Here is a 56215-nt window from a genome sequence, read left to right on the forward strand (position 1 = left end):
CTATCGCACCCTGCTCGATCGCTTCATCGACGCGCTGAAACAGGTCGAGGGCGCCTATTCGCTGATCTGCCTGACCGCGGAAGGCATGATCGGCTGCCGCGATCCGCTCGGCATTCGTCCGCTGGTCATCGGCAAGCTGGGCGATGCGTACATCCTCGCGTCCGAAACCGTGGCGCTCGACGTCGTCGGCGCCGAATTCGTCCGCTCGGTCGATCCCGGCGAACTTGTGATCATCCGCGACGGCCAGCTTTCGTCGCACCGCCCCTTCGCCGATCGCGCGGCACGGCCGTGCATCTTCGAATATGTCTATTTCTCGCGCCCCGATTCGATCGTCGACGGCACCAGCGTCTATTCGGTGCGCAAGGCGATCGGCGCCGAACTGGCGCGCGAAAATCCGGTCGATGCCGATCTCGTCATCCCGGTCCCCGACTCGGGAACCCCGGCGGCGATCGGCTATGCGCAGGAATCGGGCATTCCCTTCGAGCTCGGTATCATCCGTTCGCACTATGTCGGCCGCACTTTCATCCAGCCGGGCGACAAGGTTCGCCACCTCGGCGTCAAGCTGAAGCACAATGCCAATCGCGCCCTGATCGCCGGCAAGCGGATCGTGCTGATCGACGATTCGATCGTGCGCGGCACAACCAGCCTCAAGATCGTGCAGATGATGCGCGACGCGGGCGCCGCCGAAGTGCATATGCGCATCGCCAGCCCGCCGACTTCGCATAGCTGCTTCTACGGCGTCGACACGCCCGAACGCGCCAAGCTGCTCGCGGCGCAGATGACGGTCGGCCAGATGGCCAATTTCATCAATGCCGACAGCCTGTCCTTCCTGACCATCGACGGCCTGTACCGCGCGCTGGGTGAGGCGCGACGCAACGACGATTGTCCGCAATATTGCGATGCCTGCTTCACCGGCGACTATCCGACCACGCTGACCGATTTCGACGAGAACAGCCTGGAAGATCAGTTTTCGCTGCTTGCCGAACGGGTTGTCTGACGAAATGACGATGAATTCTGAAGAACTGGCGGGACAGACGGCGCTCGTCACCGGCGCGAGCCGCGGCATCGGCGCTGCGATCGCCGAATCGCTCGCACGACGCGGCGCGCATGTCGTGATCACCGCCCGCACCGCGGGCGGGCTCGAGGAACTGGAAGACCGCATCCACGATGCTGGGGGCAGCGCGACCATTGCACCGCTCGACCTGACCGACGGCGACAGCATCGCCCGGCTGGCGAGCGCGATCGCCGAACGGTGGCAGCAACTCGACATGCTCGTGCTCAATGCCGCGATGCTCGGCACGCTGACCCCGGTTGGCGCGATCGACGGTAAGGAATTCAACAAGCTGCTGACGCTCAACCTCGTCGCGCAGCAGGCGCTGATCGCCAATTTCGATCCCTTACTGCGCCGCGCGCCTGCGGGTCGCCTCGTCGCATTGTCGACCGGCGTTGCGCGGACCCCGCGCGCCTATTGGGGCGCCTTTGCCGCGTCGAAGGCGGCGTTCGAGGTGCTGGTGTCGAGCTATGGCGCCGAAATGCGCAATATCTCGAACGTCCGCACCGCAATTCTGGACCCCGGCGGCACGCGCACCCAAATGCGCGCACGCGCCTATCCCGGCGAAGATCCGCAAAGCATCAAGGATCCGGCGGTCGTCGGCGAATTCGTCGCTCGAATGATGGTCGACGGTTTCGACAGCACCGCCTATCACGCGCTGCCGAAGGTGATGGCAGAGGCTTAACGCGATATTTGCTTTCCCGGGCTATCACGCGCTCTCAAGCGTTTCGAGAAGCAAGGGCATGGAAATGGGCGGCAATATTCTGCGTTCCGCGGTCGCGGCGGTTATCGGCATTGCGGTCGCCTTCGGCCTGTTGTGGATCGCCCAATATGCGGGCGGCGAATTCGCTCCCGAAGTCTATGACCTCGACACCGGCGAAATCCTGATCCCGCTCGGCGCGACAATTGCGTTGCTCGTCGGCTGGTTCGTCGGCACCTTCGCCGGAAGCTGGCTCGCGATGCGCATTTCGGACGGCACCGGCGCCGGCTGGGTTGTTGCCGGAGCGATTCTGGGCGCAGCCATCTATCGTTCGATCACCTTGGCTGATGCCTGGTGGGTGATGGCGCTGGGCGTCCTGATCCCGGTTGTAGCCGCCTGGCTCGCTCAGCGCGCTACCGCTACGCCGGTCGTCTGAACGGCACTGTGGCGCTAGACGCATCAACAAATCAGCGGCTGCTTTCCCGGTCGACCGCAGCCTGCACCGCCTTGTAAAAGGCCTCGCGCGCCGCGCCCACGCCTTCGGGGTCGGTTGCGGTCGGCCAGTTGCCGTTCGATGCGATGACGAGCCGTCGTTTGGGGTCGATGAAGATGCCCTGCCCGAAGATGCCCTGCGCGGCGAAGCTGCCGTCGTCGTTGGTCCACCATTGATACCCGTAGCCGCGCCCCGGCTGATCGATCGCGGCCTGCTTGGTCGTCGCGGCGGCGAGCCAGTCATCGGGCAGAACTTTCTCCCCGCCAGCCACGCCGCCGCCGAGAATGAACAGACCGAAACGGGCATAATCGCGCAGGCTGGCCGATACGCAGCAACCGCTGATCTCGTGCCCCGTCGGGCCGAGCATCCAGACGGCGTCCTGATCCATGCCGAACGGCTTCCATATCTTTTCGGACAGATAGGATGAGAGTGTCTTGCCCGTCGCACTCGACACGAGGACGCCGATCAAATTGGTCTCGCCGGTCTTGTAGACCCATTTCGACCCCGCGGGCGCCTCGCGCGGCAAGGTCTTCATATAGCTGACGGTAATATCCTCGCCCGCGATGGGCTTTTGCAGATTGAACTGCGCCACGTCCGATTTGGGATCGGTATAATCCTCATTCCAGCGCACGCCCGAGGTCATCGTGAGAAGCTGGCGCACGCTGACGTCGTCATAGGCCGAACCGCGCAGTCCGGGGATATACTGCGTCACCTTGTCGTCGAGGCTCTTGATATAGCCATCCTTGACCGCCGCACCGACAAGCGTCGAGGTAAAGCTCTTCGCGACCGAAAAGCTCGTCCAGCGTCCCGCAGGACCATAGCCGAGCGCATATTTTTCGAGCCGGATCTTGCCGTCCTGAACGATGATCAGCCCCGCATTGCGCTGGCGCGCCATATGCGCGTCGATGTCGACCCCGACATCGAGCGGCTGTCCTTCGGGCAGCGGATAGACCGGGCCGCCCGCCGCAATGGTGTGCACGACGACCTTGGGCACCGATTCCATCGTACGGAAAGCGGCGTCGCGTTGATCCTGGCTCCAAAACAGCACATTCTGATCCTTTGGCATGGCGTCGGTGGTCTGTGTCGCGGCAGGCCCGGCATGGCCGGCCAGCGCCACGGGCAATAGCAAGGCGGCCAATCGTCGTCGCATTCCCCTCTCCCTCTTCTCGATTACAGTCGACTATGCGTCGATCTTTTCCAGCGTGACCTGCGCGACGTCGATCCCGCCGCCGCGAAAACCGCCTTCGCAATATTGCAGATAATAGCGCCACAGACGGATGAAGCGTTCGTCAAAGCCCGACGGGAGTTGCCCCGCCGACACCGCCTCGTCAAAACGTTCGCGCCACTGGCGCAGCGTTTCGGCATAGTCGCCGCCGAAATGACGCACATTGCCCCATGCCAGCCCGCGCGCTTCGGCCAAGGCCCGGAAGCGACTTTCGGAAATCAGGCAACCGCCGGGGAAAATATAGGCCTGAATGAAGTCGCTGCTCGCCGCATAGCGTTCGAACAGCGCGTCGTTGATCGCGATATACTGGATCGCCGCCTTGCCGCCGGGGCGGAGCAGCCGCGCGATCGCGTCGAGATAGGCGGGCCAATAGGCCTGCCCCACCGCCTCGACCATTTCGACGCTCGCAATCGCGTCATAGGGGCCCTTGGCGTCCCGATAATCGCAGATTTCGACACGCGAACGCCCCGAAAGATCGACCGCCTGCAATCGCGCCTCGGCCACCTCCGCCTGCGACGGCGACAGGGTGATACCGGTATAGAGAACATCGTGGCGCTCGACCGCGCGTTCGGCGAGTGCGCCCCAGCCGCAGCCGATTTCGAGCAGCCGCGTCCCCGACCGCAGGTCGAGCCGGTCGAGGATCGCATCGACCTTGACCTCCTGCGCCTCTTCCAATGTCATACTAAGGTCGGTGAACAAGGCACTCGAATAATTGAGTCCGCTGTCGAGCCAAAGCCGGTAGAAATCATTGCCCAGATCGTAATGCGCCAGAATATTGCGCTTCGAACCGCTGCGGCTGTTGCGGTTGACGATATGGGCGGCGCGATTGATCCAGTGCAGCGGCCCGCGCGAGCGCGCGACATTGCCCAGCGTTTCGCCGTTGCGCATGAACAGATCGAACAGCGGGACCGGATCGGGCGAACTCCATTCGCCCAGGTCCCAGGCCCGGTACCAACCGACCGATCCCGACATCGCGAGGCGCACCAGCGCCGACCAGCTTTTCAGATGAACGATCGCGGTCGGGCCCTTGCCACGTCCGCCCAGGATGCGCACGCTGCCATCGGGCAGATGTCCCTCCAGCGTCCCCTTGCCCAGCCCGGCATCGATGCGGTCGAGCAGGCGATGGAACAGCGCCGACGGGGCGCGACCGACGAGGCGCGCGATAAAACCACCCGACCGAAAAACCCTGTCGGCGCGAAGAAGCGCTTTGCCGCGACGGGGGCTGACATGGGTGTTCATTAGCATTCCCTGCCGCAAAACCTGCGCCATGACAATCAGTTGTCGTCGGCCTTCATGACGTCATAAGCCGCCAGCGCCCGCGCGCGCGCTTCGCGATGCCCAATGATTTTCGGGGGATAGCTTCGCGGACGGCGACCGAATTCATCGGGATCGTGGATTGCGGCATCGCCGATATCGGCCAGTTCGGGCACCCATTGGCGGATATAGGCGGCGGCATCGAATTTCTCCGACTGGGTAAGCGGTGCCATGATGCGCGGAAACATGTTCGAGTCGACACCCGACCCCGCGACCCACTGCCAATTCACCGCATTGGACGCGTAATCGGCATCGACCAGCGTATCCCAAAACCATTGTTCGCCGCGCCGCCAGTCGATGAGCAGATGCTTGATGAGGAAACTCGCGGCGATCATCCGGACGCGATTGTGCATCCAGCCGGTTGCCCAGAGCTGCCGCATGCCGGCATCGACGATCGGATAGCCCGTACGTCCCTGTTGCCAGGCGGCGAAATCGGCGTCGGCCTCCTTGCCACTCCGCCAGGGCAGCGCGGTATCGAAGGCTTCGCGGGCACTGCGGCCGCCGTAATCGGGATATTGCAAGATCACCGTCTGCGCATAGTCGCGCCACCCGATCTCGGCGAGGAACACATCGACCGATCCCCCCGCGTCCGCGACGGCATGCCAGATCGCGGCGGGCGAAACCTCGCCGAAGTGAAGATGTGGCGACAGGCGCGAACTGCCTTCGATCGCGGGCAGGTTCCGTTGCTCGTCATAACGCGCTGCGATCTCGGCAAAAGCGCCGAGTCGCACCTGCGCGCCCGTTTCGCCCGGCGTCCATTCGCCTTCGAACCCCGTCGCCCAATTGGGGCGGGACGGCAGCAGTTTCCAATCGTCGAGTCGGTCCGACGCCGGCCAGCGGTCGGGCGCATCGAGGCCTTCGGGCGCATCCACGGGCACAGGCGGCGGCATATGATCGCGCAGCGCGCGCCAGAAGGGGGTGTAGATTTTATAGAGACCGCCGCTGCCGGTCTTCACCGATCCCGGCGGCGCGAGGTAATTGCCGTCGTGACATACGAGATCGAGCCGCTTCGCGACCGCGCGCTCGGCATTGCGCCACCATGGCTCGTAATGGTGGAGGCAATGGACGGCGCCGACCCCGCTCTCCTCCGCAATCTTCGCCAGTTCGTCCTCGCACTTGCCGCGCCGCAGGATCAGCCGCGAGCCGCGCGCGCGCAGGCTTTCATCGAGCCGCGCGAGGCTGTGATGCAGCCACCAGCGCGACGCGCCGCCCATCGCCCGATGCCGGGGCGTTTCGTCGTCAAGAATATAGACGGGAATGACCGGCCCCGATGCCGCCGCAGCGACAAGCGCCGCCTGATCGGCGAGCCGCAGATCGCGGCGAAACCACAGGATCGTCGGCGGCGCCATCAGGGATAGCTGGCGGTATCGGGTGCGGTCACGCGCACCTTAAAGTTGTCGCGCGCCAGCGGCTGCATGTAGCGCTGATCGTGCAGGACGATCGCATCGCCGTCGCGCGTCGCGACCGGCATCCGTGCCCAGAAAAGGAAGGCGCGCGCGGGCGGATCGGACTTCAGCCACGCGCGGAGGCGCATGTCGTCCATGCCCGTCGGAACCCCCGGCTCCACCGTGCTCCCCTGCCCCAGCGCATAGGCGCCGCTGCCATAGCGCCCGCCCCCGCGCCAAAAGATATCGCGCCGCCAGAAGGCGATCGGCGGCGGGCTCGCGACGACCAGCGCGCCGCCTTGTCCGCTCCGGCGCAGCAGGTCGGCCGCCTGCGCCTCGGCCTGCCCCGTCATGACACCGTTGGCTAAGATATAGGCGCAAACGGCGGTGAAACCGATCCAAGCCGGACGTCGCCAGTCAGGCGCCCCGCGCCGTTCGCGTCGCATCGACAGCCAGACCGACAGGCCGAGCGCCAGCCATATCCACAGGTCGATGATGAACAGCGTATCGCCATAGAACCAGCGGTGGCTGAACGGTTCGAGCAGCCGCACGCCATAGTTGTTGAGCCAGTCGAGCGCCGGGTGGCTGAGGCACCCGATATAGGCGAGCGCGAGCAACCAGCCGCGATGCAAGGGCGGCCTTGTAGCGGGCCGCGTTCCCCGCCGCGTCTGCCAGCGGTCGAAGGCGATCATCGCCGCCCAGAGCAGGACCGGCAGCAAAAGCAGCGCGATCGGCCCATGGGTGATCCCGCGGCGCATCGCGAGCGATTCGACGCCATAAAAGGCGCAGCTTGCATCGATGTCGGGCAGGTTCGCGGCGAGGATCAGCGTCGGCATCGCCAGCGCGGTCTTTTTCTTGAGCCCCATTTGCCCAAGAACCGCGCCGACGAGGCTGTGGGTCAGATTGTCCATGCGCCCCTATAAAGCCGACGCGCGCATCGACCGCAAGCGATCAGAGATCGGGCCCGCCTTCGCTGACCGTCCAGGTCTGCCCTTTCTTGAGCAGGCTCTGCAGATCGGCCTTCTTGCCCTCGGCCGCCGCCTTGTTCTGGCGCCATACGTCGGCTTCGAAAGTCGGACGCGGATCGTCGTAGAGGACACCGAGCGCCATCGGGAATTCGCCGAAGCGCATTTCCACGAGCATGTGCGCGACGCTGCGGTTGGTGACGTCGTGGACGATCACGCCCGCTGCCTGCCAGTCGCCATCGACGACATCGACGACCTTGAGCGTCAGCGCCTCCTGATCGAGCGCGATGCCCTTCGCGCCCTTGGCAAACAGCATCGGTTCCCCGTTCTGGAGCCAGAGCTGGCGGTCTTCAGCGCCCTTCGGCGCGGCGAAATCCTGGAACACGTCCTTGTTATAGACGATGCAGTTCTGGAAGATTTCGATAAAGGCCGCGCCCTTGTGCGCATGGGCCGCTTTCAGAACATTGGGCAGTTCCTTCGACACGTCGAAGCCGCGCGCGACGAAGCGGGCGCCGGCGCCGAGCGCGAAGGCGCAAGGCTGCGCCGGGCGGTCGACCGAGCCGAACGGGGTCGACGGGCTGTTCGTGCCGACGCGGCTGGTGGGCGAATATTGGCCCTTGGTCAGCCCGTAAATCTCGTTGTTGAACAGCATGATCTGGCAATCGAGGTTGCGCCGGATGAGGTGCATCGTGTGATTGCCGCCGATCGACAGACCATCGCCGTCGCCGGTGACGATCCACACGTCGAGTTCGGGATTGGCAAGCTTCAGCCCCGTCGCGAACGCCGGCGCACGGCCGTGGATCGTATGGAAGCCATAGCTTTCGACATAATAGGGAAAGCGCGACGAGCAGCCGATCCCGCTGATGAACACGGTGCTTTCGGGCACCGCGCCGATTTCGGGCAGGGTGCGCTGCACCGCCTTCAGGATCGCATAGTCGCCGCAGCCGGGGCACCAACGCACTTCCTGATCGGTTTCCCAATCCTTGAGCGTCGTCGTGCGGGCGATGGTCGTCATCTCGTTCACTGGAGCGCCTCCTCGATGGCAGCTTCGATTTCGGTAATCCGGAAGGGCTGGCCCGACACCTTGTTGAGCGGCTTGGCATCGACCAGATACTGGTCGCGCAGCACCGTCTTGAGCTGGCCCGTGTTCATTTCGGGCACGATCACCTTGTCATAGCTTTTGAGCAATTCGCCCAGATTGGCGGGGAGCGGCCAGATATGGCGCAGGTGAATCTGGCTGACGTCCTTCCCTTCGGCGCGCTTGCGGCGCACCGCCTGATGGATCGGGCCATAGGTCGATCCCCAGCCGACGATCGCAAGCTTGCCGCCCTCGGCGCCGAGTTCGACGATCTGGTCGGGAACCTTGACCCCGTCGATCTTCGCCTTGCGAATGTCGGTCATCGCCTGGTGATTTTCGGGCGCATAATTGATGTGACCGGTGTCGATCTCTTTCTCGATCCCGCCGATCCGGTGCAACAGGTCGGGCGTACCCGGCTTCACCCAGGGGCGCGCGAGCTTTTCGTCGCGGCCATAGGGTTTGAAGCCGCCTTCGGGTACCTGGGTCAGAAATTCGACCGGGAAGGCTTCATAGGCGGTCAGGTCGGGGACTTTCCACGGCTCGGCCGCGTTGGCGATATAGCCGTCGGTCAGCAACATCACCGGCGTCATATATTGGACCGCGATCCGGCACGCCTCGATCGCGCATTCGAACGCGTCACCAGGCGAGCGCGCGGCGATCACCGGCATCGGCGCATCGCCGTTGCGGCCATAGACAGCCTGATAGAGATCCGACTGTTCGGTCTTGGTCGGCAGGCCCGTCGACGGGCCGCCACGCTGCGAATTGACGATGACGAGCGGCAGTTCGGTCATGATCGCGAGGCCCATTGCCTCGCCCTTCAGCGCGATACCCGGTCCCGACGAGCTGGTGACGCCCAGCGACCCTGCGTAGCTCGCACCGATTGCCGAACAGATGGCGGCGATTTCATCCTCGGCCTGGAAGGTTGTGACGTCATATTCCTTGAGCCGCGACAGATGATGGAGAATCGCCGATGCGGGCGTGATCGGATAGCCGCCGAAGAACATCGGCAGATGCGCAAGCTGCGCCCCGGCGACAAGGCCGAGCGCGATACCCTCGGCGCCGGTCAGCGTGCGATAGAGGCCGGGTTCGGCGGGCGCCGGCGCGACATGATGCTGCTTGAGCGGTCCCGCGAGTTCGGCGGTTTCGCCATAGGCATGGCCCGCATTGAGCGCCGCGATATTCGCTTCGGCAAGATTGGGATCCTTGGCGAATTTCGCCTTCAGCCACTCGGTCAGCGGCTGGCGGTCGCGGTCGAACATCCACAGCGCAAGGCCGAGCGTCCACATATTCTTGCAGCGCAGCGCTTCCTTGTTGCCGAGCCCGAACGGCTTGACCGCATCCATCGTCGCCTGACTGATGTTGAGCTTCAGCAGCTGCCATTTCGCAAGGCTGCCATCCTCGAGCGGGTTGGCGTCATATTTCGCCTTGGCGAGATTGCGGTCGTTGAATTCGCCTTCGTCGGCGATGATCAGGCCGCCCAGCTTGAGTACGCCGACATTGGTCTTGAGCGCCGCGGGGTTCATCGCGACGAGCACGTCGGGGGCGTCGCCCGCGGTCGTGATCTCGCTCGACCCGAAATTGATCTGGAACGCCGAAACACCGAACAGCGTGCCCTGGGGCGCGCGGATTTCGGCCGGAAAATCAGGGAAAGTCGCCAGGTCATTGCCCGCGAGCGCCGTCGAAAGCGTGAACTGACCACCGGTAAGCTGCATCCCGTCGCCGCTGTCGCCTGCGAAACGAACCACCACTGCGTCGGAAAGGGGGGACTGCCGATCTTCGGCCCGGTCCTCGACCACTGTCGCCATTTTCTGTTCTGCCTTTAGAGTCCTGCGAATTACCGGAATGGGCCTAGGCCCGTCTTTCGTCGCCCGCAATTCAGAAAAATTTGTGCGCTGCAAAGCGGATCGGCGCGCGCCTGCCGCAATCAGTTTCCAATTGCCATTGAATTATGCCGCCCGATGGCGAATAGCAGCGGCAACAACATAGCAAAGGGATATGACGGATGACCGACGGCACGACTCCTTATGTTCGCCCCGATGTGGCGGCCTTTCTTGCCTTCCTCAACGCCCAGGACGGCCCCAAGATGGAAGAGATGCCGCCCGAGGCGGGGCGCGAGATGATGCGCGTGATGGGCCAGATGGCCGACGTGCCGCGCGGCGCGATCGCGAAGGTCGAGGATCGCACCATTCCCGGACCCGCCGGTGAGATTTCGATCCGCATCTATGACAACCGTCCCGATCGCGAGCCCGGCCCGGTCATGGTCTTCTACCATGGCGGCGGCTGGGTGATCGGCGATCTCGACACGCACGATCCCTATTGCGCCGAAGCGGCGCGTCAGCTCGACATGCCGGTGATCGCCGTCGACTATCGCCTCGCACCAGAACACCCCTTCCCTGCGGCGCCCGAGGATTGCGAAGCGGCGACGCGCTGGGTCGCCGACAATATTCCTTGCACCGGGCTGGTCCTGTCGGGCGACAGCGCGGGCGGCAATCTGACCATCGCGACCGCGCTCGCGCTGCGCGATACGCCAGCCGCGAAGCCGGTGGTCGCGATCCATCCGATCTATCCGGCGGTCACGACGCATCAGGACTGGCAAAGCTATCGCGATTTCAAGGATGGCTATCTGCTCACCGAAGGCGGCATGACCTGGTTCGGCGATCATTATGCCGCCGATCCCGCCGATCGCCGCGCATCGCCGATCGATTTCGACGCCGCCGGCCTGCCGCCGACCCTGCTTGTGACCGCGGGGCTCGATCCGCTGCGCGATCAGGGCCGCGCCTATGCCGGCAAGTTGATCGCCGCCGGGGTGCCGACGACCTACCGCGAGGCCGCGGGCACCATCCACGGCTATATCTGTCTGGCGCAGGGCATCCCGAGTGCCAAGGACGACATCCGCGGCAACCTGACCGTCCTCAAGGCGATCGTCGCCGAAGCGACCGCATGATCGACGCCAGCGCCCTTCCCTATCGCCCCTGCGCCGGGGTGATGCTCGCCAATCGCCATGGCCGCGTTTTCGTCGGCCAGCGACTCGATTCGGCCGAGGACGCGTGGCAGATGCCGCAAGGCGGCATCGATCCCGGCGAGGATGCCGAAGATGCCGCAATCCGCGAACTCAGCGAGGAAACCGGCGTCCATGCCGGACTGGTCGATATCATCGCGCGCAGCAAGACCGAGCATTTCTACGACCTCCCCGACCATCTGATGGGCAAGATGTGGGGCGGGAAATATCGCGGTCAGCGCCAGTCGTGGTTCCTGATGCGCTTCATGGGCGAGGATAGCGATGTCGATATCGCGACCCGGCATCAGGAATTTCGCGCCTGGCGCTGGGCCGAACTCGACGAGCTCGAACGGCTGATCGTCCCGTTCAAGCGCCAGCTTTACCGCGCCGTCGTCGACGAATTCCGCCCACTGGTCTGATCGCGCAAAGCGACGGCGGTGCGAAAGACGTCGGCGAACATCGCCGGCGTCAGTCGCCCGGTGTTCGTGTTGTAGCGCGAGCAGTGATAGCTATCGACCAGATGGCGCCCGTCGGGCAGGCGATGCACCGCGCCATGCGCAAACCGATAGGCGGCGAGCCGTCCGCCCACAGCGCGAACCGCCGCGTCATGCGCAATTCGGCCGAGTGCGATCAGCACCCTGACCTGTGGCAGCGCCGCGAGCTGTCCCTCGAAATAGGGTCGGCAGGCGGCGATTTCGGCGGGCGTCGGCTTGTTCTGCGGCGGCAGGCATTTGACGCTGTTGACGATGATCGTTCCGTCCAGGCGCAGCCCGTCGTCGATCCGCCCGTCATAGACGCCGCAGCTGAGCCCGAAGGCGGCGAGCGTTTCGAACAACAGGTCGCCCGCATAATCTCCGGTAAACGGCCGCCCGGTGCGGTTGGCGCCGTGCTTTCCCGGCGCGAGCCCGGCGATGGCGAGCCACGCATCGGGGTCGCCGAAAGCATAGACGGGGGCATTCCACCAATCGGGATGCTCAGCGCGACAGGCGGCACGCAACCCGACAAGGCGCGGGCAACGTCGGCAATCGCGCGGCGGCTCGGTACCGGGCAAGGGGCTGTCAATCTTCACCCCGCTGCGATAGGCGCATGGGCATGACCAGCGCAACGCCCCTCCCCCTCTATGCCATCGGCCTTGGTTCGAACCGCCGCCACGTCCGCTTCGGCGATCCGCGGCGCGTGCTTCTCGCAGCGCTGGCTGCGCTCGAAAGCGACGATATCGAACCCGTCGATGCGAGCCCGATCGTCGCGAGCGCACCGATCGGCCCCTCGCGCCGCCGCTACGCCAACGCCGTCGCGCTCGTCGCCTCGCCGCTCAGCCCGCCCGAGATGCTTGATCGGCTGAAAGCCATCGAAGCTGCTTTCGGACGGCGGCGCGGCCAGCGCTGGGGCGCGCGCACGCTCGACCTAGACATATTGCTGTGGTCGGAGGGCGCATGGAGCGATGCGGCGCTCACCGTGCCGCACGCGGCAATGACCGTGCGCGATTTCGTGCTCGGCCCGCTCCGCATGATCGCACCCGCCTGGCGCCATCCGCTCAGCGGCCAAAGCGTCCGCCAACTCGCCGCGCGTCTTTCGCGGGCAAAGCCGGTTGACCACGGCGCTTCGGCGCACTAGGGCGACGGCTCGCTTTCGCACACCGCCCCCGCGCGGTCCGCGATGGGCCCTTAGCTCAGTCGGTAGAGCAACTGACTTTTAATCAGTAGGTCGCTGGTTCGAACCCAGCAGGGCTCACCATAACCGCCGGAATTGGCGTCTTACCTCAGGCGAAGTGCAGCTTGCGATATTTGCCGCGGAAGTAGAGCAAGGGATCGCGGCGCGGTTCGAAGATCGCTTTCAGGACGCGGCCGACAAGAATGAAATGATCGCCGCCCGGATGCACTGCCTCGCGCGCGCATTCGAAACTGCTGAGCGATCCCGACAGCACCGGCGTACCGAATTCGCCGATCTCCCACCCGGTTGCCGCGAAGCGGTCCTCGCCCTTGCCCGCAAAGCGATTCGACGTCGGCTGCTGGCCGATCTGGAGCACATTGACCGCGAAATGCTCCGCTTCGCGCAGCACCGCCGCGCTGCCGGCATTGTTGGCGATGCAAACGAGGAGGAGCGGCGGGTCGAGCGATACCGAGGTGAAGCTGTTGGCGGTGAGGCCGATCGGCTGGCCCGCCGCATCGATCGCTGTGACGACGGTAACGCCGGTCGCGAAACAGCCGAGTGCGTCGCGAAAGGTCCGCGCATCGGACCCAGCGCGATATTCGGGCCAGCCGCGCGGCGCGCGACGCTCGAGAAAGTCGATCAGATGCGCGCCAAGCGCATCGATCCGGTCTTCGGTGACGACCAGCGCGGCGTCCTCCACCTCGACCAGTTCGCCATCGGGGAGCTGGCCGACGAACGCCGCAGCCGAGGCGCGCGAGACAAGTTCGCTCATCGCGCCGCGGACATAGAGCGTCGGCAAGGCTATATTGGGGGCGATCCCCGAAAGCCGCTCGGTCACGGTAGCGGCGTCGAAGGCTTCGAACAGCCGGGCGTCCCATGCCGCCTGACCAGGCGCGCGGTTGGCCGCTTCGCGCAGGCGGTCACCGATGCGCTGCGCCATCGTTACATCGTCACTGACCGGCAGGTCGACGAGCACCAGCCCCGAGGCGAGCACCGCCGCGTCGCGTTCGAGCGCGGCAGCGGCGATCCATCCTCCGAGGGTCGAGGCGACGACGACCGGCCGCGTGCCGAGCTGCGCCAGCACCGCGCGCAGATCGCCGACCAACGCATCGAAGTCATAGCGCCCATCCTCGGGCCACTCGCTTCCGCCATGTCCCCGAAGGTCGAGGCTGATGACGCGGCGGCCGGCCTGTTCGAGCGCGTCGGCGACATTCGACCAGATCGCGCGCGTCTGGCCCGCACCGTGAAGCAGCAGCACCGCCGGGTCATTATCCGATCCGATGACGTCGGCTTCGAGGCGGATTCCCGCGAAGCCCTGATAATGAACGATGCTCATGCCGTGAAAATCTCTTTCGTCCGGTGCCGCGGCGGCGACCGGTCGGGCATGATTATTTTCGCTTGTTGATGCAAGTCAAAGTCGGGGAACCGCACCATTGCCAAAAGCGGATGGCAGGTTCCGGTGATCGAACCTGCGTTCACGGCAACCCTGCACCAGTTGCCACCCAGATCACCTCCCCCAACTGCCCTGCCGGCGTCCCACCGGCGGGGCATTTCTTTGGGAAGGCCCTTCAGGCGCGAAACCCGGTCAGTCGCTGATCGAGGACAGCCTCCGCCTCGGCTATGATGCGGTCGATCAATTCCTGGCAGCTCGGAATATCATGGATAAGGCCTTGGACCATCCCGGCCCAGAATACCCCCTTCGTCAGATCTCCCGTTTCGAGGAGTTCGCGGCCGGCCTTGCCGTTGACCAGTTCGGCGACGTCGGCAAAGGTCGCATCGGGCTGCGCAAGGCGGCGCACCACCTCCTCCGACACGGCGCTCTTGCCGACGCGCGCGGTGTTCTTGAGGCTGCGGAAGATCAGGAAGCTGCCGCGCTCGTCATTGTCGACATAGGCCTGCTTCACATTGTCGTGGATCGGCGCTTCCTTGGTCGCGCAGAAGCGCGTCCCCATGTTGATGCCTTCGGCACCGAGCGACAGCGCTGCGACCAGCCCGCGTCCGTCGCCGAAGCCGCCCGAGGCCAGCATTGGAATCTTCACCTTGTCGGCTGCCGCCGGGATCAGGATCAGCCCCGGAATATCGTCCTCGCCGGGATGGCCTGCACATTCGAAGCCGTCGATCGAGATGATATCGCAGCCCGCTTTTTCGGCCGACAGCGCATGACGCACGGCGGTGCATTTGTGCAGGATGGTGACGCCATGGGGCTTGAGCATTTCCCAAATCTCGCGCACCGCTTGGGTGCCCGCCGTTTCGACGATCTTGACGCCGCCGTCGATGATCGCCTGTGCATAGGCCTTGTAATCGGGGGCGTTGATCGTCGGAAAGACCGTCATGTTCACGCCGAAGGGCTTGTCGGTCATCGACCGGCAGCGTTCGATTTCGTCGCGCAGAGCGTCAGGGCTTGGCTGGGTCAGCGCGGTGATGATGCCGAGGCCGCCGGCGTTCGACACGGCGCTCGCCAGTTCGGCATAGCCGACGCTCTGCATGCCGCCCTGCACGATCGGATGCTCGATGCCCAGCATTTCGGTGATGCGCGTCTTGAAAGCCATGGTCCATCCTTCCCTTCTGTCTCTGCCGTTACGGCACCGTTGCTTCTCCCTTGAATTAACTTGACGCTTACGTCAACGTCGGGTTGAGAGTAGGTAGTTAGATAGCGAAGGGAATCGGAATGGCGGCGACGCACCAAGGCATATCGGATCGGGCGCTCGCGATTGCAACGAAGGTCGAGGCTTTCGTCCGCGAAACGGTCGCCCCCTATGAAAAAGACCCGCGCCGCGACCATCATGGCGCGCCGACCGACGAGCTGGTGATGGAAATGCGCGAACATGCGCGGGCCGCAGGCGTGCTGACGCCGCATATCCTGTCCGATGGTAGCCACCTCAATCAGCGCGAGACGGCGGTCGTCCTCATCAAGTCAGGGCTGTCGCCGCTCGGTCCGCTCGCGTGCAACACGATGGCGCCCGACGAAGGCAATATGTACCTGCTCGGCAAGGAGGGCAGCCCGGAGCTCAAGGAACGGTTCCTGAAGCCGATGATCGAGGGGCATGTCCGATCGGCCTTTTTCATGACCGAACCCGCCGAAGAAGGCGGCGCGGGGTCCGATCCGTCGATGATGAAAACGACCTGCCGTCCCGACGGCAATCATTGGGTCGTGAACGGCCGCAAGACCTTCATCACCGGCGCGGAAGGCGCGCGCGTCGGCATCGTCATGGCAAAGGCCGAAGAAGGCGCATGCATGTTCCTCGTCGACCTGCCCGATCCGGCGATCCGCATCGACGAGATTCCGAACACGATCGACAGTTCGATGCCTGGCGGGCACGCGACGCTGACCATCGACAATCTGCGTATCCCCGCCGACCAGATGCTGGGTGAGGCCGGCGAAGGCTTTCGCTACGCGCAGGTGCGGCTGTCCCCTGCCCGGCTGTCACACTGCATGCGTTGGCTCGGCTGCTGCATTCGCGCGCACGAAATCGCGACCGACTATGCCAACCGGCGTGAAGCCTTTGGCAAGCCGCTGATCGAGCATGAAGGCGTCGGCTTCATGCTCGCCGAGAATATGATCGATCTGAAGCAGGCCGAACTGATGATCGACTGGTGCGCCGGCGTTCTCGACACCGGATCGCTCGGCACGGTCGAAAGCTCGATGGCAAAGGTTGCGGTCTCCGAAGCGCTGATGCGGATCGCCGACCGCTGCGTTCAGGTGATGGGCGGGACCGGCGTCACCGATCGCACGATCGTCGAACAGGTGTTCCGCGAGGTGCGCGCCTTCCGCATCTACGACGGTCCGACCGAGGTCCACAAATGGAGCCTTGCCAAGAAGATCCGCCGCGACTGGAAGGCCGGACGCACCTGATGCCCCTGTCAGTTGCGCTTTGCCGCCCGATCCTCCAGCCGTAGCGTCAAAACGACTTGACGTTTACGTTAACGTCCGGATGATGGGTGAAAACATAAAGGGTAGAGGACTCGGACCGATGTCGATTTTGTACGACGAAGGGCAACAGGCGATCGCCACCGAATCGCGCCGCATATTGGAAGCGCGCGTGCACAAGGACGATCTGCTCCCGCTGCTCCAGACAAGCGGGCGCTATCACGAAGCCTTCTGGGCCACCGCGAAAGAACAAGGCTGGACCGCGCTGGCCTTGCCGGAAGCTCATGGCGGCCTTGCGCTCGGCCTAGTCGAACTCGGCCTGATCGCGCACCAGGCGGGCCGCACGCTCAGCGGCGCACCCTTTCTGACCTCGAATTTCGGTGCGGCAAAAGCGATCGAGCTATACGGCAGCGATGATCAGAAACAGCGCTGGCTACCTGGACTGGCAAGCGGTGACGTCATCGGGGCGGTCGCGATTGCATCGGGGCCTGACGCCCTGCCCGCCCATCCCAAAGTCACGCTGACCAATGATCGCCTCGATGGGGTGAAGGACGGCGTTTCGGGCGCATTACATGCCGACGTCGCCATTGTCTTCGCCAATGGCCCGGGTATGCCGGTCCTCGCGTTGGTCGATCTTGCCAAGGTCGAAAAGACGGCGATCGACAGCTTCGACAACAGCCGCTGCCTCGCCGACCTGCATTTTGCCGATACGCCCGCCGAGACGCTCGTCAGCGGAAGCGCCGCGCGCGCGGCGGCGCTGCACATTCTGGCATTGCAGGCCGTCATCACCGCGCACGAACAGACGGGCGGAGCCGAGGCGCTGATGGAAATCGCGCGCGACTATGCCGTCACGCGCAAGGCGTTCGGGCAACCGATCGGCGCCTTCCAGTCGATCAAGCACCGCATCGCCGAACTCTACGGCCTCGTCGAACTCGCGCGCGCCAATTGCATCCACGCGGCCTCGCGCGAGGGGCAGAGCGACTTCGTGACGGCGGCCGCCGCGGCGCGGCTTTCGGCGACCGAAGCCTATGACACCGCGGCGCGCGATTGCGTGCAGATCCACGGCGGCATCGGCGTGACCTGGGAAATCGGCCTGCACCTTCATATGCGCCGCGCCCGCACGCTGGCGCTTGAACAGGGAAGCAGCCTGTTCTGGGAAGATATATTGGTCGACCGCCTGGCAGGAGAAGCAGCATGAGCGATCTCGAAGCCTATCGCGCGAAGGCCGCAGCCTGGTGCGAATCCGTCGCGCCCACGTTCGGCAAGGCGGCTCGCAAGGGCCTGAGCGTCGAAGAGGATCTCGCGCTCGGACGCCGCTATCAAAAGGCGAAATTCGATGCGGGCTTCGCGGGCATCAACTGGCCTACCGACCTCGGCGGACAGGGCCTTGGCCATATCGAGAAGATCACCTTCGAAGCCGAGGAGATGAAGCACGGCTTCCCGAACGTCTATTTCGGCATCTCGCTCGGCATGCCGGTGCCGGTGCTGATGCAGTTCGGCTCTGACCGCGATTTCGTGAAGGAGCGCGTGCTCAAGGCGCTGCAGGGCGAAGAAATCTGGTGCCAGCTCTTCTCCGAACCATCGGGCGGCACCGATCTTGCCGGCCTGCGCACGCGCGCCGAAACCGATGGCAACGGGTGGAAGATTAACGGCCAGAAAGTCTGGACGAGCTGGGCGCAATATAGCGACTATGGCGTCATCGTCGTGCGCACCGACCCGACCGTCGCCAAGCACAAGGGCCTTACCTATTTCTGGGTCGACATGAAGGCGCCCGGCGTCACCGTGCGCCCGATCAAGCTCGCCGGCGGCGACAGCCACGTCAACGAAGTCTTCTTCGATGATGTGAAGATCAGCGACGACCACCGCATGTCGCCGGTCGGCGGCGGCTTCTCGGTCGCGCTCGCGACCCTGATGATCGAACGCTATGTCGCGACCGACAGCGCCGGATTCGGCCCGCACCTCGACCTGTTCGTCGATCTGGCGAAAGACCTGATGATCAATGGCCGACCGGCGATCGAGGATGGCCGCATCCGGCAGCAGATCGCCCGCAACTATGCGATGCGTTCGGGACTCGATTCGATCAATGTCCGCGCACGATTGATGATGCAGGCGGGTATGACGCCGGGGCCCGAAGGCTCGCTCAACAAGCTGGTTGCGGTTCGCTCGCGCCAGAAGCTGTCCGAACTCGCGATCGACCTGCAGGGCGTCGGCGGCTTCCACTTCGACGAGCATGCCTCGCCCAAGGACGATTGGGCGTCGAGCTGGATCAATGCGCCGACCGGCCGCATCGCCGGCGGATCGGACGAAACGCTGCTCAACACGATCGCCGAGCGCATCCTCGGCCTGCCGCAAGACCATCGCCCCGACAAGGGCGTCCCCTTCAACCAGATTCCAGCCTGAGGAGCCTCCCCATGAAACTCGATTCCTCGACCGCGGCCGTTGTCACGGGCGGCGCGTCCGGTCTTGGCCGCGCAACTGCCGAAGCCCTTGCCGCCGCGGGTGTGAAGGTCGCGATCTTCGATATCAACGACGCGCTGGGCGAAGAAGTGGCACAATCGATCGGCGGCCTGTTCGTCCATGTCGATATCACCGACGAACAGTCGGTTCTCGACGGCTTTGCCAAGGCGCGCGCCGCTCATGGTCAGGAACGCATCGCGGTCCACTGCGCGATGACGTCGCGCCGCGGCAAGACGCTCGCCTATGACAAGGAAACGGGCAAATTTCTCCGGACCCCGACCGCGGATTATGAATATGGTGTCGCGGGCATATTGACTGCAAGCTACCGCATCGGATCAATCGCGGCCGAAGGCATGGCGACATTGCCCGAACTGGAAGACGGCGAACGTGGCGCAATCATCTTCACCGCCTCGGTCGCGGCGCAGGACGCGCAGATCGGTCAGGTCATCTACGGGTCGGCCAAGGCCGGGGTAAACGGCCTCGTCCTGCCGATGGCGCGCGATCTGATGGACCTCGGCATCCGGGTCAATTCGATCATGCCCGGCGTGTTCGGTACGCCGTTGCTCGGCAATATGAACCCCAAGGTCAAGGAAAGCCTCGAAGCGTCGGTCCCCTTCCCCAAGCGGCTCGGCAAGGCCGAGGAATATGCCAGCTTGGCGATGGAAATGATCCGCAACACCTATTTCAACGGCCAGGCCGTCCGCCTCGACGGCGCGATCCGCATGGCGCCCCGGTAAACCTCGCGGTGGCCGCATAGCCCCTCGTCAAGACTTTCAAGGAAGGAACATCGTCATGGCCGAAGCCTATATCATCGACGCCGTCCGCACGCCGCGCGGGATCGGCAAGCCCGGCAAGGGCGCACTGTCGCATCTTCACCCACAGCATCTCGCCGCGACCGTCCTCGCGGCGATCCGCGACCGTAATCATCTCGACACGGCAACGGTCGATGATATCGTCTGGTCGACCTCGTCGCAGAACGGCAAGCAGGGCGGCGACCTTGGCCGCATGGCGGCGCTGTCGGCTGGGTACGACACCAAGGCCAGCGGAACTACGCTCGACCGCTTCTGTGGCGGCGGCATCAGCTCGGTCAATTTCGCCGCGGCGAGCGTGATGAGCGGCATGGAAGATTGCGTCATCGCCGGCGGTACCGAGATGATGAGCTACACCACTGCCTTTGCCGCCGAGCAGGCAAACGCAGGGCTGCCGCCGCGCCTGATGGGATCGGGCCATGAAGCGCTCGACGAAATCCACCCGCAGTCGCACCAGGGCATCTGCGGCGACGCGATCGCGACGATCGAGGGCATCAGCCGCGAAGCGCTCGACGCGCTCGCGCTCGTCAGCCAACAGCGCGCCGACAGAGCGATCAAGGAAGGCCGCTTCAACAAGTCGGTCGTGCCCGTCCTGAACCCGGACGGCAGCGTTGCGCTGGACCATGAAGAGTTCCCGCGCCCCGAAACCACCGCGGAGGGCCTTGCGTCACTCAAGCCCAGCTTTGCCGCGCTCGCCGATTTCGACATGGGCGGCGGCTTCACCTTCCGGAAGCAGATCAACCGCCGCTATCCCGACCTTGAAATCCAGCATTTCCATCATGCAGGCAATTCGTCGGGCGTTGTCGACGGCGCCGCCGCGATTTTGCTGACATCCAAGGATTATGCCGACAAGCATGGCCTGAAGCCCCGCGCGCGCGTCGTCGCCTATGCCAATATCGGCGACGATCCGACGCTGATGCTCAACGCCCCGGTTCCGGCGGCCAAGAAGGTGCTCGAAAAAGCGGGACTGACCAAGGACGACATCGACGTCTGGGAAATCAACGAAGCCTTTTCGGTGGTCGCCGAAAAGTTCATCCGCGACCTCGACCTCGATCGCGAAAAGGTGAACATCAATGGCGGCGCGATGGCGCTCGGTCATCCGATCGGCGCGACCGGTTCGATCCTGATCGGCACCGCGCTCGACGAACTCGAACGCTCGGGTGGCCGCTATGGCCTCGTCACCATGTGCGCCGCGGGCGGCATGGCACCGGCCATCATCATCGAACGCATCTAAGACAATCATCGTCATTGCGACCCCGGCGAAAGCCGGGGGAAGCAATCCAGGGCGGTTTACGCCCACCTGGATTGCAGCGTCCCCCGGATCAAGTCCGGGGTCCTCGCAATGACGATGCAGGCATGGGAGACACGACATGGCCGGACCCCTCAAGGGCATCAGGATCATCGAATTTGCGGGGATCGGTCCCGGCCCCTATTGCGGGATGATGCTCGCCGACCATGGTGCGGAGGTGATCCGCATCGATCGTCCCGGCGGCTTCATGGACCCGCGCGATCCACTGTCACGCAACCGCACCTCGATCGCGCTCGACATGAAAAATCCCGACGCGGTCGCGATCGCCCGTGACCTTTGCAAGAGCGCCGACGGCATCATCGAAGGCTATCGTCCGGGCGTCATGGAGCGGCTGGGGCTCGGCCCCGAAGTCCTGCTCGCCGACAATCCCAGGCTCGTTTACGGACGCATGACCGGCTGGGGCCAATATGGCCCCTATTCGCAGGCCGCGGGGCACGACATCAACTATATCGCACTGTCCGGCGTCCTCCACACCGTTGGCCGCGCGGGAGAAAAGCCGGTGCCGCCAGTCAATTATGTAGGCGATTTCGGCGGCGGCGGCATGATGCTGGCCTTCGGCATGGCAAGCGCGCTGCTGCACGCCGCGAAGACCGGCGAGGGTCAGGTCATCGACTGCGCCATGACCGACGGGTCGGCATTGCTCGCGGGGATGAGCTGGGGCTTTTATGCCATGGGTCGGCTGCGCGACGAGCCGGGGGTGAACATGCTCGATACCGGCGCCCATTTCTACGACACCTATGCGTGCGCCGACGGCAAGTTCATCTCGATCGGCTCGATCGAGCCGCAATTCTATGCCTTGCTGCGCGAAAAGACCGGGCTCGACGCCGATCCCGCCTTCGATGCGCAGATGGACCCGTCACAGTGGGAACCGCTCAAGGACAAGCTGACAGCGCTGTTCGCGACCAAGACGCGCGACGAATGGTGCGCGCTGATGGAAATGACCGACGTGTGCTTTGCTCCCGTCCTCTCGCTCGCAGAGGCGCCGCAGCATCCGCACAATGTCGAGCGCGAAACCTTCCTCTCGGTCGGCGGCGCCACCCAGCCCGCCCCCGCTCCGCGCTATTCGGCGACGAAGGCCGACACGCCGCGTCCCGCGCCGGCGGTGGGCGCCGATGGCGACGCGGTGCTTGCCGCGCTCGGCTACGACGCCCAGCGAATCGCCGCGCTGCGCAGCGGAGGCGCGGTCCGCTGAACCGATACGGCGACCGGGCGCCGATCCGCGCCCGGCAACGCCATCTGCAACTTGCCAGAACAGACCGCGGGGCATAGCCTGTGCGCGGTACAGGAGACGTGATGATGGGCGAATTTCTGAGTGTCGAGCGGCGGGGAAAGATCGCCATCCTGACGATGATCAAGCCCGAGAGCATGAACGCCATCGGCACCCATGCCGACTGCGACGATATCGTCGACACGCTCCGCGCGCTGGGCGAGGATCGCAGCGTCAGCGCGATCATCCTTACGGGCAGCGGCAAGGCGTTCAGCGCGGGCGGCAATCTCAAGTCGATGCAGGATCGCAAGGGGATCGGCGTGCTCGATCAGCCTGATTCGACCCGCGCCAATTATCGCCGCGGCGTGCAGGCGGTGATCCGCGCGCTGATGGACTGCGAAATCCCGATGATCGCCGCGGTCAACGGCCATGCCGTCGGCCTCGGCTGCGACCTTGCCTGCACCTGCGACATCCGTATCGCGGCGGAGAGCGCCAAATTCGCCTGCAGCTTCATCAAGGTCGGCATCGTCCCCGGCGACGGCGGCGCCTGGCTGCTTCAGCGCGTCCTCGGCTATCCGCGCGCGGCCGAACTCTTCCTGACCGGCGACCGCTTCGATGCGCAGACGGCGAAGGACTATGGGCTTGTCACCGAAGTCGTCCCCGATGCCGAACTGCTCGACCGTGCGGTGGCGATCGCCGAGCGCATCGTGTGCAACCCGCCGCGCGCGCTGCGGCTCACCAAGCGGCTGCTCCGCGAGGCGCAGCACAGCCGGATGAGCGACATCCTCGAACTCAGCGCCGCCTATCAGGCGATCGTTCACGAAACCGCCGACAACCGCGAGGCGATCAACGCCTTCGTCGAAAAGCGCCCACCCGTCTTTACCGGAGAATAGCCATGATCGCCGACCGCGTCCTGCCGCTTTCGGGCATCCACAATTTCCGCGACTATGGCGGCTATGCGGTCGAGGACGGCGGACGGCTGCGGCAGGGACTGCTCTGGCGTTCGGCGCACCACGAACAAGCGACCGACGCGGATCTGGGCGCGGTCGATGCGCTGGGCCTCGAAACCGTGATCGACCTGCGCGGCGACGATGAGCGCGAAATGCATCCCTGTCGCCGCTCCGACAATTTTTCGGCGCGCGTCCTGTTCGCAGGCGGCGTCACCGCAGGGCTGGCGCCGCACCTTCAGGCAGCGGGCGGCGCGATCGACGTCGAGACGGCACGGGCACGAATGATCGATACCTATGCCGGCATGCCCTATCGCTCGGCGCTCGTCGCGACGCTGCGCCTCTATCTGGCGGCGCTCGCCGAATATGATGCGCCGAGCCTGGTGCACTGCGTCGCGGGCAAAGATCGCACCGGCTTTGCGGTCGCGATCGTCCACCGGCTCGTCGGCGTGCACGAGGATGATCTGATGCACGACTATCTGCTCACCAACACGGCGGGCAAGATCGAGGAACGCATCGCGCAAGGCGCCGCGCACATCCGCGCCCGCTATGGGGCGGAGATCAAGGACGAGGCGGTGCGCGCGCTGATGTCGGTCAATCCCGCCTATCTCGACGCCGCGCTGGCGACGGTGCGCCGCGATCATGGGGATATTCCAAGCTATGCCGAGGCGGTGCTGAATTTCACCCCCGCGATGCGCGAGGCCCTGATCGACAAGCTGGTCGTCTAGCCCCTTTCCTCAAGGGCGGATTATTCGCCCTTCACCAGCACCCCGCCCTTCACGACCGCGGCCACATGCTCGAGCCGGGCTACATCGGTGAGCGGGTCGCCATCGACCGCGATGATGTCGGCGTAGCGACCGACCGCGATCGCGCCGAGGTCGTTCGTCATGTCGAGCGCTTCGGCGCCGCTGACCGTCGCGGCGCGGATCGCCTGGAGCGGGGTCATCCCCCACTCAACCATCTTTGCGAACTGCTTGCCGTTATCGCCGTGCGGATAGACGCCGGCATCGGTGCCGAACAGCATCCGCACCCCTGCCTTCACAGCGCGCTGGAAGGTCTGGCGCTGGGCAAGGCCGATCGCCTTTTCCTTGTCGAGGCTTTCCTGTTCGGTGCCGTTGGCGGTCCCGGTCGCGAGGATATAATCGTCGTTATAGATATCCATGTCGAACCAGGTCTTGTGCTCGATGGCGAGCTTGATCGCCGCATCGCTCGCAAGGCTGGCATGTTCGATCGTATCGATGCCGGCAAGGATCGCCGTCTTGATCCCGTCGTCGCCATGCGCGTGCGCCGCGACCTTCAGCCCCAGCATATGCGCCTCGTCGGCAATCGCCTTCATCTCGTCGAAGGTCAGTTGCTGCGCGCCGACGCTGTCGCCGAGCGAAAAGACGCCGCCGGTCGCGCAGATCTTGATGACGCGCGCGCCATATTTGTGCAGCCAGCGTACCTTCGCTCGCGCCTCTTCGGGGCTGTCGATCACCGACGCCTCCTTGCGGTCCATCGAGGGCGGCAGCCCGCCGCTGTCGCAATGGCCGCCGGTCGCGCCGATCGCCCAACCCGCCGGAATGATGCGCGGCCCCTGAATGAAACCGCCCTCGATCGCCTGCTTCAGCCCGACATCCTCGAAATCGGCGGAGCCGACATTCCGTACGGTAGTGAAGCCCGCATCGAGCACTTTCTTCGCGTTGGCGACGCCGACGACGGTCCAGAAGCTGTCGGTGTAGCGCAGCCCTTGATAGCCGCCGACTTCGGCGAGCGAGGTCAGATGGACGTGCATGTCGATGAGGCCCGGCAAAAGCGTGCGATCGCCAAGGTCGATCTGCCGGACGTCGGAGCCCCAGCGCACGGTGCGCGCATCGGCGATGCCGGTAATGCGCCCGTCGGGCCCGACGAAGATCGCGGGATGCTCGACGGTCTTGCCGGTCAGCACGTCGAGATAGCGCGCCGCGGTAATCACCGTCTTCTGCGTCGCCGCCGCGTCCTGCGCCGATGCTGTCCCAACGGCGAAAAGCGCCGCCGCGCCGATCGCGATTCCCCGCAGAAAACTGCCGAACTTCACACTGGATTGCATCACGCGTCCACCCTCTGTTGCTGCCCGCAGACTTGATGGCAAAAGGCGCCCGTGTAGGACAGCGAAAATTGCGTCAGGCGGCGATTTTATGCTGCGCAAGATAGGCATAGTCGGCGCGGCATGCGTCCGCGACGGCCTGGGCCTCGGGCGACAGCGGCGCCGCCGGCTTGTCGGGCGCACCGAAGCCGGTGCTGGCCGCAACCGCGTCATACCAGTGCGACGCCCATATGCCGTCGGTGACATGGATTCCGGGTTGCCATTGCAACATGGCGGGGTCCCATTCGATGCCGAGCGCTGCGCACAATTTCTGCAGCATCGCCGCCGGATCGCGCAATATGTCGGCGCTGTCGATCACCGGCGGCGCATGGCCGAGCCGGTCGGCCTCGCGGTCGAAAAACTCGACCTGACGCGCGGTGCCGAGATGGTCGGGGCGGACCATCACGCGCTTGGCCGCATAGCTCGCGACGACGCGCGCCGGGTCGCGGATCAGGAAGGCGTGGCGAAGCCCGGGCAGATCGTGATGCGCGATCGGGCCGACCATATGGTGCGCCATATGCTTCTGATACCAGATCGGCGTGGCGGCGGGATTCGGCCCCGTCAGGGTGCGCGCCACGCTGTACCAGTCGCAGTCCATCGACGCCATGACCTGCTCCATCATCGGCTGCGGGTCGCCGGTTTGCCGCAGATAGGCGCCGTAAAAGGGTTCGTCGGTGACGAAGCTGTCGGCGCGGCTGTCAAAGCTGCGCATCATCGCGGTCGACAGGTTTCGTGGCCCCGACCACATGGCGATGCGGATGCAATCGGTCACGGTCGTCCCCGCGCCGCGACATCGGCCTCGATCAGCGCGCGATAGAGGCCCTGCAGGCGCTCGACCATCGGCCCGCGCCCCTCGGTCAGCTTGCGCCCGTCGATCGTGTGCGCCGGCACGACGCCGGCGAAGGTGCCGGTCACGAATGCCTCGTCGGCGCCATAGACATCGGTCAGCGAAAAATTCCGTTCATGGACCGCTATTCCGTTGTCGCGGCAGATGCGGATGACGTTGCCGCGCGTGATCCCGCCCAGGCAATAATCGCCGGTCGACGTCCACACCTCGCCCTTGCGGACGATGAAGAAATGGGTCGAATTGCAGGTCGCGACGAAGCCGTGCGGATCGAGCATCAGCCCCTCGTCGGCGCCCGCCTGCGCCGCCTGGATGCAGGCCGTGATGCAGTTGAGCTTGGAATGCGAATTGAGCTTCGGGTCCTGCACCGCGGGATCGCCGCGGCGGACATGGACGGTAAAGAGCGACAGCCCCTTTTCGACCGTCGCGGGCAGCGGATCCTTATATTCGGCAATGATGACGATCGTCGCGGGCGAGACGATAACGCGCGGATCCTGATAGGGGGTCGAGCGTATCCCCCGCGTCACCATCAGGCGGATGTGGCACGCGTCCATCCGGTTGGCATCGATCGTGTCGTAGAGCCGCCGTTCGAGCGCTTCGCGCGAAATGCCGATGTCCATCGCGATCGCCTTTGCGCCCTCCCACAGCCGATCGAGATGCTGGTCGAGAAAGGCCATGCGGCCGCCGTGGACGCGGATCCCCTCCCACACTCCGTCGCCGAGCATGAAGCCACTGTCGAACACCGACACGCTGGCTTCGGCGCGCGGAACGAGCGCGCCGTTGACGTTGATGAGGATCGCGTCGTTGCGCGGATCGGGGACGAAGTCGTGCGTGCCTTGTGCCATCATTCCAACCTAGCCGCTTGGACGGCGCTGTCGAGCGGTCATGCCGGCCCGGCGCGCTCCGAACGCGCCCACCACGCCGCCGCCAGCGCGAAAGCCGCGCCGAGCAGGGTGCCGCCGACGACATCGCTCGGCCAATGCACGCCGAGCATGATGCGCGAGAGGCCGGTGAGGCCGATCATCAGCATCGCGAAGGTCCATGCTGGCCGCCGCCATCGCACCGGCGCAAGCAGTGCCAGCGTCAGGTAGAGCGCCGCCGCGCTGGTGGCGTGGCCGCTGGGGTAGGAGGCGCTGCTGACATGATCGAGATGGGCGATCAGGTCGGGGCGCGGGCGATCGAAGGCGGCCTTGAGCAGGCTCGATGCGATGTTGGCGAACAACACCGCAGCCACGATCGCCAGCGCCGGACGCCGCCCGCCCCGATAGCGCACCGCCGCCGCGATCAGGCCGACCAGCACCCAGCGCGGCGTACCGCCGCCGATCCAGCTTATCGCCTGCATGAAGGCAATCAGCGGCGGGGGACCGGCGCCATCGGGCCAGGTAAGATGCCGCGCGATCGCGGCGTCAAGGGCCGTGACATGATCGGCGCGAGTCAACAGGCCGAGCGCCAGCACCGCGACAGCAAGCATCACGACGATGACCGCCCTGTTCCGCAAACGCGCCGGTGGCTGCGCCACGATCAGGCTTGCCTCGCCCGATCGTCGGCGGGCTTTCGCCATGCCTCGAGATAGGTGGCGAAGCGGCGCAATTGTTCGGTGCCGCCGTCGACATCATTGTCCATCAGCCGCAACACGCCCGGCCCCTGATCGGTGCGATAGGCGAGATAGAGTCCGTGCCGGAAACGCGCCCCCATTCCAACCGATACGGAAAGATCGCCCGGAAAGCGATCGGCGCGGTCGACGAGAAGCTGCGTGATGTCGCGCGCATCGAGCGACCCGATACCCGCATCGTGCAGCAGATCGGAATAGAGGCGCCCGTTCTCGATCCTGACCGCAACGCGCGCGGTGGCCGCCCGCCTCCCATGTCGCGCCGCATAGAAGAGGCAGCCGCATCCGGCCCCGATCAGCACGATCATATGCAACGGTGCCAGCGGATCGCGCCGTGGCGCCGGCGCGGGCCACAAGCCGCCGGCGAGAGGCACTGGCGGCGGCGGGGCGTGGGCGTCGTCGTACATCAACCCGGCCACAACGAAAGCCACGACCGCAAAGGCAAGGAAGAGCAAGGCCTTCCCGCTATTGCCGCCGCGCGAATAGTGAAGGATCGACGGGTTCAAGCGCGATCAGATATGCAGCGCCCGTCCATAGGCGCCCAGCACCGCTTCGTGCATCGTCTCGCTGATCGTAGGGTGCGGATAGACGGTGTGCATGAAATCCTGTTCGACCAGTTCGGCGGTCTTGCCGACGGTATAGCCCTGGATCATCTCGGTCACTTCGGCGCCGACCATATGCGCGCCGAGCAGTTCGCCGGTCTTGGCATCGAACACGGTCTTCACGAACCCTTCGACCTCGCCGAGCGCGATCGCCTTGCCGTTGCCGATGAAGGGGAAATTGCCGACCTTGACGTCATAGCCCGCTTCCCTGGCCTTCGCCTCGGTCAGCCCGACGCTGGCGATCTGGGGGTGGCAATAAGTGCAGCCGGGGATGTTCTTCGCATCCATCGGATGCGGGTGCGCGTCCTTGTTGCCCAGTTCCTTCGCAATCGCCTCGGCCGCGATCACGCCTTCGTGGCTGGCCTTGTGCGCGAGCCACGGCGGCGCGGTGACATCGCCGATCGCCCACAGGCCCTTCACATTGGTGCGGCAATAGGGATCGGTGTCGATATGCCCCTTCGCCGTTTTGACGCCGAGCGCTTCGAGGCCGATATTTTCGGTGTTGGGAACGATGCCGATGGCGACGATGGCGTGGCTGTAGTCGCCCGCCTGAACCTTGCCGTCCTTCGTCTTGATCTTCGCCGAAACGCCGCTCGCGGTCGCTTTCAACTCCTCGACACCGGCGCCGGTCAGGATCGTCATGCCCTGCTTCTTCAGCGATTTTTCGAGGAAGCTCGACACGTCGGCATCCTCGACAGGGACGATGCGGTCGAGCATTTCAACCACCGTCACCTCGGCGCCCATGTCGTTGTAGAAGCTTGCGAACTCGATCCCGATCGCGCCCGATCCGATGACGAGCAGCTTCTTCGGCATTTCGGCCGGCGTCATCGCGTGGCGATAGGTCCAGACGCGCTTGCCGTCGGCGGGCGCGAAAGGCAGGTCGCGCGCGCGGGCGCCGGTCGCGACGATGATATGCTTGGCGGTCAGCGTCTCGCTGCCCTTCTCGCCCTTCACTTCGACCTTCCCCGCACCGGCGAGCTTGCCGTCGCCCATATGAACCGCGATCTTGTTCTTCTTCATCAGGTGCGTGACGCCCTGATTGAGCTGTTTCGCGACCCCGCGCGACCGCTTCACCACCGCGTCGAGATCGGCACTGATGCTCGCGGCGGCGAGGCCGTAATCCTTGGCATGGCTCATATAGTGAAAGATCTCGGCCGATCGCAGCAGCGCCTTCGTGGGAATACAGCCCCAGTTGAGGCAGATGCCGCCCAGATTCTCGCGCTCGACGATCGCGGTCTTCAACCCAAGCTGCGCCGCGCGGATCGCCGCGACATAACCGCCGGGGCCCGAACCGAGGACGATGAGGTCGTAATTTTCAGCCATGTTACGCCACCAGTCCGAGCGGGTTTTCGACGATCTGCTTGAACGCCTGCATCAGTTGCGCCCCATCCGCCCCATCGATGGCGCGGTGGTCGAAGCTGCCCGTGGCCGACATCACAGTCGCGATGGCGAGCGCGTCATCGACGACATAAGGCCGCTTCTCGCCCGCGCCGATCGCCATGATCATGCCCTGCGGCGGGTTGATGACCGCCTCGAACTGCTTGATGCCGAACATGCCCATGTTCGACAGGCTGGCGGTGCCGCCCTGATATTCGTGCGGCTGGAGCTTGCCTTCCTTGGCGCGGCCCGCAAGTTCCTTCATCTCGGTCGAAATCTTGCTGACCGACTTGTCGTCGGCGCCGACGATGATCGGGGTGATCAGGCCAGCCGGCACGCTGACCGCGACCGAGATGTCGGCGCGTTCGTAGCTGATGAGCTGATCGCCGGCGAAGCTGACATTGCATTTCGGCACCTGGACCAGCGCCTTTGCCAGCGCCTTGATCAGCAGGTCGTTGACGCTGAGCTTGACGCCCTGCGGCTCGAGTGCCGCGTTGAGTTCGCCGCGCAGCTTGAGCAATTTGTCGAGCTGGACATCGACCGTCAGATAGATGTGCGGCACCTCCTGCTTCGACTGGGTCAGGCGGCGCGCGATCGTCTTGCGCATATTGCTGAGCTTTTCGGTGCTGTGCGGGATGTCGGTTTCGAACGGCTGCGCGGGGGCGGGCGCAGCGGCGGGCGCAGGGCTGGGCGCGGCCGCGCTTGCCGGGGCGGCGGTCGACGCAGCAGCGCCTTCGAGGTCGGCCTTAACGATGCGGCCGCCGGGTCCGCTGCCGGTCAGCGCAGCGAGATCGATGCCCTTGTCGGCGGCGATGCGCTTGGCGAGCGGGCTCGCCTTGATCCGCTCGCCCTGCGCGGCAGGGGCCGGGGCGGCGGTCGGCGCCGGAGCGGGTGTAGCCGCGGGTGCAGCCGCGGGAGCAGGCGCGGGGTCGGCCTTGGCGGCAGGCGCCGGTGCAGGTGCAGGCGTAGGCGCAACCTTGGCGCTGCCCGCATCCTCGTCCTCGCTGGCGATAACGGCGATCACGGTGCCGACCTTCACATTGTCGGTGCCTTCGGGGATCAGGATTTGCGCGATCGTGCCTTCATCGACCGCTTCGAATTCCATCGTCGCCTTGTCGGTTTCGATTTCGGCCAAAAGGTCACCTGACTGGACGCTGTCCCCCTCCTTCACCAGCCATTTGGCGAGGGTCCCTTCCTCCATCGTCGGCGAAAGGGCGGGCATCTTCAGTTCAATCGGCATCGTCGCTTTTGTCCCTGTCAGTCTCGCAGGCGCAGGCCTGCCGCTACGGATTCGTCCTCGTCATAAGCGCATCGCGGGTCAAGGTCTATCGGGCGGAACTTGCCTTTCATACGAATGTGACGCACTGTCCGCTCGCAAAAGGCATAGCGGGGGCCGGGGCATGCGCACCTATCTGGTGGTTATCGACGACAGTCCGGAGGCGACGCTGGCGCTGCGCTTTGCGGCGCGGCGCGCGGCGCGCACGGGCGGCGGCGTGATGGTGCTGGCGATCGTGCCGCCGCAGGATTTTGTCGCTTTCGGAGGGGTCCAGGCGACGATCGAGGCCGAAGCGCGCGAACATGCCGAAGAACTGGTCGCCGCCGCCGCCGATGCGATCGCGCAGGAAGCGAATGTGACGCCGCAGATCATGGTCAAATCGGGCAAGCCGGCCGAGATCGTGCGCGACGTGATCGGCGCGAACGACGAGATCGCGGCGCTCGTCCTTGCCACAGCCGCGAGCGGAGCGCCGGGCCCGCTGGTGGCGCATTTCACCGGGCACGACGCGGGAACGCTGCCATGCCCGGTGATGCTGGTTCCGGGCGCGATCGACCTCGCCCGGCTCGACGCGCTTAGTTAGGCCGCCGCAGCGCGCGGGAGCGCCGCCGCGCCCTTCGCTTCGAACAGCGCGAGTTCGAGAACAACAACCGCCTGCACGATCAGGATTGCGATGCCGGTCCAGCTCATCTGGCCCGCGAACATCGCCAGCACCGCAAAACTCGCCGCGACCCAGCCGAGATTGCCGATGGCGATCAGATTGGAGAGCGCGCGGCTCGGGTTCTTCTGCCCGGCAACGAACAGCATCAGCGCCGCCGACGGCAACCCGATCCAGCCCGCGGCCGCGACAAGACCGGTCGGCAGACCGAGCAGCGCCGCGACCGGCGCGGTCGCGAACACGCACGCCAGGAACAGGATGCTGCAGGTAATCGCATCGATGACGAGGCTGTTCTTGAGATTGAAATAGGACATGACGGATTCTCCTTTCGAACCCCTCCTGAATGGCGCCGCGAGGTCATCGCGTCGATTACGCGCCAGGTAATGGAAATCGCGCACCGCCATCGCTAACCAGAGGCAAAAGGAGACAGGCGATGCAGATAGTGCCGCTCGGCGAGCAGCTTCGCGAATGGCGCGCGCGGCGCCGGATGAGTCAGATGGACCTCGCCCTCGACAGCGAGATTTCGACCCGCCACCTGAGTTTCATCGAAACCGGACGCTCGAAGCCGAGCGCCGCGATGATCCAGCGCATCGCCGATTGTCTGGAGGTGCCGCACCGCGCGCGCAACGCGATGCTGCTCGCCGCCGGATACGCCCCCGATTATCGCGAGCGCCCGCTCGACAGCCCCGAAATGACCGGGATGAAGGCCATTGTCGACCATGTGCTGAAAGGGCACGCGCCCTATCCCGCGCTCGCGGTCGATCGGCACTGGAACATGGTCGCCGCGAACGACGCCATCGCGATCCTGACCGCCGCCGTCCCCCCCGCCCTGCTCGAACCGCCGGTCAACGTGCTGCGCATCGCGCTCCACCCCGAGGGGCTGGCGCCGCAGATCGTCAACCATGCCGAATGGCGCGCGCATATCCTCCACCGGCTGGATCAACAGATCGAGGCGAGCGCCGATGCGGGGCTCGCAGCGCTGCGCAACGAACTTGCAGGCTATCCCGCGCGGTCGGGCGATCAGCCCGCTCCGCCCGCAAGCAGCATCGCGGTCCCGCTGATCGTCGACACCGCCGCCGGGCGGATCGGCTTCGTCTCGACCGTGACGATCTTCGGAACGCCCGTCGATATCACCCTGTCCGAACTGGCGATCGAGGCCTTTTTTCCTGCCGATGCCGAGAGCGCGGCGTTGCTGCAGCGACTGGCGACGGAGCCATAGGCTTCGTCAGTGCAAGGAGCCGAAGGCAAGGAGGCAATCTCCGGCTTTCCGCGTTGCGGAAGGTGGCACGCTGGAGATTGCTTCGTCGCTGCGCTCCTCGCAATGACGCGGGACGATTATCGGCGCTTGCCTTGATGGCGGATATTGCCGGGCCGTCCGCGTTTACCGACCGCATGCTTGCCCGCCTTCTTCACACCGTCGCGGCGCGGCGGTCGATTGCGGAAGCCGCCTTCGGGCGCGTCGGGCAATTCGAAGCGCAGCGCGCCGCTGACGGGGTTCGCTTCCAGCAGTCTGAGGTCGAGCCGCTGGCCGACGCTATAGCTGACCCGGCCATGCTCGCTGTCGAGCGTCCGCGCGGCTTCGTCGTAGAAAAACCGCTCGCTGCCGAGCATCGAGACCGGCACCAGCCCGTCGCCGCCGAGGCCATCGACGGTCGCGAAGAAGCCGAACGGCTGCACCCCCGTTATCCGCGCCGGCACGATTTCACCAACCTTGCCGGCGAGATAAGCAGCGACATAGCGGTCGACCGTCTCGCGCTCGGCCTCCATCGCGCGGCGTTCGAGCCCGCTGATCGCCTCGCCGATGCGCGAAAAACCCTTTTGGTCGGCCTCGCCGAGCCCGCTGCGCTCGGGCAGGCCCTTGGGCTTGCCGGGCACTTCGAGACGATAGCTGTCGACCAGCGCCCGGTGGACGAGCAGATCGGCATAGCGGCGGATCGGTGAGGTGAAATGCGCGTAGCTGCCAAGCGCGAGGCCGAAATGGCCCGCATTGGCGGGGCCATAATAGGCCTGTGTCTGACTGCGCAGGATCGCCTCCATGATTTCCGGCAATCGGTCGTCGCCCGAAAAGCCGTCGATCAGGCGGTTGAACACCGCCGGCGTGATCACCTGTCCCAGCGCGAAGCTTTGTTCGAAGCTTTCGAGATATTCCTTCAGGCTGACCAGCTTTTCGCGGCTCGGCGGTTCGTGGATGCGATACATCACCGGCGATTTCTTCGCCTCGAGCGCCTTCGCCGCCGCGACATTGGCCGCGATCATATAATCCTCGATCAACCGGTGCGCGTCGAGCCGTTCGCGCACGCGTATTTCGGCGATATTGCCCTGCACGTCGAGAATCACCTGCCGTTCGGGCAGATCGAGGTCGAGCGGCGAGCGCGCCGCGCGCGCCTTGGCGAGCAAGGTCCAGCAGCCCCAGAGGTGGCGGAGCGCCGGCAGCACGTCGGCGTCCCAGCCTTCGTCGGGCGCGTCCGCATCATAGGCTGCCTGCGCGCGTTCATAGGCAATGTTGGCGCGCAGCCGCACCAGCGCGCGGGTGAAACGCCATGACGTCAGCTTGCCATGCTTGTCGACGGTCAGGTGGCACGCCATCGCCGCGCGGTCCTGCCCTGCTTTCAGCGAGCAGACGCCCGCCGACAGTGTTTCGGGCAGCATCGGAACGACGCGGTCAGGGAAATAGACGCTGTTGCCGCGGCGCCGCGCCTCGCGGTCGAGCGCACCGTCGGGGCGGACATAATAGCTGACGTCGGCGATCGCGACGATCGCCTTCCACCCACCCTTGTTGCCGGGATCCTCGTCAGGGATCGCCCACACCGCGTCGTCATGGTCGCGCGCATCGGCGGGGTCGATCGCGACGATCGGCAGATCGCGCAGATCCTCGCGCCCCTCGGGCGTCAGCGGCAGCGTCGCTGCGCGCTCGGCCTCGGCGAGCGTCTCGTCGCTGAACACATGCGGGATATCGTGCTTCGCAATCGCGATCATGCTGAGCGAGCGCGGGGCGAAAGGGTCGCCGATGCGGTCGATCACGCGCGCCTTGGTCGCCGGGCCGCGTCCCGACAGTTCCGCCCGGACCAGGTCGCCGATTGCCGCATCTCCCATGTCCGCCACGGCGAAGTCGAACCGCGCGCGCTTGTCGGCGGGGCGCAGCCAGGTCATCGGCTTGCCGCCGGGGCCGGTATCGGCAACGAGCACGCCGATCACGCTTTCACCGCCCGACTGGAGCTTTTTCATGGGATGCGCGACATGGCCGGTGCCGCGCTCCTCGGTGCGGGCAAGGATACGGTCGCCGACGCCGAGCGCACTCTTGCGGCCCTTTTCCATCACGCGAAGGCGCGGCGCCGGGCCGCTCCCTTCCCAGCGGTCGGGTACCGCCCAGACCGTATCGCCCTCGACCGCGGCAACGCGCAGCACGGTGACTTTGGGAAGGCCGCCATGCTTGTGGAACGCCCGCCCCGGGGCCATGTCGACGACGCCTTCGTCGGTCATGTCCTTGAGCAGCGCCTTCAGCGCGATCTTGTCGGCACCGCGCAGCGCGAAATGCTTGGCAATCTCGCGCTTGCCGACCGCACCGGGGCTGTCCTGAATGAAGCGCAGGATCTGCTCGCGCGAGGGGAGACCCGCCGGCTGCGGCCGCTTCGGCGCCTTTGCCAATTAATAGGTCCGCCCGATGAGCACGCGTTCGACCGCGGGCTCGCCGGTGAAGAAGCAGGCGCCGTCGGCGGGCGCGGCGTCGAGGGGAGTGTTACGCATCGTCAGCTTCAACGCTTTCAACTGCTCAACGATCCCTTCGAGCGCGGCGCCCGTCGGGCGCGACCATTGCACCTCGGCCCAGCCGACGAATTTGTCGTCACCGCCGAAATGCGCCGCAAGGTCGGTGACGTCCCGGCGGATGTTGGCGTCGAGGCGCGCCTTCGCGTCGGCATAAAGCCCCTGCTGGATCGCCTGAAGAATGGTCGCGGCTTCGGCGACGAAGGCGTCTTTCGCGACGAAGGCGGTGTCGAGCTTGCCGCTCTCCTGATACAATCGGTCGCGGCGGATGACCGCGACATTGCCGCCCGCGACGTCGCGCGGGCCGACCTCGACGATGATCGGCGCGCCCTTCTTGACCCAGCCCCAGCGCTTGGTCTGCGCCTTGTTCGCGCCGGTGTCGAGCAGCACGCGCACCGGTTCGCGGAACGCGTCGAGCGCCTTCAGCTTCATCTCGAGGTCGCGGCAATAATCAAGGATCGCGGCATCCTCTTCATTGTCGCGCAGCATCGGCACGATGACGATCTGGTGCGGCGCGATGCGCGGCGGACAGCGGAGGCCATCGTCGTCGCCATGCGTCATGATGACGCCACCGATCATGCGCGTCGACACGCCCCAGCTCGTCGTGTGGCAAAGGCTGTGGCCGCCATCCTTGTCCTGATAGCGGATATTTGCCGCCTCGGCGAAGCCGGTGCCGAGATAGTGCGAGGTGCCGGCCTGCAGCGCCTTGCCGTCCTGCATCATCGCCTCGATAGAATAGGTCGCGACGGCGCCCGGAAAACGCTCGTTTTCGGGCTTTTCACCGGCGACCACCGGCATGGCGAGGACGTCCTCGGCAAAACTGCGGTACATTTCGAGCGCGCGCAGCGTCTCGGTCATCGCATCGCCTTCGTCGGCGTGCGCCGTATGGCCTTCCTGCCACAGAAATTCGCTGGTGCGCAGGAACATGCGCGTGCGCATTTCCCAGCGCACGACGTTCGCCCACTGATTGACTTTGAGCGGCAGATCGCGCCAGCTCTGCACCCAGCGGCTCATCGCGGCGCCGATCACGGTTTCCGAGGTCGGGCGAACGATCAGCGGCTCCTCGAGCTTCGCCTCGGGGTCGGGGACCAGCTTGCCCTTGCCGTCACCGATCAGTCGGTGATGCGTGACGACCGCCATTTCCTTCGCGAAACCATCGACATGGTCGGCTTCCTTCTCAAAGAAGCTCAAGGGAATGAAAAGCGGGAAATAGCAGTTCTGCACCCCCGCATCCTTGATCGCGGCGTCCATTACCGTCTGAATCCGTTCCCAGATGCCATAGCCCCACGGCTTGATGACCATGCAGCCGCGTACGCCCGATTCCTCGGCAAGATCGGCTTCGGCAATGACATCCTGATACCAGGCCGCGAAGTCGGCCTGACGGGTTACGCTGAGCGCATGCTTGATCATCTGTCCTGTTTTCTGTGCTGGGGGCGGGAGAGGCCCCGATGTGTCACTTCTTTTTGGCGAGCTCGGCCTTGAGGTCGGCGATTTCGGCCTTGAGCGCGGCAATTTCGGCATCCCTGGCCTTGCCGCCGCCGACACCCGGGATGAAGGCGCCCGCCGCCTGCTGGAACATTTCCATGTTGCGGCGCGTCAGCTCGGCGAGCGGGTTCGATCCCAGCGCGCCCTCGAACGCGGCACGCACATCCTGCTGATTCTTGCGGAACGCGGTCATCGACGCTTCCAGATATTGCGGCACCATCGACTGCATCTTGTCGCCGTACATGCCGATCAGGTGGCGCAGGAAATTGACCGGCAGCAGCGTTTCGCCGCGCGTTTCGGTGTCCATGATGATCTGGGTGAGCACATTGTGCGTGATATCGTCACCGCTTTTGGCATCGACCACCCGAAATTCGCGCCCCTCGCGCACCATGGCGCCCAGATCGTCGAGCGTGATGTAACAGCTGCGTTCGGTGTCATAGAGCCGCCGGTTCGCATATTTCTTGATCGTAACGACGTCGCCCTCGGCGGTCGTCTTGGACTTGGCCATGCTGCGGCGGCTCCTCTTCCGGCGCGGCGCGCGATCGCTTGCCGCGGCGCCGATGTGACAAAGTCCGGCATTAGCATCAATCCATGACGCGCCGCAACATAAGTGCCGCGACATAAGTGCAGTCAGCGGTGATGATTCGGCTAGGCGCCGCAACGGATTCCGCCACAGCGGCGTGGACTGCTTCATTTCTCAACGGCAGATTTCGGCACGCCCCGCTGCAGTAGCGCAAGGGCGACCGCGCTACCCGCAAATGCGGTTACGCAATATAGTTTCACGAGAAACCTACATTTCGTCATCATTCTCCCTTATGACAGGCCTACGCAGACAGAAATTTCGCAAGAAGATAAGCAAATTAGTATCACGATGAAGGGCCGCCATGGCGCCACTGTTGCGCCAAAGACACAGAATCAGCCGATCGTCTTCAACCTGTAAGAAAATTGCCTTGAGGGGCTTGTGCGCGCCCGGCTTTCCGTCTTTTTAGGACGCAATCCGTTCATTTCCACATTCTTGGACGGGCAACCGGGGAGTTACCTATGAATAAGTCGCACCTGCTTATGGGTGCTGCTGCCTTTGCAGTAGCCATAGCTGTTGGTCAGCCTGTGCTGGCCCAAGAAACGCCCGCTTCGGCCGCTGATTGCGCCGATGCGAACAACGACGGTGTTTGCGATTCGGACGAATCGGCGAGTCAGGCATCGGCCATTGTCGTGACCGGCTCGCGCATCCGCCGCGACGAGTTCACCGCTGCGGAACCGATCACGGTTGTCACGTCTGAAGAAATCACGCAGGCCGGCTTCAACAGCGCCACGGACGCGCTGCAGAGCGCTTCGGTCACGCAGGGCGCAGGCCAGATCAACAACTTCTATGGCGGCTTCGTCACCGATGGCGGCACGGGCGCCAACACGCTGGGCCTTCGCGGCCTCGGCCCGAGCCGCACCCTGATCCTGCTCAACGGTCGTCGTCTGGCACCGGGCGGTACCCGCGGTTCGGTTCTCGCAGCCGACCTTAACGTCCTGCCGACCGCGATCGTCGACCGCATCGAAGTCCTGAAGGCCGGCGCATCGTCGATCTACGGCTCGGACGCCGTCGCTGGCGTCGTCAACATCATCACCGACGACAAACTTCGCGGCCTGAACATCGACGCGCAGGTCAACGTTCCCGAAGTCGGCGCAGGCGTCGATCGCCGTATCGCTGCTTCGTTCGGCCTGCAGGCCGATCGCCTGAGCATCATCGGGTCGATCGAGTATCGCAAGCGCGACCAGCTTTCGCTGCGCGACGTTTCGTGGCTGAAGTGTCCGGTCGGCGGCTATCTGACCGGCGAAGGCACGGCTTTCGGTTCGGGCGACGGCGTCGGCTTCGACGGCAGCCCCTGCTTCACGCTCGACAACGGCGGCGTGACGATCAACACGCTCGGCATCCCGACGCGGCAGGGTATCGGCCGTACGAGCGGCACTGTCGGCAACTTTAACCGCTTCGTTCCGGCCCCCGGCCAGACCACCGGCCCGTTCCCGGGTTATCTGGGCGTCGGCTATTACGACCGCGATACGTTCGATCCGGAATCGCAGCGCGAACCCCTGATCACCCAGGCGGAAATCCTTACGGGTTATCTGTCGGGGAAGTATGAGCTAGGCTTCCTCGGCAACGCCGAAGTCTATGGCGAACTGCTCGCGACGCGCCGTAAATCGGCATCGCCGCTCTATCGCCAGCTTTCGCTGGATTATGTGCGCGGCAGCCCGCTGCTTCCGGTCGATCTGCGTAACGGTGCGTTCCTGAACCCCAACTCGACGTCGGGCGGCAAGATCGTTGCGGCCCGCGCCTTCATCGGCTTCGGTCTGACCGATTCGTCGCAGCAGGTCGATTATGTTCGCGCTTCGGGCGGCATCCGCGGCGACTTCTTCCTGCCCGGATGGCGTTATGACGCTTATGCTGGCAAGTCGTGGAACGATGGCACCTACGAAATCCAGTCGTTCCTGACCGATCGCCTGGCGGCTTCGCTCGACGTCGTGGCCAATGGTGACGGAACGTTCAGCTGCGCCAGCGCGGCGATCAATCCGAACTGCGTCGCAGCGCCGGCACTTTCGGCTGATGTCATCGGCGGTAAGCTGCCGCAGGATTTCAAGGACTGGATCCTCGTCAACACGATCGGCAAGACCCAGTTCCGCGAAACGACCTTCTCGTTCAACATCGACGGTCCGGTCGCTGCGCTGCCCGGCGGCGATGCCCAGCTTGCGCTTGGCGTCGAATATCGCCGCCAGAGCATCAACGACCAGCCCGATGCCAATTCAGTCAACGGCAACCTGCTGGGTCTGACGGCGGCCACCCCGACCGTCGGCAAGGACAACGTCAAGGAAATCTATGGCGAATTGTTCCTGCCGATCCTGTCAGACGTCCCCGGCTTCTATCGCCTGAACCTGACGGGTTCGCTGCGTTACACCGACTATGCGTCTTACGGTTCGGACACGACCTACAAGATCGCGGCCGAGTGGGAGCCAATCCGTGGCGTCGGCTTCCGCGGCAGCTATGGCACGTCCTACCGTGCTCCGGCGCTTGCGGAACAGTTCCTGGGCGCGACCAGCGGCTTCCTGAGCAGCACCCTCGATCCCTGTGACGATCCGGGCACGTCGCCGACGGGCCAGATCATCGCGGCGAACTGTTTGTCGATCGGCCTTGGGCCGAGCTTCACGCAGACCAGCGGCATCACCACGTTCCGCGTTGGCGGTGCCGATGCCGGCCTGAAGGCGGAAACCTCGAAGAACTGGTCGGTTGGCGTCGTCCTCCGCCCGGTCCTGCCGGAATCGGTCGGCCAGCTTTCGCTGTCGCTCGATTACTTCGACGTGAAGGTGTCGAACGGCGTTGCTGATCTTTCGGCTTCGACGATCCTCAACCGTTGCTACTCGGATCCGAACTTCGACGGCACCTCGGGCTTCTGCCGCTTCGTCAACCGCGATGCGAACAACGCTCTTCAGGTGACCAGCAGCTACGTGAACCTGTCGGAAGACATCGTGAAGGGCTTTGAGTTCAACGGCCGTTATGCCCGCGACCTCTTCGGCGGCCGCTTCACGTTGAACGCTAACATCACGAAGTATACCGAGCAGTCGAGCCGCCTCTTCCCTGAAGAGTTCCTGACCGACAGTAACGGTACCGTCGTGAACCCGGACTGGGTTGGCAGCTTTGATGCGACCTATCGCATCAACAACATCACCTTCCGTTACGGGGTCGACTGGATCGACGGCGACCACGACAAGACGTACAAGTATTTCGCGTATGACGAAACCACCGGCATCTCCGATCCGGATCTGGTGCAGCTCTATCGCGACAACTACTATCTTGAAGCGTCGAACTACTTCCTGCACTCGGCGTCGGTTCAGTTCAACATCGCTGAGAAGTATCAGTTCACGATGGGCGTGCAGAACCTGTTCGACAAAAAGCCTCCGCAGATCAGCGCTGTCGGTTATACGACCATCGGCAACGCGCCGCTGTATTCGGGCTACGACTATCGGGGCCGCACGTTCTTCGCGAACGCGTCGTTCCAGTTCTGATCTCGTCATCCGAACAAGAGAAAGGGCCCCGGGAAACCGGGGCCCTTTTTTGTTGGGTTGCAAGCTGGTTCGGGGAGTCGATCGCAGAGAGGCCAAGCCTGTACGGCTCGCCTCGTCAGGAAAAATATCGCGCGGGGAGCGAGCGGCTTAGAGCCAAGTGTGACTCAAGCCGAATATGCCCATTCCCGCGCAAACCGCGCGCCCAACCCCGTCAGCAATTCATATTGCGTCAATCCGCTCGCAGCGGCGGTGGTCGGCAGGTCATAGTCCAGCGCCAGCCAGTCACCCTCGCCTATGCCTTCGGCGGCGCTTGCGTCGAAGGCGGTGAGATCCATCGAGACGCGGCCGATCAGCGGCAGGGCGCGGCCCTCCCATGTCGCACCGCCGGTTCCGGCGTGACAGCGCAGATAGCCATCGGCATAGCCGAGGTTCGCCACCGCCACCCGCGTGGACCGCGGGGCGGTCCAGGTGGCGCCATAGCCCACCGTTTCGCCCGCCGGGACAGTCCGCACCTGCAGCACGCGCGCTTCGGGATAGGCGACCTGCCGGATATGTCCCGTCGCCTCGCCGCGCGGCAAGCCGCCATAGAGCGCAAGCCCGGGCCGCGTCAGGTCGAAGGCATAGTCACGGCCCAGGCAAATGCCGGCACTGTTCGCGAGGCTGTAACGCTGCGCCGGAATCTGGCTGCGCACCGCGCGGAAGGCCGCAAGCTGTGCCGCATTTTGCGCGCTGTCCTCGTCCGCCGAAGCCAGATGGCTGAGCAGATTGACGATGCCGAGCCCGTCGAGGGCGCCGTTCAGCGCCTCTTCGACGCGCAGGCCGAGCCGGTTCATGCCGGTGTCGACCATCACGTCGCACGGACGACCTTCGCCCGCCGCACGCCAGCGCGCCACCTGTTCGACGCTCGCGAGCACCGGACGTGCGGGCAGCGTGCACGCAGCCACCATGTCGGTCGCGCCCGCACCGTGCAGCACCGAGAGCGACACGCCCGAAGGCAAGGGCGTCAGCGCGGCCGCTTCGGTCCAGGTCGCGACGAAGAAGTGCCGGCATCCCGCCGCCGCGAGATGGCGCACGACGGCGCCTGCGCCGAGGCCATAGCCGTCGGCCTTCACCGCCGCGCCGCACGCCGCGGGGCCGCTGCGTTCGGCCAGCCAGCGCCAGTTATGGACGAGCGCGGCGGAATCGAGACGGAGCCGGAGCGGCGAAGCAATGTCGATCATTGCGTCGCCCTAGCCGGGAACGAACCCGCCGCCAATGGCCGTTCAGGCGTCGGCGGCGCGCTTGTCCCATTCGCCGGGCACGGGCTCCTTGAGCATGAAGGCGGCGACCAGGAACGCGACGAGCACGACGCCCCATGTGTACCACAGGCCCGCATAGGCATTGCCCGTCACCGCGGCGATCAGGCTGGCGATGAACGGGAGGAAGCCCCCGAAATAGCCGGTGCCGATATGATAGGGGATCGACAGCGAGGAATAGCGTACGTGCGGCGGAAACATCTCGGCGAGCAAGGCGGCGACGGGGCCATAGGTAAAGCCCGACAGCGCGCTGAGGCCGAGCAGCGCGAGCAGGATCACCGCGAGGCTGCCCACCCCCGGTACCTGCTTGTCGAAGCCATAGCCCATCGCCTCGAGCGCTGGCCGCAGCAGCGCCGGATCTTCGCTGGCGACCTCGCGGCCGCCGATATGGATTTTCACGCTGTCCAAGCCGCTTCCCGACGGCTGCACCTTATAGGGCACGCCCAGCTTGGTGAGTTCGGCAATCGTGCGGCCGCAAGCCGTCGTCTGCTGCTTCTGTTCGAAGGGATTGTAGGAACATTGGCTGCCGGTCACGACGACCGGCGCCTTTGCCGCCGCCTCCTTGAGCGCAGGATTGGCAACTGCGCCCATCATCCAGAAGAGCGGAAAGAGGACAACGAGCGTCACCGCATAGCCCCAGACGATCGGCTTCTTGCGCCCGATCCGGTCCGACAATTTGCCCGCCCAGATGAAAAATCCCATGCCGAGCGCGGCGGCGAGGCCCACGATGACCTCGGCCGCGGTATCGTCGACCTTCATCGGGCCTTTCAGGAAAGCGAGGCCCGAGAACATCGCGGTGTACCAGATGACCGTCAACCCCGCCGCAATCCCGAACAGCGCAACGAAGATGCGCTTGGGGTTGCCGGGGTAGGTGAAGCTTTCCTTCAGCGGATTCTTGGCGATCTCCCCCTCTTCCTTCATCGCCTGAAACACCGGGCTTTCGGAGAGTTTAAGCCGCATCCACAGCGAAATCGCGAGCAGCAGCAGCGACAGCAGGAATGGCACGCGCCAGCCCCAGCTTTCCCAGACATCGGCGGGCATCGCCGCCTTGCACGACAGCACGACGATCAGGCTGAGGACAAAGCCGCCGACGACGCTCGCCTGGATGAAGCTGGTATAGAAACCGCGCCGTTCGGGCGGCGAATGTTCGGCAACATAGACCGCGGCGCCGCCATATTCGCCGCCGAGCGCCAGTCCCTGCAATATGCGCAGCAGGATGACGATGATCGGCGCCGCAATGCCGATCGTCGCGGCCGAGGGGATCATGCCGACCCCGGCGGTGGCGATCCCCATCAGGGTGACGGTGACGAGGAAGGTATATTTGCGCCCCAGCCGGTCGCCGAGAAAGCCGAACAGCACCGCGCCGAGCGGCCGGAAACCGAAGCCGACGGCAAAGCCGGCCCACACCAGCAGCACTTCCAGCGTCGCGTTGTCGCTCGGGAAAAAGGCTTTGCCGATAATCGCGGCTAGCGTGCCGTAGATGAAGAAATCATACCATTCGAAGATGGTGCCCGCCGACGAGGCGGCGATGACCATGCGAATATCCTTCGCGGTCGGTTCATAGACCGCGCCATGATCGGCGACGGCGGCTGCGTCGGTCATATACTCTCCCCTGCCCCGGTTCGGGCTTGCCACCGTTTCTAGCGGGCGCCGAACCGCGCGCAAGCCTTCGCTTGGCGCCGCCGCATATCGGTGGCAGATTGCGGGCCATGCAGTTCATCGACCTTTCGATCCCGATCACCAACGACGTCGTCTCCGACCCGCCGGTGATGCGCCCGCAAATCAGCTACATGACCCACGAGACGACGTGGGAACAGATTGCGATGTTCTTTCCGGGACTCGCCAAGGATGACCTTCCCGACGGCGAAGGCTGGGCGGTCGAAAGCCTGACGTTGAGCACGCACAACGGCACGCATATGGACGCGCCCTGGCATTTCCATTCGACCACGGATGCGGGCGCAACGCCTGCGCCCAGCATCGACGAAGCGCCGCTCGACCTCTTTTTCCGGCCCGGCGTCAAACTCGACTTTTCGGATCGTCCCGCCGGCCATGTCGTCAGCGCGGCCGAGGTGGAGGCCGGACTGGCGCGGATCGGCCACGACCTCCAGCCGTTCGACATCGTGCTCGTCCAGTCGGGCGCGATCTACGGCACCGACAATTTCACCGATCAGGGCTGCGGCATGGGGGCCGAGGCGACGCTTTATCTGACGGAACGCGGCGTGAAGGTCGTCGGCACCGACGCGTGGAGTTGGGACGCACCGTTCAGCCACACCGCGAAACGCTGGGCCGAAACGCGCGATCCGTCGATCATCTGGGAAGGCCATAAGGCGGGACGGATCAGACCTTATTACCAGATCGAGAAGCTGACGGGGCTCGCTGCGCTGCCCCCGACCGGCTGGACGCTGTCCTGCTTCCCGGTGAAGATCGAGCGCGCGAGCGCCGGCTGGATCCGCGCGGTGGCGTTGATCGATGGCGCACCGGTTTCGCACACCGATTGACGGCGGCGGGCGAACGGCGCAGCATCGCGCCATGGCTATCACGATCACCCCCAGCGGTCAGGCGTGCGGCGCCGCGATCACCGGCGTCGACCTGACGCAGCCGCTTTCGGCCGGCGACGTGGCCGACATCCGCGCGGCGTGGCTCGACCATCATGTCCTCGCCTTTCCCGGCCAGTCGCTGCTTGACGACGATCTTGAGCGGTTCACGCAATATTTCGGCGGCTTCGGCGACGATCCCTTCATCGCACCGATTGCAGGCCGCCGCCACGTCATCGCGGTCAAGCGCCGCGCCGACGAAACCGCGCCGCTATTTGCCGAAAACTGGCACAGCGACTGGAGCTTTCAGGCGCGGCCACCGGCCGGAACCTGTCTTTACGGCATCACCATCCCGCCCGTTGGCGGCAACACCGAATTTGCGAACCAGCATGCGGCGCTCGATGCGATGCCGGACGCGCTGCGCGCCCGGATCGAGGGGCGCCGCGCGATCCACAGCGCGCGCGGCGGCTATGCCCCCTCGGGCATGTATGGCGCCAACGACAAGGGCCGCAGCATGGACATCCGCCCCGGCGAAGCGGCGATGGCGACGCAGGCGCACCCGATCATCCGCCGGCACCCCGAAACGGGCCGCGAGGGCCTGTTCGGCTGCGCGGGCTATATCGTCGGGATCGAGGATATGGACGATGCCGAAGCGCTGCCGCTGATCGTCGAGTTGTTGCACTGGCAGGGGCGCGAGGAATTTCGTTACAGCCACAAATGGGACGCGGGAACGCTGCTGATGTGGGACAATCGCTCGGTCCTCCACCGCGCGACCGGCGGCTATGACGGCTATGACCGCCTGCTCCACCGCACGACGATCGCCGCGTGGGACGGCTGACGGCCGCACAAAGCGCCACCTATTTCGCACCATCTCCGGAAAGCTCTCCCATGCGTCTCCTCGCCCTTGCCCTGCTTCCCTTTGCCGCCTTGCTCACCGGAGGCGCCGCGCCGGAGCGCCCGCGCGCGCCGTTCGATGGGGCGTGGATGTCCTGCGAAACCTATCGCGGCACGCAAATCTGTTCATACAAGCTGATGCGGCAAAGTGGCGCGCGCGTGTGCGGCGTTCAGCAATATTTCGCCACCAATGCCTATTATGTGCAGCGTTTTATCGCGAAGGCCGACGGCAACAGCGCGCGTGTCGAACGCATTTGCGGCGATCCCGGCTCCGAAACGTCCAGCTATTGCACAGGACAAGCGCCTGACGATGCCGCCAGAGTCGGATGGGAAACGACCGACCATATGCTTCATGCCTGCGGCAACCGCCTGTACGAGAGCGACCTCGACCAGAGCTTCAACTGCGCGACCACGCGACGGGATACGGGCGTGCCGAAGGTTCGCTCGCTCGCCGGAAACGGCCCCGCGCCGGAGGATGCAGCCTGGATGGCGTCGTGTATCGAAGGCAACGACGATTAGCGGACGCCCGGCGCTAGGCTCGACCCCTCTCGCGGCTCAGTGTCGATACAACGCCCCAGGCGATCAGCGCTTGCCCCGCGAAATAGAGCGGCCAGACGAGCCACAGGGTGACGTCTTTCGAAAGCGCGCCGCCTTCGCCGGCAAAGATGAACAGGTCGCTCGCCAGGAACAGCATCGCGCCGATCCCGGTGCGATAGCGCGGAAAACGGCTCGTCCACGCCGAAGCTGCCATCGCGGCGACGAGCGCGGTATAGCCGACCGCCGCCGCGCCGTCGGGCGCACCGCGCGTCAGCCCCCACGCGATGACGAGCGCCGCCGGAACGGTCAGCCAGCCGAGCCAGCGCTGCGGGGCCGACAGTGCCGGGCGCCGGTTACGCCAGTAAAGGATGATCGCGGTGACATGCCCAGCCGCAAAAGCCAGCGCGCCGACGATCAGCCCCCTGGCGTCGAGCAGATAGTCGCCGAGCGCCCCGAAACCGAGCGTCAGCGCGATCAGGCGGCCATCGGTGCCGCGCGCATTCGCGGCGGCCCACAAGGCGAGCAGCGCAACCCCGCTCGTCTTCCACGCCCAGATCGCGGGGCCGTGCCAATGCTGATGAACCGCGACGAAAAAGCTGACACCGCCGACCAGCGCGAGCCACCAAAGCCACCGCGCGCGATCCCAACCCCGTTCATCGCTCATCGCCCACCCCTTTGCATCTTGCTCACAAGGCGCCTACTGCGCGGCGGATCGGGTACAAGTCAACGGATAGCGTATAGTGGCTCACGACATTCATATCATCGGCGGCGGCCTCGCAGGATCGGAGGCGGCATGGCAGCTTGCCGAGGCGGGCTACCGCGTGCGCCTCTCCGAAATGCGCGGGGGCGGCGACATGACCCCGGCGCATCAGGGCGACACGCTCGCCGAAATGGTGTGTTCGAACAGCTTTCGCAGCGATGACGGCGACAGCAACGCCGTCGGTCTGCTCCACCGCGAGATGCGCAGCCTCGGCTCGATCATCATGCGCGAAGCCGATGCCACAAAAGTTCCCGCCGGGTCGGCGCTCGCGGTCGACCGCGATCTCTTTTCGGGCGGCGTCACCAAAGCGCTTGCCGAGCATCCCAATGTCACGATCGTGCGCGAACGCGTCGACACGCTGCCGACCGAGGGCATGACGATCGTCGCGACGGGACCGCTCACCGCCGCCAGCCTCGCGGAGAGCATCGGCGTCGCAACGGGCAAGGACGCGCTTGCCTTTTTCGACGCGATCGCGCCCATCGTTTACCGCGACAGTATCGACATGGACATCGCCTGGATGGCGAGCCGCTGGGACAAGGTCGGGCCGATCGGCGACGGCAAGGATTATATCAACTGCCCGATGGACAAGGATCAATATTACGCCTTCGTCCAGGGGCTGATCGACGGCGACAAGACCGAATTCAAGGACTGGGAAAAGGACACGCCCTATTTCGAGGGCTGTATGCCCATTGAGGTGATGGCCGAACGCGGCGTCGAAACGCTGCGCTTCGGGCCGATGAAGGGCGTCGGGCTGGACAATCCGCGCACCGGGCGCTGGCCCTATGCCGTCGTCCAGCTCCGCCAGGACAATGCGCTCGGCACCTTGTGGAACATGGTCGGCTTCCAGACCAAGCTGAAGCATGGCGCGCAGGTCGAGCTGTTCCGCACCATTCCGGGGCTCGAAAAGGCCGAGTTCGCGCGGCTAGGCGGTCTTCACCGCAACAGCTTCATCCGGTCGCCCGAACTGCTCGACGGCCAGCTTCGCCTGAAATCGGCGCCGCATATCCGCTTTGCGGGTCAGATCACCGGCTGCGAAGGCTATGTCGAAAGCGCCGCGATCGGCCTTGTCGCCGCGCGTTTCGCGATCGCCGAGCTCAGCGGTCGTTCGCTACCGCCGCCGCCGCCCGAAACGGCGCTCGGCGCGCTGCTCGGCCACATCACCGGCGGCGCCGACGCTGCATCCTATCAGCCGATGAACGTCAATTTCGGGCTGTTCCCGCCGGTTGCGGAGGATGTCCGCAAGAAGGACCGCAAGCTCGCCTACACGCAGCGCGCGGGCGCGGCGCTGGCCGAGTGGATGAAAGTGGCGGACGGCGTCGCCGCGTAACCGCGCGCGCCCCCCGCGATCAGGGCGCGTCGCCCAATATCCAGTCGATACCTGCGGCGACATGGATGCGCGCCGTATCATACACCGGCAGCACGTTTGCGTCGGGATCGACAAGCATCACCAGTTCGGTGCAGGCCAGAACAAGCGCCTGAATATCCTGCTTGGCGATGTCGGTGATGAAGGTGCGCATCGTCCGGCGCGAATCCTCAGTCACCTTGCCCTGCATCAACTCGTCATAGATGATGCGGTCGATCTCCTCGGCGCGGCTCGCGTCATAGGGGGCGAGCGTCAGGCCGTGGCGCACGAGCCGCTGGCGGAACCAGGGTTCGGTCATGACGTTGCGGGTGCCGATCACTGCCGCCGCCTTCACGCCGTCGGCGCGCATCTTTTCGCCCGTTTCGTCGACGATATGGAGCAGCGGGATCGAAATCGCCGCGGCGACGTCGTCCGCCACCTTGTGCATCGAATTGGCCGCGATCATCAGCGCCGTCGCCCCCGCCGCCTCGAGCCGCCGCGCCGATGCGATCAGCACCTCCTTCGCGTGATCCCATTGCTCAGGTGTCGAGAGCCGCGACAGATCGCAATAATTCAGGCTTTCCATCAGGATCGGCGCCGAACAGCCGGTGCCGACCCGCTTTTGCAGCCCCTTGTTGAGGTGCCGATAATAAAGCTCGGTCGATGCCCAGCTCATTCCTCCGATCAAACCGATTTTGCGCATGGATGACGTCTATCCCTTCATCGTCACCCCGGCGAAGGCCGGGGTCTCGCCGTCCATTTCCGACGCGAGGTTGAGATCCCGGCCTTCGCCGGGATGACGATTCGGGTCAATGCCCCTCAGTCTGGAGGCGGCGGGCCCGTCGCGGCACCGCATCCGCTTTTCTTTGACGCGGCTCGCCGCGCGCGGCAGACCGGGACAATGGACGCGATCCGGCACTATTTTCTGGCCCAGCTCGCCGAGCAGGAAGCCGAAGCGGCCCGGCACCTTGGCGACGGCTATTGGACCGACAGCCGCACCGGGCGCAACGTCGGGCTGGACGAGTTGCAGGCAATCGGCGCGATGAAAACCATCGCGCTCGACCCGCGCCCCGGCGAGGAAGATGCGCACATCTATCTGAGCCGCCTGCTCGCCGATCTCGACGATGTCGCGAGCCGCTTTCGCGCGGCCGCGCCCGATCCCGACGGTTATGGTATCGCGACGATCGGCACCGTCGCGCGCCGGCTTGCCGCGTTCGACTCGGACCCTAGTGTCCGCTTCCGCTCAGCGCCTTGACGATGTCGTCAGCCATCTTCTTGGCATCGCCGAGCAGCATCATCGTCTGGTCCATGTAGAAGACGTCGTTATCGACGCCAGCATAGCCGACGCCGCCCATCGAGCGCTTCACGAACAGCACGGTCTTTGCCTTTTCGACGTCGAGCACCGGCATGCCATAGATCGGCGACGACTTGTCGGTCTTGGCGGCCGGGTTGGTCACGTCATTGGCGCCAATCACAAAGGCGACGTCGCATTGCGCGAATTCGCCGTTGATGTCCTCAAGCTCGAACACTTCGTCATAGGGAACATTCGCTTCGGCGAGCAGCACGTTCATATGGCCGGGCATGCGGCCCGCGACCGGATGGATCGCATATTTGACGTTCACGCCCTCTTTCTTGAGCATGTCCGACATTTCGCGCAGCGCGTGCTGCGCCTGTGCCACCGCCATGCCGTAGCCGGGAACGATGATGACATTTTCCGCCTGGCTCATCAGGAAGGCCGCGTCTTCGGCGCTGCCAGGCTTCCACGGGCGCTGTTCCTTCGAGCCGCCCGCACCGCCGCCCGAATCGTCGGCGCCGAAGCCGCCGGCGATGACGCTGATGAAGCTGCGGTTCATCGCGCGGCACATGATGTAGGAAAGGATCGCGCCCGACGAACCGACGAGCGCGCCGGTGATGATCATCGCGGTGTTGCCGAGCGTGAAGCCCATCGCCGCCGCGGCCCAGCCCGAATAGCTGTTGAGCATAGACACGACGACCGGCATGTCGGCGCCGCCGATCGGGATGATCAGCAGGAAGCCGATCAGGAAGCTCAATGCGGTGATCGTCCAGAAAACCCACGGCGACTGGTCGGTCAGGAAATAGGCGACCAGGCCGATGATCGCGGCGAGCGTGCCGAGGTTGATGACGTGCCGCGCGGGCAGCATGATCGGGGCGCCCGACATATTGCCGTTGAGCTTCAGAAAGGCGATGACCGAGCCCGAAAAGGTGATCGCGCCGATGGCGATGCCGAGCCCCATTTCGATCCGGCTGACCGCAAAAATCTGCCCCATCTCGTCGGCGATATGAAAGGCGCCGGGATTGAGGTAGGCCGCCGCCGCCACCGCAACCGCCGCAAGGCCGACGAGGCTGTGAAACGCCGCGACGAGCTGCGGCATCGCGGTCATCGCGATCCGGCGTGCCATGACGATACCGATGATGGCGCCGATCGCGATCGCGCCCAATATCTCCGCCATCGCCGTGAGGTCGATGCCGACGTAGCTGTTCGCGGCGTCGCCGCTTTTCCACGGCGCGTGGGTGATCAGCGTCGTGACCACCGCGATCGTCATGCCGATCATGCCGAAGCGGTTGCCGCGCCGTGACGATGCCGGGCTCGAAAGGCCGCGCAGCGCGAGGATGAACAGGATGCCCGAGGCGAGATAGGCCAGCGCCACCCAGGGATTGATCGGTGCTACTTCGTGCATGGTAAGACTTGTCCCCCTGCCGTCATCCCGGCGAAAGCCGGGATCTCATCCTTGCGTCAGGCTTTGACGTGGAGACCCCGGCGTTCGCCGGGGTGACGATTGATTTCCGACGGTTAACGCTCTTTTTTCTTGTACATTGCGAGCATGCGCTCGGTGACCGCAAAGCCGCCGAAAATATTGATGCTCGCCATCACGACCGCGGCAAGGCCGAGCCATTTCGAGCTTGCCGAGCCCGCCGCCGCGCTGGCGATCAGCGCGCCGACGATGATGACCGACGAAATCGCGTTGGTCACGCTCATCAGCGGCGTGTGCAGCGCCGGCGTCACCGACCAGACGACGAAATAGCCGACGAAACAGGCCAGGACGAAAATCGAAAAGATGGAAATGAAATCCACGGCGCGCTCCCCTGCTGATTCCGCGTCGGCACCTCTTGCCGTGGGAGCGCAGGCCTGTCGACTCCAAAGCTGTCAAAAAGTCACGCCCGCGCATCTCCGGGCAGGAAATGGCGGGCGGTTTGAGAAATATAATTACGTGTCAGGACAATTTACATCTTGGGGAGCAGCACCGCGTCGACGACATGGACGATACCGTTCGCCTGTCCCACGTCCGCCTGCGTCACCGCAGCCTTGTTGCCGCTCGCACTCGTCAGGATGATCGCATCGCCCGATTTGGTCGCGGTCAGATCCTGGCCATCGAGCGTCTTGAGCACCGCCTTGCCGCCGCCCGCATCGATCTTCGCCGCCAGATCGGCGGCGGTCAGCCTGCCCGGCACGACATGATATTTGAGCACGCCGGCCAGCACCACCTTCTGCGCGGGACGCGCCCAGCCGTCGCGCGTGACCGCCGGAACCTGCGCAAAGGCGGCGTCATTGGGCGCAAACAGCGTGAAAGGCCCCGGCCCCGACAGCGTATCGGCCAGCCCGGCCTGATTCACCGCGGCGGTCAGCTGGCTCAATATCGGCGAGGCAGCCGCATTGGCGAGGATCGTCTTGTCAGGCGCCATCGCCGCCCCGCCGACCTGCGGATTGGCGCTCGCGGTGACGACATCGTTCATCGCGCCGCTTTCTGTTTCGGCCTTGGGCGGCTCGGGCGTCTTGTTGCAGCCGCCGAGCGCCAACGCCGCCACCATGGCACTCATGAACAAGCCGGATTTCGTCACCTCTGATCTCCTTGCTGAAACGGCCCGAACGGCCCCGTGCCACATCGCGCGGCACCCCGATTCGCAACGCCATTGGCGCGCGAAAGTTTCAGAAGAAAGTCAGCCGCACACGTCCAGCGGAACGCCTACCCCAACAGCCGCTCGTTCACGACCTTGCCGCCCTGCGTCAGCCGCACGGCATTGCCGATTTCCTCGTCGAGCACGGGCTTGCCCGCTTCCTTGTCCCAGAAAGCCGACAGGAAATTGAACAGGTTGCGGCTGAACAGCGCGCTGGTGTCGGCGGGCATCAGTGCCGCGATATTCTTTGCGCCGATCACGGTGACGCCGTGGATCTGCTTCGTTTCGCCGGCCACCGAGCCTTCGACATTGCCGCCGCTTTCGGCCGCCATGTCGACGATCACGCTGCCCGTGCGCATCGTCGCGAGCTGCGCGTCCGAAATCAGCCGCGGCGCGGGGCGCCCCGGGATCAGCGCGGTGGTGATGACGATATCCTGCTTGGCGATATGCCCCGACACCAGCTCAGCCTGGGCTTTCTGATATTCGTCGGACATTTCGGTGGCATAGCCGCCCGCACCTTCGCCCTCGATCCCCGCGACGCTTTCGACGAAGATCGGCTTCGCGCCGAGGCTGAGAATCTGTTCCTTGGTCGCCGACCGCACGTCGGTCGCGCTGACCTGTGCCCCCAGGCGCCGCGCGGTCGCGATCGCCTGGAGCCCGGCGACGCCGACGCCCATGATGAACGCCTTGGCCGCGCTGACGGTGCCAGCAGCGGTCATCATCATCGGAAAGGCGCGGCCATAGGCGTTTGCCGCCATCAGCACCGCCTTGTAACCCGCGAGATTCGCTTGGCTGGACAGGATATCCATCGACTGCGCGCGCGTGATACGCGGCATGAATTCCATCGCCAGCGCCTCGATGCCAAGCTTGGCATAGTCGTCGACCCGCGCCCGCTCGCCAAACGGGTTGAGCCCCGCCGCCAGCCACGCCCCGTCGGCAAAGCCCGACAGGCTCTTGGGATCGGGGCCCTGAATGCCGAGGATGATGTTCGCACCCTTCAGCACATCGGCGCGGCTGCTAACGCTCGCCCCTGCAGCGGTGTAATCGGCGTCGGCGATCGAAGCCGTAACCCCCGCGCCACTTTCGACGGCAACTTCAGCGCCCAGGCCGATGAATTTCTTCACCGTTTCCGGGGTCGCAGCGACACGGGTCTCGCCCGCGGCGAGTTCCTTCAGCACGGCGATGCGCATGACCGGCGCCGCTTAGGAAGAGATCAGAAGGACGACGACCACGGCGACGATCACGGTTGCGATCGTGCCGACCTTCAAAAGGCCCAGAAAGCCTTCATAGGTCTGGTTCGCCGTTTTCATATCCTGTTCCGCCATGGCCATTCCCCTTTGCCTTGTATCCGCTTGTTTCCTGCCCGCCGGCGCTGCGCCGGGCGCCCGCCAGAATCGGATATCGCGCCGGTCTTAGCCATGCGCCCCCTGATGCTCAATAGCGGGTTTTGCGCCGCGGCGCATAGCGGGCAAAAGCCTGGTGGCCTTAATCCGGCCTTTACCCATCCCGGTTACACATGGCGGCTACCGCGGACACCGGCACCCTGCGTGCCGACAAAAGGGGCAATTGGGAAGCGATGGCGAACGCGCGCGACACGCGAATGGTGATGATCGTCGACAGCGAACCGGCGCAGCAGCGATTCCTTTCGGCGCTGGTGTCGCGGGGCGGCTGGCGCAGCGTCGTCGCCGCCGACACCGACACCGCGCTCGCGAAGCTCGGCACCCAGGAAGGCATGGCGCTCGACGCCGTGCTCGTCGATCAGGGCGCGCCGGGTGTGCCGATCCCCGAATTCATCGCCGAACTGCGCCGCTGGCGCCCGGCGCTGCCGCTTATCGTCATCACCATGCGCAACGGCGTCGAAGTCGCGGTTGCCGCGATGCGCGCAGGCGCGAGCGATTTCGTGCAAAAGCCCATCGCGCCCGACCGGCTGCTCGGCGCGCTCGACCGCATCGTCTCGCAGACCGGCCCGCAGGGCGAATTGCGCCCGCTCACCGAAAAGCTGCGCGCGCCGCTCGCCTTCGAAGAAATCATCGGTTCGTCGCCCAATTTCCGTAGCGCGCTGGCGATCGCCGCCAAGGCCGCGCGCGCCCGCGTGCCGGTAATGATCAACGGCAAGCCGGGCACCGGCAAGGAAGTCTTTGCCCGCGCGATCCACAGCGCCAGTCCGCGTGCGCGCGGCCCGCTGGTGATGGTCGATTGTTCGGCGGTATCGCCGGGGCTTATCGGATCGGGGCTGTTCGGCCACGAACGCGGCGCCTTTCCCGGCGCCTTCGACCGGCAGGTCGGCCGGCTGGTGCAGGCCGACGGCGGCAGCATCATCATCGACCATGTCGAATGTATCCCGCTCGACACACAGGCAAAACTCGTCGAATTTCTGAACAGTGGCGAAGTGCAGATGATCGGCGGCTCGATCCGCCAGACCGTCGACGTCCGCATCATCGCAACGAGCGCAAGCCCGCTCGACAAGCTGATCGAGGCGGGACATTTCCGCGAAGACCTGTTCTACGCGCTTTCAACCGCGCAATTCACCCTGCCCTCGCTTTCCGAACGGCGCGGCGATGTCGGGCCGCTCGCCCGCCATCTGCTCACGCGCATCGGCGGCCTGCCCGGCATGGGCCCGATCGGCATCACCGACGATGCGCTACGCCTGCTCGCCGCCTATGCCTGGCCGGGCAATGTCCGTCAGTTGCAGGACGTGCTCTTCCGCGCGGCGGTCGAAAGTAAGACCGACGTGCTGACGAGTGCCGACTTCAAGGCGATCGAAGCCGCCCTCGGCGGCAGCGTGAGCGGAGACGCCAATGTCGCGATCAACGGCGAGGCGATCGGCATCACCCTCTACCTCCCCGACGGCAATCTTCGTCCGCTCGAGGATATCGAAGCCGATGTCATCCGCCTCGCCATCGGCCATTACCGCGGCCGCATGAGCGAAGTCGCCCGCCGGCTCGGGATCGGGCGCTCGACGCTGTATCGCAAGCTCAGCGATCTGGGGATCGACACCGCGGCCTAAGCCGCGCCGATCGCCTGCTCGATCTGCGCCGTGTCGGCGTTGGTCAGCGTCTTGGCGAGTTCGCCGACCAGCCGCTTTTCCAGTTCGCGATGATAATGACCGCGCATCACGCCGAGCGTGTGCGGATCGGCTATCACGAGCAGTTTTTCGATTTCGTTGTCGAGGATGCGCTTGTTGAGAAGCGCCGCGACGCCCGCGGCGTGTCCCCGCTCGTCAAGGTCGCGGGGTTCGGGCTTCGCGCCGCCGCGGTTTCCGGCGTCGACCTCCGGGCTGGCCGCATCGACAAGGTTGATAAGGTCGGCATCGCCATCGTTGCGAAACAGAACGAAGCGGTTGCCGTCGGCAACGGCGACATGGGCGCCATGGGGAAGTTGCATGGAAGTCTCCTTCGGAGCCCGCAATCGGAGCGGGCCTTCAAGAAGGGGACGCATGACAGTGCTGCAGGGTTTCCTCTCCCGCGACCGATGGAGGAACTCAGGCGGTCAGCGCCGCATCCCGCAGCCCGCGCCACACCCGCAGCGCCTGCCGGTTTTCGGCCACATCATGCACCCGCAGCAGTTGTGCGCCCTGCGTCGCAGCCTGATAATGAAGCGCGACCGTGCCGCCAAGGCGCTGGTCTGCAGAGGCTTCGTTGTCCAGTGCCCCGATCAGGCGCTTGCGGCTCGCCCCGAAGAGCAGCGGGCAGCCCAGGGTGTGGAAGAGCGCAAGGCCATTGAT

At 65.0% G+C, this 56215-nt stretch carries 54 protein-coding genes and 1 tRNA gene (2 of these 55 only partly in view); 24 read left to right on the top strand and 31 right to left on the bottom strand.

Annotation, left to right across the window (positions count from 1 at the left end):
• The 3 genes from purF to ATE59_RS06860 form a co-directional block, all read left to right on the top strand.
• A protein-coding gene (purF, locus tag ATE59_RS06850) for an amidophosphoribosyltransferase (RefSeq protein ID WP_003051348.1) crosses the window boundary here: on the top strand, positions 1-997 show its 3' portion. 461 nt of this gene lie to the left of the window's left edge; the window shows 997 of its 1458 coding nt (coding positions 462-1458); its start codon lies beyond the left edge, outside the window; it ends in the stop codon at positions 995-997.
• Positions 998-1007: 10 nt separating this feature from the next.
• The gene (locus ATE59_RS06855; protein ID WP_058811904.1) at positions 1008-1736 is read left to right on the top strand and encodes an SDR family NAD(P)-dependent oxidoreductase; all 729 of its coding nucleotides are present in this window, start codon (positions 1008-1010) and stop codon (positions 1734-1736) included.
• A 64-nt stretch (positions 1737-1800) separates the two neighbouring features.
• Positions 1801-2187, top strand: coding sequence for a hypothetical protein (locus tag ATE59_RS06860; protein ID WP_120649329.1), 387 nt, complete (start codon positions 1801-1803; stop codon positions 2185-2187).
• Between the two features lie 31 nt (positions 2188-2218).
• Here the strand turns inward: ATE59_RS06860 and ATE59_RS06865 are convergent, their stop codons facing one another.
• The 6 genes from ATE59_RS06865 to ATE59_RS06890 are packed head-to-tail and all read right to left on the bottom strand — an operon-like array spanning position 2219 to position 10016.
• On the bottom strand, positions 2219-3394 hold the full coding sequence (locus tag ATE59_RS06865; RefSeq protein ID WP_058811694.1) for a serine hydrolase domain-containing protein: 1176 nt from the start codon (positions 3392-3394) through the stop codon (positions 2219-2221).
• Positions 3395-3424: 30 nt separating this feature from the next.
• A complete protein-coding gene (locus tag ATE59_RS06870) occupies positions 3425-4708 on the bottom strand; it encodes an SAM-dependent methyltransferase (RefSeq protein WP_058811695.1) in 1284 nt (427 codons plus the stop codon).
• Positions 4709-4743: 35 nt separating this feature from the next.
• The gene (locus ATE59_RS06875; protein ID WP_058811696.1) at positions 4744-6132 is read right to left on the bottom strand and encodes a cryptochrome/photolyase family protein; all 1389 of its coding nucleotides are present in this window, start codon (positions 6130-6132) and stop codon (positions 4744-4746) included.
• On the bottom strand, positions 6132-7079 hold the full coding sequence (locus ATE59_RS06880; protein WP_058811697.1) for a metal-dependent hydrolase: 948 nt from the start codon (positions 7077-7079) through the stop codon (positions 6132-6134). The genes ATE59_RS06875 and ATE59_RS06880 overlap by 1 nt, the downstream gene beginning before the upstream one ends.
• A 40-nt stretch (positions 7080-7119) precedes the next feature.
• Entirely contained in the window at positions 7120-8157 is a 1038-nt protein-coding gene (locus ATE59_RS06885; RefSeq protein ID WP_003051331.1) for a 2-oxoacid:ferredoxin oxidoreductase subunit beta, read from the bottom strand.
• Complete coding sequence (locus ATE59_RS06890; protein WP_058811698.1) at positions 8154-10016, bottom strand: 2-oxoacid:acceptor oxidoreductase subunit alpha; 1863 nt, start codon at positions 10014-10016, stop codon at positions 8154-8156. Before ATE59_RS06890 ends, ATE59_RS06885 begins: the two co-directional genes overlap by 4 nt.
• A 197-nt stretch (positions 10017-10213) precedes the next feature.
• Between ATE59_RS06890 and ATE59_RS06895 the strand changes: the two genes are divergently transcribed.
• The gene (locus ATE59_RS06895; RefSeq protein WP_058811699.1) at positions 10214-11155 is read left to right on the top strand and encodes an alpha/beta hydrolase; all 942 of its coding nucleotides are present in this window, start codon (positions 10214-10216) and stop codon (positions 11153-11155) included.
• Positions 11152-11628 (top strand): RNA pyrophosphohydrolase, encoded by a 477-nt coding sequence (locus tag ATE59_RS06900; RefSeq protein ID WP_058811700.1) that lies wholly within the window; start codon positions 11152-11154, stop codon positions 11626-11628. Before ATE59_RS06895 ends, ATE59_RS06900 begins: the two co-directional genes overlap by 4 nt.
• Here the strand turns inward: ATE59_RS06900 and ATE59_RS06905 are convergent.
• Positions 11589-12278, bottom strand: a complete 690-nt coding sequence (locus ATE59_RS06905; RefSeq protein WP_058811701.1) for a uracil-DNA glycosylase — start codon at positions 12276-12278, stop codon at positions 11589-11591. The genes ATE59_RS06900 and ATE59_RS06905 overlap by 40 nt on opposite strands.
• A 17-nt stretch (positions 12279-12295) precedes the next feature.
• Between ATE59_RS06905 and folK the strand changes: the two genes are divergently transcribed.
• On the top strand, positions 12296-12823 hold the full coding sequence (folK, locus tag ATE59_RS06910; protein WP_407047218.1) for a 2-amino-4-hydroxy-6-hydroxymethyldihydropteridine diphosphokinase: 528 nt from the start codon (positions 12296-12298) through the stop codon (positions 12821-12823).
• Between the two features lie 44 nt (positions 12824-12867).
• Positions 12868-12943, top strand: a tRNA-Lys gene (locus ATE59_RS06915).
• A 25-nt stretch (positions 12944-12968) separates the two neighbouring features.
• Here ATE59_RS06915 and ATE59_RS06920 read toward each other — a convergent pair.
• Together ATE59_RS06920 and ATE59_RS06925 are read right to left on the bottom strand one after the other, a co-directional pair.
• Positions 12969-14195: an alpha/beta fold hydrolase gene (locus ATE59_RS06920; RefSeq protein WP_058811702.1), complete on the bottom strand. Its 1227-nt coding sequence runs from the start codon at positions 14193-14195 to the stop codon at positions 12969-12971.
• A gap of 232 nt (positions 14196-14427) precedes the next feature.
• Positions 14428-15408 (bottom strand): NAD(P)H-dependent flavin oxidoreductase, encoded by a 981-nt coding sequence (locus tag ATE59_RS06925; protein ID WP_058811703.1) that lies wholly within the window; start codon positions 15406-15408, stop codon positions 14428-14430.
• 119 nt (positions 15409-15527) lie between these two features.
• Between ATE59_RS06925 and ATE59_RS06930 the strand changes: the two genes are divergently transcribed.
• The 8 genes from ATE59_RS06930 to ATE59_RS06965 all read left to right on the top strand — a co-directional run bounded on the left by ATE59_RS06930 (position 15528) and on the right by ATE59_RS06965 (position 24184).
• Positions 15528-16712 (top strand): acyl-CoA dehydrogenase family protein, encoded by a 1185-nt coding sequence (locus tag ATE59_RS06930; protein WP_058811704.1) that lies wholly within the window; start codon positions 15528-15530, stop codon positions 16710-16712.
• Between the two features lie 118 nt (positions 16713-16830).
• The gene (locus ATE59_RS06935) at positions 16831-17925 is read left to right on the top strand and encodes an acyl-CoA dehydrogenase family protein (protein WP_058811705.1); all 1095 of its coding nucleotides are present in this window, start codon (positions 16831-16833) and stop codon (positions 17923-17925) included.
• Entirely contained in the window at positions 17922-19127 is a 1206-nt protein-coding gene (locus ATE59_RS06940; protein ID WP_003051302.1) for an acyl-CoA dehydrogenase family protein, read from the top strand. The genes ATE59_RS06935 and ATE59_RS06940 overlap by 4 nt, the downstream gene beginning before the upstream one ends.
• Before the next feature lie 11 nt (positions 19128-19138).
• Positions 19139-19921 (top strand): SDR family NAD(P)-dependent oxidoreductase, encoded by a 783-nt coding sequence (locus ATE59_RS06945; RefSeq protein ID WP_058811706.1) that lies wholly within the window; start codon positions 19139-19141, stop codon positions 19919-19921.
• Between the two features lie 55 nt (positions 19922-19976).
• On the top strand, positions 19977-21227 hold the full coding sequence (locus ATE59_RS06950; RefSeq protein ID WP_058811707.1) for an acetyl-CoA C-acetyltransferase: 1251 nt from the start codon (positions 19977-19979) through the stop codon (positions 21225-21227).
• 136 nt (positions 21228-21363) lie between these two features.
• Positions 21364-22494 (top strand): CaiB/BaiF CoA transferase family protein, encoded by a 1131-nt coding sequence (locus ATE59_RS06955; protein ID WP_058811708.1) that lies wholly within the window; start codon positions 21364-21366, stop codon positions 22492-22494.
• 104 nt (positions 22495-22598) lie between these two features.
• Complete coding sequence (locus tag ATE59_RS06960; RefSeq protein ID WP_003051289.1) at positions 22599-23402, top strand: crotonase/enoyl-CoA hydratase family protein; 804 nt, start codon at positions 22599-22601, stop codon at positions 23400-23402.
• A 2-nt stretch (positions 23403-23404) separates the two neighbouring features.
• Entirely contained in the window at positions 23405-24184 is a 780-nt protein-coding gene (locus ATE59_RS06965) for a tyrosine-protein phosphatase (RefSeq protein WP_058811709.1), read from the top strand.
• Positions 24185-24204: 20 nt separating this feature from the next.
• Here ATE59_RS06965 and ATE59_RS06970 read toward each other — a convergent pair whose 3' ends face one another.
• The 7 genes from ATE59_RS06970 to ATE59_RS07000 form a co-directional block, all read right to left on the bottom strand.
• Entirely contained in the window at positions 24205-25524 is a 1320-nt protein-coding gene (locus tag ATE59_RS06970) for a Xaa-Pro dipeptidase (RefSeq protein WP_082657331.1), read from the bottom strand.
• Positions 25525-25597: 73 nt separating this feature from the next.
• Positions 25598-26332, bottom strand: coding sequence for a sulfotransferase family protein (locus tag ATE59_RS06975; protein WP_082657332.1), 735 nt, complete (start codon positions 26330-26332; stop codon positions 25598-25600).
• Complete coding sequence (locus ATE59_RS06980) at positions 26329-27252, bottom strand: aminotransferase class IV (protein WP_197409140.1); 924 nt, start codon at positions 27250-27252, stop codon at positions 26329-26331. The genes ATE59_RS06975 and ATE59_RS06980 overlap by 4 nt, the downstream gene beginning before the upstream one ends.
• Positions 27253-27287: 35 nt before the next feature.
• Positions 27288-27965: a phosphatase PAP2 family protein gene (locus ATE59_RS06985; RefSeq protein ID WP_058811712.1), complete on the bottom strand. Its 678-nt coding sequence runs from the start codon at positions 27963-27965 to the stop codon at positions 27288-27290.
• On the bottom strand, positions 27926-28444 hold the full coding sequence (locus ATE59_RS06990) for a hypothetical protein (RefSeq protein WP_156416727.1): 519 nt from the start codon (positions 28442-28444) through the stop codon (positions 27926-27928). Before ATE59_RS06990 ends, ATE59_RS06985 begins: the two co-directional genes overlap by 40 nt.
• An 81-nt stretch (positions 28445-28525) precedes the next feature.
• Positions 28526-29938 (bottom strand): dihydrolipoyl dehydrogenase, encoded by a 1413-nt coding sequence (lpdA, locus tag ATE59_RS06995; protein WP_058811716.1) that lies wholly within the window; start codon positions 29936-29938, stop codon positions 28526-28528.
• Between the two features lies 1 nt (position 29939).
• Entirely contained in the window at positions 29940-31232 is a 1293-nt protein-coding gene (locus ATE59_RS07000; protein WP_058811718.1) for a pyruvate dehydrogenase complex dihydrolipoamide acetyltransferase, read from the bottom strand.
• Positions 31233-31392: 160 nt separating this feature from the next.
• Between ATE59_RS07000 and ATE59_RS07005 the strand changes: the two genes are divergently transcribed.
• A complete protein-coding gene (locus tag ATE59_RS07005) occupies positions 31393-31848 on the top strand; it encodes a universal stress protein (protein ID WP_003051267.1) in 456 nt (151 codons plus the stop codon).
• Here the strand turns inward: ATE59_RS07005 and ATE59_RS07010 are convergent.
• Positions 31845-32237, bottom strand: coding sequence for a hypothetical protein (locus ATE59_RS07010; protein WP_058811720.1), 393 nt, complete (start codon positions 32235-32237; stop codon positions 31845-31847). The two genes, ATE59_RS07005 and ATE59_RS07010, sit on opposite strands and share 4 nt — an antisense overlap.
• A gap of 119 nt (positions 32238-32356) precedes the next feature.
• Between ATE59_RS07010 and ATE59_RS07015 the strand changes: the two genes are divergently transcribed.
• Positions 32357-33142 carry a helix-turn-helix domain-containing protein gene (locus tag ATE59_RS07015; protein ID WP_058811722.1) on the top strand — a complete coding sequence of 262 codons (786 nt, stop codon included), beginning with the start codon at positions 32357-32359 and terminating at the stop codon, positions 33140-33142.
• Between the two features lie 116 nt (positions 33143-33258).
• Here the strand turns inward: ATE59_RS07015 and ATE59_RS07020 are convergent, their stop codons facing one another.
• The 3 genes from ATE59_RS07020 to phaR are packed head-to-tail and all read right to left on the bottom strand — an operon-like array spanning position 33259 to position 37678.
• A complete protein-coding gene (locus ATE59_RS07020; RefSeq protein ID WP_058811723.1) occupies positions 33259-35568 on the bottom strand; it encodes a ribonuclease R family protein in 2310 nt (769 codons plus the stop codon).
• Positions 35569-37095, bottom strand: a complete 1527-nt coding sequence (gene proS / locus ATE59_RS07025) for a proline--tRNA ligase (protein WP_058811725.1) — start codon at positions 37093-37095, stop codon at positions 35569-35571. It abuts the gene before it with no gap.
• Between the two features lie 43 nt (positions 37096-37138).
• Complete coding sequence (gene phaR / locus ATE59_RS07030; protein ID WP_003051252.1) at positions 37139-37678, bottom strand: polyhydroxyalkanoate synthesis repressor PhaR; 540 nt, start codon at positions 37676-37678, stop codon at positions 37139-37141.
• Positions 37679-38211: 533 nt separating this feature from the next.
• On the opposite strand from phaR, the gene ATE59_RS07035 reads away from it, so the two are divergent.
• A complete protein-coding gene (locus tag ATE59_RS07035; protein WP_231737201.1) occupies positions 38212-41214 on the top strand; it encodes a TonB-dependent receptor domain-containing protein in 3003 nt (1000 codons plus the stop codon).
• Positions 41215-41378: 164 nt separating this feature from the next.
• On the opposite strand, the gene alr is transcribed toward ATE59_RS07035, so the two are convergent.
• Complete coding sequence (alr, locus tag ATE59_RS07040) at positions 41379-42434, bottom strand: alanine racemase (protein WP_058811729.1); 1056 nt, start codon at positions 42432-42434, stop codon at positions 41379-41381.
• Between the two features lie 42 nt (positions 42435-42476).
• Positions 42477-44111, bottom strand: coding sequence for an MFS transporter (locus tag ATE59_RS07045; protein ID WP_003051244.1), 1635 nt, complete (start codon positions 44109-44111; stop codon positions 42477-42479).
• A gap of 107 nt (positions 44112-44218) precedes the next feature.
• Between ATE59_RS07045 and ATE59_RS07050 the strand changes: the two genes are divergently transcribed.
• The 3 genes from ATE59_RS07050 to ATE59_RS07060 are packed head-to-tail and all read left to right on the top strand — an operon-like array spanning position 44219 to position 46456.
• A complete protein-coding gene (locus tag ATE59_RS07050) occupies positions 44219-45007 on the top strand; it encodes a cyclase family protein (RefSeq protein ID WP_058811730.1) in 789 nt (262 codons plus the stop codon).
• Between the two features lie 31 nt (positions 45008-45038).
• Positions 45039-45881 (top strand): TauD/TfdA dioxygenase family protein, encoded by an 843-nt coding sequence (locus ATE59_RS07055; protein WP_058811732.1) that lies wholly within the window; start codon positions 45039-45041, stop codon positions 45879-45881.
• 50 nt (positions 45882-45931) lie between these two features.
• The gene (locus ATE59_RS07060) at positions 45932-46456 is read left to right on the top strand and encodes a hypothetical protein (protein ID WP_058811735.1); all 525 of its coding nucleotides are present in this window, start codon (positions 45932-45934) and stop codon (positions 46454-46456) included.
• Positions 46457-46469: 13 nt separating this feature from the next.
• Here the strand turns inward: ATE59_RS07060 and ATE59_RS07065 are convergent, their stop codons facing one another.
• Positions 46470-47138, bottom strand: coding sequence for a lysoplasmalogenase family protein (locus ATE59_RS07065; RefSeq protein WP_058811737.1), 669 nt, complete (start codon positions 47136-47138; stop codon positions 46470-46472).
• 73 nt (positions 47139-47211) lie between these two features.
• On the opposite strand from ATE59_RS07065, the gene trmFO reads away from it, so the two are divergent.
• The gene (gene trmFO / locus ATE59_RS07070; RefSeq protein WP_156001414.1) at positions 47212-48561 is read left to right on the top strand and encodes a methylenetetrahydrofolate--tRNA-(uracil(54)-C(5))-methyltransferase (FADH(2)-oxidizing) TrmFO; all 1350 of its coding nucleotides are present in this window, start codon (positions 47212-47214) and stop codon (positions 48559-48561) included.
• 19 nt (positions 48562-48580) lie between these two features.
• Here trmFO and ATE59_RS07075 read toward each other — a convergent pair whose 3' ends face one another.
• On the bottom strand, positions 48581-49279 hold the full coding sequence (locus ATE59_RS07075; RefSeq protein WP_003051228.1) for an aspartate/glutamate racemase family protein: 699 nt from the start codon (positions 49277-49279) through the stop codon (positions 48581-48583).
• A 198-nt stretch (positions 49280-49477) separates the two neighbouring features.
• Between ATE59_RS07075 and ATE59_RS07080 the strand changes: the two genes are divergently transcribed.
• Positions 49478-49831: a hypothetical protein gene (locus ATE59_RS07080; protein ID WP_058811738.1), complete on the top strand. Its 354-nt coding sequence runs from the start codon at positions 49478-49480 to the stop codon at positions 49829-49831.
• Here ATE59_RS07080 and ATE59_RS07085 read toward each other — a convergent pair.
• From ATE59_RS07085 to ATE59_RS07105, 5 genes are all read right to left on the bottom strand, one after another.
• Positions 49803-51275: an NAD(P)(+) transhydrogenase (Re/Si-specific) subunit beta gene (locus ATE59_RS07085; RefSeq protein ID WP_058811740.1), complete on the bottom strand. Its 1473-nt coding sequence runs from the start codon at positions 51273-51275 to the stop codon at positions 49803-49805. The genes ATE59_RS07080 and ATE59_RS07085 overlap by 29 nt on opposite strands.
• A 113-nt stretch (positions 51276-51388) precedes the next feature.
• Positions 51389-51670, bottom strand: coding sequence for a proton-translocating transhydrogenase family protein (locus ATE59_RS07090; protein ID WP_058811742.1), 282 nt, complete (start codon positions 51668-51670; stop codon positions 51389-51391).
• A 149-nt stretch (positions 51671-51819) separates the two neighbouring features.
• Entirely contained in the window at positions 51820-52434 is a 615-nt protein-coding gene (locus ATE59_RS07095) for a fasciclin domain-containing protein (protein ID WP_058811744.1), read from the bottom strand.
• Between the two features lie 125 nt (positions 52435-52559).
• Complete coding sequence (locus tag ATE59_RS07100) at positions 52560-53681, bottom strand: NAD(P) transhydrogenase subunit alpha (RefSeq protein WP_058811746.1); 1122 nt, start codon at positions 53679-53681, stop codon at positions 52560-52562.
• Between the two features lie 12 nt (positions 53682-53693).
• The gene (locus ATE59_RS07105) at positions 53694-53816 is read right to left on the bottom strand and encodes an aa3-type cytochrome c oxidase subunit IV (protein ID WP_003051210.1); all 123 of its coding nucleotides are present in this window, start codon (positions 53814-53816) and stop codon (positions 53694-53696) included.
• Between the two features lie 251 nt (positions 53817-54067).
• On the opposite strand from ATE59_RS07105, the gene ATE59_RS07110 reads away from it, so the two are divergent.
• Positions 54068-55498: a sigma-54-dependent transcriptional regulator gene (locus ATE59_RS07110; RefSeq protein ID WP_058811908.1), complete on the top strand. Its 1431-nt coding sequence runs from the start codon at positions 54068-54070 to the stop codon at positions 55496-55498.
• Here ATE59_RS07110 and ATE59_RS07115 read toward each other — a convergent pair.
• Together ATE59_RS07115 and folP are read right to left on the bottom strand one after the other, a co-directional pair.
• A complete protein-coding gene (locus tag ATE59_RS07115; protein WP_058811748.1) occupies positions 55495-55875 on the bottom strand; it encodes a baeRF12 domain-containing protein in 381 nt (126 codons plus the stop codon). The two genes, ATE59_RS07110 and ATE59_RS07115, sit on opposite strands and share 4 nt — an antisense overlap.
• 97 nt (positions 55876-55972) lie before the next feature.
• Positions 55973-56215: the 3' portion of a dihydropteroate synthase gene (gene folP / locus ATE59_RS07120; RefSeq protein WP_058811750.1), read on the bottom strand. The gene runs 888 nt beyond the window's last position; only the last 243 of its 1131 coding nucleotides appear in the window; the start codon falls outside the window, past its right edge; it ends in the stop codon at positions 55973-55975.

The sequence above is a fragment of the Sphingopyxis sp. A083 genome (assembly GCF_001468495.1).
Classification (GTDB): Bacteria; Pseudomonadota; Alphaproteobacteria; order Sphingomonadales; family Sphingomonadaceae; genus Sphingopyxis; species Sphingopyxis terrae.

Bases quoted from the DNA above. Each gene is read 5' to 3' on its own strand.
- ATE59_RS06855 (WP_058811904.1), top strand. From the start codon at position 1,008: ATGAATTCTGAAGAACTGGCGGGACAGACGGCGCTCGTCACCGGCGCG.
- ATE59_RS06860 (WP_120649329.1), top strand. From the start codon at position 1,801: ATGGGCGGCAATATTCTGCGTTCCGCGGTCGCGGCGGTTATCGGCATT.
- ATE59_RS06865 (WP_058811694.1), bottom strand. From the start codon at position 3,394: ATGCGACGACGATTGGCCGCCTTGCTATTGCCCGTGGCGCTGGCCGGC.
- ATE59_RS06870 (WP_058811695.1), bottom strand. From the start codon at position 4,708: ATGAACACCCATGTCAGCCCCCGTCGCGGCAAAGCGCTTCTTCGCGCC.
- ATE59_RS06875 (WP_058811696.1), bottom strand. From the start codon at position 6,132: ATGGCGCCGCCGACGATCCTGTGGTTTCGCCGCGATCTGCGGCTCGCC.
- ATE59_RS06880 (WP_058811697.1), bottom strand. From the start codon at position 7,079: ATGGACAATCTGACCCACAGCCTCGTCGGCGCGGTTCTTGGGCAAATG.
- ATE59_RS06890 (WP_058811698.1), bottom strand. From the start codon at position 10,016: ATGGCGACAGTGGTCGAGGACCGGGCCGAAGATCGGCAGTCCCCCCTT.
- ATE59_RS06895 (WP_058811699.1), top strand. From the start codon at position 10,214: ATGACCGACGGCACGACTCCTTATGTTCGCCCCGATGTGGCGGCCTTT.
- ATE59_RS06900 (WP_058811700.1), top strand. From the start codon at position 11,152: ATGATCGACGCCAGCGCCCTTCCCTATCGCCCCTGCGCCGGGGTGATG.
- folK (WP_407047218.1), top strand. From the start codon at position 12,296: ATGGGCATGACCAGCGCAACGCCCCTCCCCCTCTATGCCATCGGCCTT.
- ATE59_RS06920 (WP_058811702.1), bottom strand. From the start codon at position 14,195: ATGAGCATCGTTCATTATCAGGGCTTCGCGGGAATCCGCCTCGAAGCC.
- ATE59_RS06925 (WP_058811703.1), bottom strand. From the start codon at position 15,408: ATGGCTTTCAAGACGCGCATCACCGAAATGCTGGGCATCGAGCATCCG.
- ATE59_RS06930 (WP_058811704.1), top strand. From the start codon at position 15,528: ATGGCGGCGACGCACCAAGGCATATCGGATCGGGCGCTCGCGATTGCA.
- ATE59_RS06935 (WP_058811705.1), top strand. From the start codon at position 16,831: ATGTCGATTTTGTACGACGAAGGGCAACAGGCGATCGCCACCGAATCG.
- ATE59_RS06940 (WP_003051302.1), top strand. From the start codon at position 17,922: ATGAGCGATCTCGAAGCCTATCGCGCGAAGGCCGCAGCCTGGTGCGAA.
- ATE59_RS06945 (WP_058811706.1), top strand. From the start codon at position 19,139: ATGAAACTCGATTCCTCGACCGCGGCCGTTGTCACGGGCGGCGCGTCC.
- ATE59_RS06950 (WP_058811707.1), top strand. From the start codon at position 19,977: ATGGCCGAAGCCTATATCATCGACGCCGTCCGCACGCCGCGCGGGATC.
- ATE59_RS06955 (WP_058811708.1), top strand. From the start codon at position 21,364: ATGGCCGGACCCCTCAAGGGCATCAGGATCATCGAATTTGCGGGGATC.
- ATE59_RS06960 (WP_003051289.1), top strand. From the start codon at position 22,599: ATGGGCGAATTTCTGAGTGTCGAGCGGCGGGGAAAGATCGCCATCCTG.
- ATE59_RS06965 (WP_058811709.1), top strand. From the start codon at position 23,405: ATGATCGCCGACCGCGTCCTGCCGCTTTCGGGCATCCACAATTTCCGC.
- ATE59_RS06970 (WP_082657331.1), bottom strand. From the start codon at position 25,524: ATGCAATCCAGTGTGAAGTTCGGCAGTTTTCTGCGGGGAATCGCGATC.
- ATE59_RS06980 (WP_197409140.1), bottom strand. From the start codon at position 27,252: ATGATGGCACAAGGCACGCACGACTTCGTCCCCGATCCGCGCAACGAC.
- ATE59_RS06985 (WP_058811712.1), bottom strand. From the start codon at position 27,965: ATGGCGAAAGCCCGCCGACGATCGGGCGAGGCAAGCCTGATCGTGGCG.
- lpdA (WP_058811716.1), bottom strand. From the start codon at position 29,938: ATGGCTGAAAATTACGACCTCATCGTCCTCGGTTCGGGCCCCGGCGGT.
- ATE59_RS07000 (WP_058811718.1), bottom strand. From the start codon at position 31,232: ATGCCGATTGAACTGAAGATGCCCGCCCTTTCGCCGACGATGGAGGAA.
- ATE59_RS07005 (WP_003051267.1), top strand. From the start codon at position 31,393: ATGCGCACCTATCTGGTGGTTATCGACGACAGTCCGGAGGCGACGCTG.
- ATE59_RS07010 (WP_058811720.1), bottom strand. From the start codon at position 32,237: ATGTCCTATTTCAATCTCAAGAACAGCCTCGTCATCGATGCGATTACC.
- ATE59_RS07015 (WP_058811722.1), top strand. From the start codon at position 32,357: ATGCAGATAGTGCCGCTCGGCGAGCAGCTTCGCGAATGGCGCGCGCGG.
- proS (WP_058811725.1), bottom strand. From the start codon at position 37,095: ATGATCAAGCATGCGCTCAGCGTAACCCGTCAGGCCGACTTCGCGGCC.
- phaR (WP_003051252.1), bottom strand. From the start codon at position 37,678: ATGGCCAAGTCCAAGACGACCGCCGAGGGCGACGTCGTTACGATCAAG.
- ATE59_RS07035 (WP_231737201.1), top strand. From the start codon at position 38,212: ATGAATAAGTCGCACCTGCTTATGGGTGCTGCTGCCTTTGCAGTAGCC.
- alr (WP_058811729.1), bottom strand. From the start codon at position 42,434: ATGATCGACATTGCTTCGCCGCTCCGGCTCCGTCTCGATTCCGCCGCG.
- ATE59_RS07045 (WP_003051244.1), bottom strand. From the start codon at position 44,111: ATGACCGACGCAGCCGCCGTCGCCGATCATGGCGCGGTCTATGAACCG.
- ATE59_RS07050 (WP_058811730.1), top strand. From the start codon at position 44,219: ATGCAGTTCATCGACCTTTCGATCCCGATCACCAACGACGTCGTCTCC.
- ATE59_RS07055 (WP_058811732.1), top strand. From the start codon at position 45,039: ATGGCTATCACGATCACCCCCAGCGGTCAGGCGTGCGGCGCCGCGATC.
- ATE59_RS07060 (WP_058811735.1), top strand. From the start codon at position 45,932: ATGCGTCTCCTCGCCCTTGCCCTGCTTCCCTTTGCCGCCTTGCTCACC.
- ATE59_RS07065 (WP_058811737.1), bottom strand. From the start codon at position 47,138: ATGAGCGATGAACGGGGTTGGGATCGCGCGCGGTGGCTTTGGTGGCTC.
- ATE59_RS07075 (WP_003051228.1), bottom strand. From the start codon at position 49,279: ATGCGCAAAATCGGTTTGATCGGAGGAATGAGCTGGGCATCGACCGAG.
- ATE59_RS07080 (WP_058811738.1), top strand. From the start codon at position 49,478: ATGGACGCGATCCGGCACTATTTTCTGGCCCAGCTCGCCGAGCAGGAA.
- ATE59_RS07085 (WP_058811740.1), bottom strand. From the start codon at position 51,275: ATGCACGAAGTAGCACCGATCAATCCCTGGGTGGCGCTGGCCTATCTC.
- ATE59_RS07100 (WP_058811746.1), bottom strand. From the start codon at position 53,681: ATGCGCATCGCCGTGCTGAAGGAACTCGCCGCGGGCGAGACCCGTGTC.
- ATE59_RS07105 (WP_003051210.1), bottom strand. From the start codon at position 53,816: ATGGCGGAACAGGATATGAAAACGGCGAACCAGACCTATGAAGGCTTT.
- ATE59_RS07110 (WP_058811908.1), top strand. From the start codon at position 54,068: ATGGCGAACGCGCGCGACACGCGAATGGTGATGATCGTCGACAGCGAA.
- ATE59_RS07115 (WP_058811748.1), bottom strand. From the start codon at position 55,875: ATGCAACTTCCCCATGGCGCCCATGTCGCCGTTGCCGACGGCAACCGC.